This is a genomic window from Paenibacillus sp. Cedars (genome assembly GCF_003184205.1).
Taxonomy (GTDB): Bacteria; Bacillota; Bacilli; order Paenibacillales; family Paenibacillaceae; genus Paenibacillus_AQ; species Paenibacillus_AQ glucanolyticus.
In genome coordinates, this window is sequence record NZ_CP020866.1 from 1,849,118 (window position 1) to 1,906,788 (window position 57,671).

The window sequence follows — 57,671 nt, forward strand, 5'->3', positions numbered from 1 at the left end:
TTTGAACGGTTATACGCTTCGCGTGAAATATGAGGAATCGTTGGATGACATTTCGTATATTTATGAAGAAGAGGGCGCAGTAAATTAACTTGAGTGAGAGACTGCAGCGCCATCTAGGGAGAGGAGGTTCCCAAGATGAGCGTATATCACCGTGATATTCGCCAATACATCGGCAAACGTTCGGTGGTCCGTGTGAAAGCGGCGGTGCTTGTGCTGAACGAGAATGGAGAGATTCTGCTCCTGAAGCGGCAGAACAAGGACGAGTGGGGGCTCCCGATGGGAAGCCTGAAGCCTGGCGAAGCTCTTGAAGATACAGCGTCCAGAGAGCTGTGGGAAGAGAGTGGCCTGACAGCGGATGATATGCGACTCTTGGACCTTGTATCGGGTCCAGAGTATAGGAAGAAGCATCTTGGCGGAGATGAGGAGTATTATGTGATTGGCGTGTATGCAGCAACCGGTCTGCACAGTGCAATTCATCTGTCTCCTAATACGGAAGTATCACTTAAATATTTTGACTTTCATGCATTGCCGGCCATGGATGCCATTACGGTGCACTTGCTGGACAAGGTAAAAGAGAAAATCTGAAAGCCTAGGTGGCATCAGCGTGCATGCCTTCAATTCCCCGCTTGGGGAATTTTTTTCGGTCATAATGAGGAGTCCCTGCCCCATTCAAACCGGGGGAGGGACTCCTTTGCTATATTAGCTTGTGTTCCGCACAATCCGATATCGACCATTAAGTCAGACCGGAAAACGGGACCTCCAGTGCAAAATCAAAATCGTCGATATCATAGACCTGAACAGGAAGAGCGCTATCAACGATACGCTGGATCAATTCGTATTGATCTGTTAGAATGGGAGCTTCCGCTCTTTGGGATGCCAGGAGCAGCTCGGTTTCAATCGGATCAAACGACTCCCCATACGGTGCCGTGTCCATCGTGTTCATGACGGATACCCGGGTGGTTTCTCCAACGGGAATGGATGGGCTTTTCGCCCAGGGAACTTGAAGGGCCCGTTCGATCTTCTTTTTATTCAACGGCTCTTCAAAATAGGAAATCAATTCGCCGATCTTTATCTTGACGTGCTGATCATCAGCACTGCTGTTCATGAGATGTTCATCGGTGGTATGAAGTTCATATAATTCCAAAATCGTAGTGTATGGAATGATGTATTCGACGGGTTTAGATGGTATTAACAGCTGGCCGTAAATGGCTAGCATAACGGCCTCCGTCACGAAAATTCTGGTCATGACTAAATCCTCCTGCGTGACATGATACTATTTATAAGTTTAGAACTAATAAAGCATTGAAGTTCACAATTGTCAACTGCTCTTCCCCTAACAACCGGGTGGATGTTACGCTATATAAACGTCTATCCATGTACTTTCACAGAAGACAGACCCGCTTTGGAGGGTGTTTTTTCTTGCGATTATCGAATAGGCTCAGCCTCGCGGAAAACTTATAATTCTATAATCTTGGGAAAGGGCTGTTATTACTATTGAAATCATGGAAAATCTATTATCCCTTCGTAAAGCCTTATATGAAGTGGATCATTCTGACTCTCATTATCGGCATGATCAAATTTGCAATCCCGTTATTACTGCCGATGATCATGAAATACGTTGTTGATGATCTATTGATTAACCAGCAGATGACCATCGAGCAGAAAATTCAGGATTTGATGTGGATTCTGGCCGGTACACTTGTGCTGTTTGTTGTTGTGCGTGGTCCGGTTGAATACTTGAGGCAGTACTTTGCCCAGTTTATTACCAGCCGAATTTTGTTTGATATGCGTAACCGGCTTTATGCACATCTGCAGCGCTTATCTCTGCGTTACTATCAGAATACCAAGGTAGGCGAAGCGATATCGCGTTTTATTAACGATGTGGAGCAGTCCAAGAATCTGGTCGAAGTCGGTATGATGAACATTTGGCTGGACATGTTTACATTGCTGTTTGTTTTGATTGTTATGTTCTTTATGAATCCGGTGCTAACCCTGGTCGCCATCTCGATTCTGCCCTTGTATGGACTCGCGGTGAATCTGCTGTACAAGCGGCTTAAGCGGCTGACCAAAGACCGCTCTCAGGCATTGGCAGGCATCCAGGCGTACTTGCATGAACGGATTCAGGGCATCTCGGTTATCCGAAGTTTTACTCTGGAGCGTTATGACCAGAAGAAATTTGAAGGAATCAACGGAAATTTTCTGAATAAAGCGATGGCCCAGACCCGCTGGAACGCGCTCACCTTCTCGATAATCAATACGCTGACGGATATTGCGCCGATCCTGGTGATCGGTTACGGAGGGTACCGGGTAATTCAGGGGGATCTGACATTGGGTACGTTTGTAGCCTTTTTTGGCTACCTTGACAGGCTGTATGCTCCACTTCGCCGCCTGATCAACTCTTCAACGGTTCTGACACAGGCCTCAGCGTCGCTGGAGCGGGTCAAGGAGCTCATGGACGAGCCTTATGACATCCTGGACCGTCCTGATGCCAAAACGCTCAAGAGAGCCGGACAGATCGAGTTTGATCGTGTCTGCTTCAAGTACAATGACGATGCAGGCTGGGTGCTTAAAGATATCAGCCTGACCATTAAGCAAGGCCAGACCGTTGCGTTTGTCGGCATGAGCGGCGGCGGCAAGTCGTCACTCATCGGACTGATTCCCCGATTCTACGACGTGCAGCAAGGCGCTGTTAGGATCAACGGACACGACGTCAGGGATTTGACGCTGGACAGTTTGCGGGGGGCCGTAGGTATGGTGCTGCAGGATAACTTCCTGTTCAGTGGCACAGTTCGGGAAAATATTCTGTTCGGTAATCCGGAAGCAGAGGAAGAAGCGATAGTTGCAGCCGCCAAAGCGGCCAATGCGCATGATTTCATTACTCAGCTGCCGCAGGGCTATGATACCGAGGTGGGTGAACGAGGCGTTAAACTTTCGGGAGGACAGAAGCAACGACTGGCGATCGCCCGCGTCTTTCTTAAAGACCCGGACATTCTGGTCCTCGATGAGGCAACCTCGGCGCTGGATCTGGAGTCGGAGCACCTGATACAGCAGGCGCTTGCCTCCCTGTCAAATAACCGTACAACCTTGATTGTTGCTCATCGCCTTTCGACGATTACGCATGCCGATCAGATTGTCGTGTTAGAGAATGGCCGGATTACAGAGCAGGGCACGCACAGCGAGCTGATGAATCTCGAAGGAAGTTATGCGAGATTGTATAACGTGCAGCATTTGGAGACTTAAAGCTGCAGGGTGTGTTCAGCAATAAGCGGAGGGTATCAAAAATGGAAAAGGTGTACAAATAAAGTCAACAATATCTGAAAAAAGCACTGCCTTTGAGGCAGTGCTTTTTTCAAAATTGTTATTTATGAGAACGTTCATCATAGTCGATAGACTCCTCGAGTTTCATTGTTGCTTGTAATTCCTCTTCAAGTTCCTTCATCGAAGTCTTTTTTTCAGGTGTCATGGATCTTACCGTGATCGAAGTGCCCGGAGGGATTTCAGTTAGGTGAGACTTTCTATAACCTTCGTCTACTGGCATAATCAGTTCTTCAACTGCTAGAGGGTCAGGAGCGCTTTTTTCACTTGCACCTGGAGCTTTGGGTATATCCGTATTTTCTTTGATTTGCGATCCTGTATTTGTTTCATAATCAGATGCAGGTGTAGAACGAGAAACTTCCACCTCATTTGTTTTAGTTTCGTCTATAGGTTTTAAGGTAACTTCATTTGATTGAGCTTTATATTGACTTTTTTCATCTTCTACTACTTTGGGCGTGTTGCTGGAAGCCCATGCCGCTGTTGTTGTGCTAATCGCGGCCACCAAAAATACAGCTGTTATCGTGAGGTACACTGTTTTCTTTTTCAATTTCTTTACGCTGAGCATAATCGTTAATCTCCTTTTTAATTGTTTTCCGTCACCGGATAAGGAGGCACAAAATCGTACGGGTAAATTTCTTGATCCTGCCATGACGTTCAAGATGGTTTCTCCATAGCGTTTTCGTTCGGCGTAGGACATCTCTTTTACGACTTCTTCATCACAAGAAAGCTCGCTCCATGTGTGAATGTCCTTCTGAAGAATGTGTACCAAGGGATTAAACCAATGCAAGGCGCTGGCTCCCAAGGTGAACGCCTTGACCCATAAATCTTTTCGCTTCAGATGAATCAACTCATGATGGATCACCATACCCATATCCATGTCTACGGTATTCTCTATAGGGAGATAAATGGTTGGCTTCCAAAGGCCGACAAGCACTGGACTCCGAACGGCAGAACTGTACGCAAGCTGGACCTTGTTAGTAACACCAAGAGCTTGCTTGGTAAAAAGGAGTTGTTTAGCTGCTTCACTATTCTCCGAAACGGAGGAACGCGTCTGTTCCAGGATTTTCAATAATCTGCGATAAGAAACGGTCTGCCAAGCGGCAAAGGCTACAGCTCCGAGTCCCCATAGACTGAGGAGGAGAAGGGCTATATGGGTTGAAATAGTCTGCTCTGCCATAAATGGCTTCGGATTGAACCCTGAATGTCCAGGTAGCGTATGTTGTACATTTAATGGCAACTGGTTTGAGATGGGGGTGGTTGCTTTAAACTTGAAAGTAAAGAACCGTGAAACCCACTGTATACCAAGCACTACAGGTAGAAGATAAAAGCCTAAAGCCATTTTGCTAATTCTATAACGCCATTTTGGTGGAATAGCATGGATGGATACGATCCGCAGTAAAAGAATACAGACTACGACGACACTTCCGGCAACGGTAAGGATAGACAGCAATTCAAGTATCGTATTCATAAGGTGCACCTACTTTTCCGAAAACCATTTCTTCAGTTCTGAAATGTCTTCATCTGATAGCTTGTCGCCATCGTATAGAGCCGATATTAGGTTTTTCACCGAGCCTTGATATAACCCGTCCAGCACGTTTTGCGTTTCGAGTAATTTATAATCTTTAGGAGAAATGAGAGGCATATATTGATTTGTCCGTCCATGCCTCGTAACTGCAAGCGCCTCTTTGTCCACCAAGCGCGATAAAAAGGTGGATATAGTCTGCGGTTTCCATTCCCTTCCTTTTTGAGAAAACAAACGCAGAAGTTCGGTGGATGTCACAGGCGGCGTACACTCCCAAATTACTTCCATTAGTTCCATTTCAGTATCCGATAATTTTTGTACCTGTTTCACGGTGAGCACCTCTTGAGTTCGTTATGCGTCCATAACGAAATGAATTACTACACTACGTAGTGATTACAATTTACTACATTATGTAGTGGTTCGTCAAGAGAAGAAGAAAGAAAGTGATTTATTACATTTGATAGCATTCTGTTCTTGGTAAGTGAGTAGATAAGCGGTAGTGATACGAGGAACGATTCGTAGAGAAAGTGTCTATTAATAGGAAAAAGAAGGCGTCCGGCCAGATCTAAGATCTTTGGGGGACACCCCCTTTGAGGCAATGCTTATTTCTCGATATTATGGAACACCGTGTCATAAGTCGTCTGAATATAATCCAGCGTCTGACCGTGTAATACGATATTGTTCACCAAGGTGATAAACAGGAATAGGATCATGATGCCGGTCAGAGCTTGCTGAATACGATAGCTGTTCAATTTTGCAATGAACATCGCGGCGAGTACGAATACCGCAAACAGATAATGCCCTGCGTACAAGTACATATCGTAATTATACGTAGCCAGACCGAAGCCAACGATGACGTGGAGCAGGATCGCGAACAGAATGTAGATGCTGAACGCCCACGTATCACGGGATTTGATGCCTTTGATGAAGGAGAGCACGGCGAGCAAGAGCATGCCGAGACCGACGATATGGACATGGATCGGATACGGCTTGGACAAATCCGTCACAAACGCAGCGATTCCCGGATCAATCATAGCCAGCTCGGGCGACAGAATAGGACTTACAAACAGCATGTAAAACACGCGTGAATGATGCGTGAAGGAGAAGGGAGAAACGTAGCTGAGCGCGCCGTTCTGCATGCTTGTAAATACGTTCCCGATCCACGATTTGCCTGAGAACAGCAGGTGCTGAAGCAGTGTAACAATTACAACCATGCCCAGAAAGACCAGCATTATGATGATAAACCGTTTAAACGCGTGTTTCATTCGTCTATCCAACATACTGATCAACAGTGCTCCCGAGAAGGTTGCTACATTCGTAGATGTAATTCCGAAATTGATAAGGGCCAGGGAGGCGTTAGGCATTACCCCAAACCGATTCTCGATTCGGTTATGCTGCAAGTAAGCCGCAGATAAAATGATCATAAACTGCGCATAAGCATAGGAATCCGGTATAAAAGCCGTGTACAGTGAGTAAGAGCTGAAACCAAAGAAAGCGGCTGTGACGAGGGAAAGCACCCAGCCTGCTCCGCCTCTGCGGATGATGTAATATACCAGAGCTGCACTCAAGGCATTCAAGACTGACTGAATCAGAAGATAAGGGAGGTTGGAACTCCCGATGATCGATGTTAACGGACTTGTCAGGAAATTAATGAACGGGTGTATGATCGAGATATTTTCCGGGCCATATTCCATCGAAGGGTCGAAGTTAAACAGATTCAGGGTAAAAGGTGCACCATAGAAAGGGCTATGGGGCATCAGGGTGGCTGCATGATCCTTAATGTAGGTCACGAAGGGAAGATTCATGAAAACATACCATAGCGCAAGACAGATGCTTAAGCCGATGGCCGTATAATTATCTTTTTTATGTCGAAACAAATAACGGAAAAAAGTCATGTTCGCTTTCCACCAATCTAATCATTTTATGTATTCAAAGTGAGCCGTTCTGCATGCATTTACCAGATGAGCATAAGCAATCCGGAAATAATAAACGCGACACCCGCGATTTTTCGAATCCCTATGGTTTCTTTGAATACCAGTTTGGCAAACAGCAATGCCCACAGAAATGTCAGCGCATTGGCTGGCATAACCAGTGTGTAGGGAAGCTGGCCAAGCAGGTAAATGTTCAGCAGCGCCCCCAAACCGTAACAGAAAAAACCGATCAGAAGCAGCTTGATTTGTTTGCCCGCGGTGTACCCCTTGAAGAATACGCTCCCAAGCGAGCCCAGAAGTGTCATCAAGAGCAGAAGTGAGTAGAGCAGGATGTCATTTTTCATAGGAAGTTAAAGTCACCCCGATTCCAAGCAGGGCTACAGCGGCCAGTTTTTTTAGGGTAAGAGGTTCGTCCAGAAAAAAATCACCATAAAACAGGGCCACAATATAGCTGATACACATCAGGGGGTAGGCTACGGATAGCTTCTCCAGGGAAAATGATTTGATCATGAGTACAGCCCCGAGGCCATAGCAGACAAACCCGATCCCCATATACAGCAAGTTGGTATGACCCCACTTCCAGAACAGCTGCCCGGTAGCCGTCAAAAAGGCCGATACAACCATCAGCAGCTTGCCGAGGTGGCGCGGAGAGTCCTGTGCTTTTACCTGCTCCATGTTAATCCCTCGCATCCATGAGCGGATTTGTGATTGACTAGATATTTGTGCTTGACCAGCCGGAGCATCGGCAGATCGGATAAGGAATCGGAATAAGCACAGGATGACTCATAGTCAATGGTCAGCTGTTGCTCGTCCAGATATTGCTGAATGCGGTTCACTTTCTCCTCTCCCTTGCAATTGCTGCCTTCAATCATTGAGGTAAAGCGTTCGTCCTGCCGGGTCAATTTTGTCGCTATCACGGTGTCAACGCATGGCAGCTCTGCAAAGTATCTCATATACGCATCCGGGGATGCCGTTACGAGCAGGACATGATAACCCGCGCTCTTTTTAAGCTGCAGCTCTTTCAGCGCATCGGGAAAGATGGCGGGCTTTAATTCTGTTTGATAAAAATGCTCCAGATCGGAGTCTTCCATATGGCGCATCGCATGGAAATAAGCGCTTTTTGCTTTTTCGGCTTCCAAGAGCTTCAGCTTGTACAGCACGGAATGCAGCACGACCTTCAGAATGACGGGTGCCGTGGAAGGTTTTTTCCGTATACCATACTGCAAAAATTGAAACATGGAGTCCGTATGAATCACCGTTTTGTCGATATCGAATATAGCGAATTTCTGGTTCATATGGGATCCCTCTATTACCAATTCTGTATTATTCAAAGTACACCAAAATTCCGACAACGCTTATTACATAGAGAATGACGGTAACCAGGATGTGAGTGTCCTCCAGGAGCACCCGGTCAGGCGCACCGCCTTTCTTCTCGATATGTATCAGATAAAGATAGCGGAACATGCCGTAGATGACAAGCGGAATGGTCCACATGAGGTGAACGGTTCTGCCCGATGTAAAGGTAAACAGCGAATAACTGATGATGGTTGCCGTTGTGACAATGCTGCTCATCTGGTCCAGCAGATCAAATGAATATTGATCCAGCACCTTGCGGTGAGAGCCCTTGTCATTTTGCAGCAGATGAAGCTCATGCCGTCTCTTGCCGATAGCAAGAAAGAGCGACAACAGCATGGTGCACAGCAGGAACCACGGCGTGAAGGGCACATGAATCACCAGACCGCCTGCAATGGCCCGCAGTACAAACCCTGCCGCAATAATCATGATGTCGATGATGACAACGTGCTTCAGCCGGAACGAGTAAGCAACATTCATTGCGAAGTAGAGCAGCAGCAAGCCGGTAAACAACGGATTAAGAACATAAGATACCGCTAGAGAAGCTGCTAACAACAACGCACCAAACACAAGCGCCAGCTTGGGCGGAAGTGCACCGGATGCCATCGGACGGTACTTCTTCACCGGATGGTTGCGATCGGCTTCGCGATCCGCATAGTCGTTCACGATATAGACGCAGCCGGATACGAAGGACAAGAGAAGAAAACCGATCAGCGTATCGAGGAGCGATCCAGGATTTATCGTTTCGAACGAGAACAGGGGGGCGGCAAAAATAAGCAGATTTTTGGTCCATTGCTTCGGTCTAAGCTGCCTAAAGAGCAGCACAGGAAGCTGCCTCAATGGGGCAGCCGCTGAATTCGTATTTGTGGATGACAATTGATGTAACCTCCTGATCAATCATGTTTCACTGGGATGTAGGGAAGAAGAGCTGAAATACGATAGCTATCATACCATAGAATAGACTATATATGGTAATGATGAGTGAACAAGCTGTTGCCGCACTACAGAAAAAATAAACCTCCCCAAGGGTCCTTGAACCAGCAGGGAGGCCATCATTCAACGTGTTATTACTTGTTTGCATGGCAGGTGAAGGCAAACAAGCCTTCCTCAAGATTTGCCGATAAGCAGGGAGAGCAGACCGGCGGCAATCAGCGGCCCCACGGGAACGCCGCGGAATAGAGCAACACCGAGGACGGTGCCAACGAGGAGCCCGGCAACCACGGTCGGGTTGCTTCCCATCAGGGTAGCTCCGCGTCCTCCCAGATAAGCGACAAGCATGCCGACGGCAATGGCGAGCAGTGATTTCCAATGGAGGAAGGACTCGCCGATGGTTTGCAGGCTCATCTTACCGCTGGCCAGCGGCGACATCACCCCTATGGTGAGGATGATGATACCGAGGGTCAGTCCGTATTTCTCCAGCCATGGGAAGGCCTGCTGAAAGCCGGTTACGCGGAGCATTAGCAAAGTCAGCATCGCAATGGTCACAGCAGAGTTGCTGCTGATAATGCCAAGTCCGGCCATGGCCAGCAGGATGAGTGAAGTTACGTCCATGGGAGATCCCTCCTTTTGTTAAACATTCGAGACCATGTGCTGTGCGATCAAGCGCCCGTGAAATCTGCCCGTTTCAATGAAGACCTCATTAGCGTTACGGCCCGATGCGATGACGCCAGCCACATAAAGTCCTGGAACGTTGGTCTCCATCGTATCCGGATTATAGAGCGGTTTCTCCATGTCCTCATTCAGTTCGACGCCAGAGGAGGCGAGCAGCTTGCGGTCAGGGCGAAAGCCGGTCAATGCCAAGACAAAATCATTCTCAATGATCGTTTCCTGACCTTGATTCGAAAGAACGGTTACCCAGGATTCCGCGATTTGAACGACACGGGAGTTCAGGTGAAGCTGTAAATGTCCCTTCTGAACCATGCCGTCGAACAGAGGACGTACCCATGGCTTGATATTCTGGGACACTTCTTCGCCCCTGTACACCATCGTGACCTCTGCTCCAACGCGGATGAGCTCCATGGCTGCATCGACAGCGGAGTTACTGCCTCCGATGACAACGGTTTTCATGCCGGCATAAGGATGAGCTTCACGGAAATAGTGCGTTACTTTCTCCAAGTCTTCACCAGGAATGCCGATATAATTCGGATGGTCAAAATAACCCGTAGCGATGACTACGTGTTTGGCTTGTCGAATGGACTCCTCACCGCCGCGCTTCTGCGTTTTCACTTGAAAGCTGCCGTCCGGCTGCTTCGTTATCGTGAGGGCTTCCTCATATGGGAAAATGTTAAGATTAAAATGCTTGGCAACTCTGCGGTAATAGGCCAGCGCCTCGTGCCGGAACGGTTTGTCATTCGATATGGCAAATGGAACATCGCCAATTTCGAGCATTTCAGCTGTACTGAAAAACTGCATATGCGTCGGATAAAGATAAATGGAATGGACTACATTGTGTTTATCGATGATCTCGCTGCTGAGGCCCTGGCGGCCGCACTCAATGGCAGCTGCGAGACCGCATGGGCCTGCGCCGATAATTAAGACGTCGAGCATGGTGAACCTCCTTATGTATTTAACCTTACGCTATGGATCAGCATTATAATCCTACAGCAAATAAAATGATAAATCCAGATTTCCCGTTGGCGCAGTACGGTTTTTCACATGAGTGGGAGGAGGGATTGACAAACATTAGAAATTAGATTATCTTCTAATTAGATATTTATTAAATTAGATGCTTATAAAATTTGTTTTTTGGAGGGTTGATCATGATGGAATTGACAGCAAGTGAGGCGTATAAAGCCTCCGTACTAAGAAATTTTATGGCTGAGGATGGAAGCCTGCGGCAAATTCCGGCACAGTACAAGAAGAAGCTGGTGATTATGGAGCACCTGGTGGAACAGCTTGAAATGGGGCGGGAATACCCTGAGAAGGAGATCAACGAGTTTATTAAGCAATATCATGCGGATTACGCAACCATCCGGCGGGAATTTATCATTCATAAGTATATGAGCCGGGATAACGGGGTCTATGTACGAAATCCGCGTGAGTTATGGACTCAATGGGACAAGATCTAAATCTTAACAAGCCGCCAATACACAAAACAAAAAACCACCCTCATTTGAACCGCACCTCCAATGTTAGAAGGTGTCTAACCATTGGGATGGAGTTCATTGGAACGGTGGTTTTCGTGTGTTTAACCATATAAGATTAAGTTAGTATAAGTTCTCTATTAGAATCCAGCAGCAGCCTTTTTAACAAGCTCAAGACCGTTTTGGACGATCAGTTCAGCCTCATCCGGGAATTGATTATGACCTTCGATGATCAACGTCTCGATGTCTTGTACGCCCCATTGACGGAGATTACCCATCACGAAGTTTACAGCCATCTCTGCTGCTGCCATAGGTCCTTCGGAATAGTTGCCGCCGCGTGCATTTAAGATCACAACTTTCTTGCCGGTCACGAGACCTACAACGCCTTGAGGCGTATATTTAAAGGTTTTGCCTGCTTGGTTCAGGTAGTCGATATAGGTGTGCAGTACGGCAGGTACCGTCATGTTCCACAATGGGAATGCAAAAACGATTTTGTCAGCAGCAAGAAACTGGTCAATATATTTGCTGACATTCGCTGCAGCAGTTTGCTCTTCCGGTGTTGCTTCGAAGCCTTTGGAGGCTTTGAACATTCCGTTAATGGCAACACCGTCATAATAAGGTAGGTTCTCTGCGAAGAGGTCAAGCTCCGTGATTTGATCTTCCGGGTGGCTTGCTTTGAAAGACTCCAGAAACTCGTGATACATTTTTACACTTACCGATTGCTCAATGGCTCTGTTGTTTGCTTTGATGAATAGAACATTAGACATGTATGAAAACTCTCCTTGTTGTATGGTTTACTTTATAAATTATAGTATATTTCATTTGTATGGTTTGTCAATGACATCCTAGTGAACAATATCAATGTTGCCGGAGTAGGTTTGTATTTGGATAGTATCGGTTGTTTCCTCCATTGCTTCCGGTGCCTTCACGGATCCCGACAGCGACTTGAGATCATAGAATCCGCGGAATGACGGATCGGGCTGCACTTTCACATCACCGGATCTGCATAAAATTTGGACGGGCGAAACACCAACCAGGCCCAGGTTCACATTTCCTGAAGAAACTTCGATGTCTACGGGGCCTTCCAGATCTTTCAACACGACATTGCCGGAATGATTGACAAGCTGCGTGGATGCCTGAATATCGAAGCCGCGAATATTCCCCGAAATATTTTCCACGTTTAGTTGCTCGGCACGTATCTCACTCATGTTAATGTTGCCTGATTTCACGGAAATGTCCACCGTTTTGGATGATGCACCTATGACGTGGATGTTATCGGAGAACGTTGACAATTCCAGATCATCGAGTTTTGTGCTTGATGGCAGAACAACGGTCAGTTTTCCTTTGGGTGAATGGAAGTCCACACTCATAAACTGAATCTTGTAGGATGGGGTCAGATCCAGTTCGATTTCCGAACCAGATGGATGAAAAGATTGGAGGATGTCGATATATTCGGGTCTTAATTTACCGTCAAAAGCGATGTATCCTCCCGAATCTCCGCTATCTTCGAAGGCAAAGTCAATTTCGATGTTGCTGGAAATCCTCAGTTTTTTCAGATTTTCCGCATCCTGCAGCTCCCATTTGTTCTGATAGCTGATAAGCTCCTCCCCAAATTTAAATTGATACGCAGCCATACCGACGATGCCAACCAATATAAGTGCAATAGCTGTACTGAACAACCATTTCTTGTTCACTTTGCGTCACGACCTTTCATCATGCGAGTATTCCATCTGGAGTAGCCGAGGGTTATCGATAACAATCCCGATATAATGGAGCGGGTTAGATAACCAAGAAGAATGCCGATTCCCACGAATGAAACGGACAAGAACAATTTGGCGGGATAAAACGTCCCGTTCACCATATAATCAAGCAGGACAAGCACCGGGCTGAGCAGGGTGGCGAGCGAGCCAGCTGCAATGGCAACTCCCCCGGACCATAATGCCGCAAGGAAAGGAATCATGACCATAGCGCAGAAGAATAAACCCGTTCCCATGGCGATTTTGCCGAACGAAGACGGTTTTCCCGCACTTGCAGGGACCGGGATTTCCATGTCTACATAACGGTCGCCTAATGCTTCCTTTGCCATTTCAAAGGGATCTCCCAGCTCACGGGCGATTTCCTGCTCGGACCGTCCGTTCTGCATGCCGATGTCAAAATGGGACACCACGTCCTCGATGAATTCCCGGCGCTCATGGGGAGGAAGCGCAGCCAGACGCGATTCCAAAATCGAAATAAACTGTTTTTTAGTCATACCCATTTCCTTCCTCTATCAGATTGGTCACATTGCTAACAAAAGTCTTCCATTCCTTTACCATCGCCCTCATATAGATCACACCGCTTGGGGTCAGCTTATAATATTTACGGGGTGGCCCCTCGCTTGATTCCTGCAGGTATGTTGTGCAGTAGCCTTCATTCACAAGCCGGCGAAGAAGGGGGTATAAAGCTCCTTCCGCGACCTCAATATGCCGAGATACCGCTTGGGCCAGCTCATAGCCATATTGGTCCCTGCGATGGATAAGCACAAGCACGCAAATTTCAAGAACACCTTTTTTAAATTGAATACTGACATCCATGTCGATACCTCCTTTCATAAATCCTTGTTCGTGTTGTCATCATGAGGTAGTAATTAATATTCAGTAGTGTCTACAATAAGATATCACTTAGTACTGATCAATGCAAGGTACTGACTATAAATGGGCTGCAGTTTGACTGTTTCGAAAAAAAAGTCGATTCATTAGAAGCTTTGTATAAGGAAGGGAGTTTCGTTTAATCTCGGAAAAGCACGGTTAATAGAAGTTATCAGAACATAGGGTCGTTTTTCCAAGTGAGGAAGTGGAGGGATGAATTGTATGTCTATCGATCGGTTTATATTAAAAAAGCTCAACCATTGCCAGGAGTTAACGACACGGAGAAATCTCGTGAAATTGTTTCAGATTCGAATTCAGAGAGCACAGATAGCCGAGGAGCGCCATTACGGGTTATAATGAAGCTAAACAAAAAAAGGGCTACCCCTCTTTTTAAAAGAGAGATAGCGCAAGAGAGTCGTTTTCACTTTTGCTGTGAAGAATTGCCTCGGATCCCTCGATTTCAATACTGATGAGGGAGTTGAGGCATTTTTGCAGCGCCTTTTTGCCGGTTTGAATTTTATGGTCAAGCGCGCTGGTCAGCAGTTTTAGTACCTTCTGTACCGGCTGCTTGCTGTCCGTTGTAAAGTACACGGGAACCGGCTTGTTTTGGAACATAATAAGTGTTTTCATATCAATCACCTCACGAAAGTTTTTTCATGATAATTGCATTATAAATTGCCAATCTTAAAATAACCTTAAATTCGTATAATTAATCAGAATCATTTTTGTGAGCGTGACATTTTTGTGAACAGTGGCTTTTTAACAACGAAAAGCCTCGATTTGGCCTATAATCAGTACATAAATAGTTCTTCTGAACCAACGTTTACACAGCCGAAATAGGAAAAAGGAAATATGACACAAATTGACAGAACAGATCCTGTAATGATATAGTTACAATAATGTAACTATTTTTTGTGCCTATTAAAATAGGTGTTTGGACATGGAGTATGGAATAAACATATAGAATTAACATTTTTGGGAAGGCAGGTTAACCAGATGATACTCACCGTGATCAGCGGGCGTAATGAAGATGATTGGTTTGATATCGACGTACCCGATGAATGCTCGATTGGACGGTTGAATGAGCTGCTGGGACTGCGTCTCTTTCATGAACCCTCCAGTGAAGGAATTCAATATATATTAGAAGCAAAATTTCCAGAAGGCTTGTGGTTTACGGTAGGGGGCCACTCAAGCCTTGTTGAGGCTGGATTGAGAGAAGGCTCTTATATACGTTTACAGCGGGCATTCTCCACAACAACCGAGGAAGCTCCTGTCTATGGCAGAAGATCGTTGTTTCAAGAAAGTTAGAATTGGGTAAGTAACCCATTGGTTTTGACTGAAACAACAACCTACATAATGTACTTTTCAGATGCTCTCTGGATTAGGAGGAAGTGAACATATGAACGTGTTATATCAACGTTCGCCGCGTATTAGACCGGCCTTACCGAATGAAGAAATGGAGATTCTGAGACCTCCGTCGGAGCCAAGCAAACCGTCATTCTCGATGATTGCCATCATTATCCCGATTATTATGACTGCCGTGACGGTAGGCTTCTATGTCTATATGAGCATGAGCGGCAAAATGTCCAACCCCAACTACATGATGTTTCAGATGTTGTCCATCTTTATGATGCTGACATCCTATACGCTGCCATTTTTCATGTATTTAAGCAACAAGAAGACCTACCAGATCAAGCTGAAGGAACGAGACCAGAAATATCGCGCACAGCTTGATCTGCACCGAGACGAGCTTAAGGAGAAGCAGGAGGACCAGGTTCATATCCTGTTTGACATCCATGGCGATCCGGACGTGTGTTATAACGTAGCAAAGAACCGCAGCAGCAGCTTGTGGGAGCGTTCACCGGAGGATACGGACTTCCTGGAGATTTGCGTCGGCAAGGGGGAGGTGCCTTTTTACATTCAGGTCAAGCCTCCCCGTGCGGATGGATATGACAAAGACCCGTTGATTGAGGCGGCTGAATTGCTGTCTGCGGAGTTTCAGACGGTTGACGAGGCATCGATTGCTCTGCCCCTGTTCGAATCCAAAGTGATAGGGATTGTTGGCGGAAGAGATCGGGTACTGAATATGCTTCGTGTCATGATGGCCCAAACCGCTGTAAGACACTCGCCGGACGAAGTGAAGATTGCCGCGTTCTATGAGGAGAAAGAGGCGAGTGAGTGGCAGTGGCTGCGATGGCTTCCGCACACATGGGATGATGACCGCTCCAGCCGCTATCTTGCTGATCGGCGCAGTAATGCGCATCAGCTTGCAGATGAGCTGTTTACGCATTTATACCGTCGTAAGAACAATCGCTCCGAGCATGGCAAGAAATCGATCGAGACACCTGCATACGTTGTAATTTTATCCGCTGCCCAATTAATCGAGGAAGAACCGCTGCTTCCTCTGTTGCTGGAAGACGGTGATGCAGCTGATGTGGTCACGATCGTTTTGTCTGACCGGAAGGAAAGCCTGCCGATGCACTGCCAGCTTATTGTGGAGGTAGAGCGTGAGCAGGCAGCTTATACCATTAAGAAACAGGATGGGACCGTCTCCAGGCAATCGTTCCAGTCACATCAGATCAGCAAAGACCAGATTGAAGCCTTGGCCCGTTACATGGCGCCGATCCGGTTGAAACGATCCTCTGCATCCGATATCCCTAGCGTTCTGCCTCTCTTTGAAATGATGGATATTCAGAGAATCAACGATCTGGATGTGCACAGACGATGGCAGCAGAACCGTTATCCGGACTCATTGCCCGTTCCCATGGGTGTCCGCGCGGGCGGAAAGAAGATTAATTTGAATCTTCATGATAAAATAGAACGTCAAGGACATGGACCGCATGGTCTCATTGCAGGGACGACGGGTTCTGGCAAAAGTGAGGTCATTCAATCGATTGTTGCTTCACTGGCATCCGAATTCCATCCACATGACCTAGCATTTATGCTTATTGACTATAAAGGCGGCGGCATGTCCAATACGTTTGTAAACTTGCCGCATGTTGTAGGTACGATTACCAATCTGGATAACAATCTGATCGAACGGGCAAAGGTTTCGCTTAAGGCCGAGCTTGTCCGCCGACAGAAAATCCTGAATGATGCGGGCAATTTGCAGCATATTGACGAGTATTACAAATTGCTGCGCAGCCGCCACGGCGAACCGCTGCCCCATCTCGTTATTATTATTGATGAGTTTGCTCAGCTGAAGAAAGATCAACCGGAATTCATGGATGAATTAATCAGCATTGCGGCGATCGGGCGAACGCTCGGTGTCCATCTTATTCTTGCAACACAAAAACCGGCTGGGGTTGTAGATGATAAAATTTGGAGTAATTCGCGCTTTCGGATCTGTCTTCGAGTGCAAAGCGAGGGAGACAGCCGGGACATGTTGAAGATTCCGAACGCAGCCTGGATCAACAAGCCGGGAAGAGGTTATTTCCAAGTCGGCAGCGACGAAGTGTTTGAGGAAATGCAGTATGCCTGGAGCGGTGCTCCTTATATTGAAGAGAAGGATACACCTGGCGCTGTGGTAATACGCGAGGTGAGGATCAACGGCAGGACAGAACCCCTGCTTGCTTCGAATCCCTCGATAGGAGCCCATCTTGAAGTGCCTAAACAGCTGCAAGTGTTTATCGATCATGTGGCTGAGGTAGCAAGACAACAAGGGATAGCCCGACTTCAGGGACCATGGCTGCCTCCGCTTCCCGAAAGTCTGGATTTGGATGCGATTGAGTCCGGTATGGAATTTGAAAAGACGGATCCATTCTGTGAATGGACCCTTACATCTTATGTCGGGATAGTTGATGACCTGCCTAATCAGTGTCAAAAGCCGCTGGTCTTAAATTTGGAACAAGGGCACTGGGCAGTCTACGGAATGCCGGGCCTCGGAAAGACCACCTTCATCCAGACGATGCTGATGTCCCTTGCCCATCGGTACAACCCGGACTTTTGGCACGGCTATATCGTGGATATGGGTCGGATGATGCGGGACTTTGCAGGACTGCCTCATATCGGAGCGGTCATGACCGCAGAAGAGGAGGATCGGATCAAGCGTTTGTTCCGTTTTCTCGCGAAAACCGCGGCCCTGCGGAAGGATATGATCGCTGATGCGGGAGTGAAAACCGTTGCGTCATATCGCCGGTCGAATTCAATCGCAGTTCCTCAAATAGTCGTGATTATTGATGGGTATCTAAACTTCCGGAACTCATATCCCGATGAGAATGATATGCTGGAATATTTGCTGCGTGAGGGTGGAAGTTTGGGAATCACATTCGTGATAACCGCCAATCGGATATCGGATATGTTTGAGAAAGTCCGGAGTAATATTTCGCAGGCGGTATCGTATGAACTCGCCGACCCGGCTGATTATTATTATGCGGTAGGACGTCCTGCACGAGCTCCAAGCCAGCTTCCTCCCGGGAGAGGCCTGGTCAAAGGACAAGTGCCGCCGCTTGAATTCCAAACGGCACTGCCGGCTTCAGGTCAGGACGAAGGACGCCGTTCCGCAGCGCTTCGCGATAGCATTCGTGCTCATCATGAATCGTGGCAAGGGGAACATGCGCCGCATATTGAATCGCTGCCTGACAGAATTCCGCTTCACCAGTTGCTTAAAGTTCAACATCCTTATGAAAGTGCAGGCATGGAGAAATATCAGGTTCCGGTCGGCGTGACGACGGATGATTTGACGCCTTTTGCGATCAATCTTGAGGATGGGCCGCATTTTATCGTTGCAAGTCCAATGGAAGGCGGCAAGACGTCATTCCTTCTTAGCTGGATGCTATCGCTTGCGTATTATACGTCACCGGATGAGCTGGAAATCTATACGGTAGACACGCGCTATGGCAGCAGCGGGCTAAGCCGGATGAACCATCTTCCGCATGTCAGAGGACATGCGGAGAATGAGGAGGATCTGGCACCGCTCATTTCGGGCCTTCATGAACGGGTTCAGACCCGATCGAAGGACGGGGAAGACCCGGCTATCCTGCTTATGATTGATGATGCTGATGTTCTGAGCAAGCAGCTCTCTGATTTCACCTTGAAGGACCAATTGTCCGCCATCGTAAGACAGGGAAGAGACCGCCGGGTTCATCTCGTTGTTGCTGGCGTTCCGGCCGACTTCCCGACGTATGGCGTGGACTGGTTTACGGATATTAAGGCTGCACAGAACGGATTTTTATTCGGGACTTTGGATTCAAACGATTTATCGTTCTTCAGAATTCCTTTTTCCGAGTCTTCGAATAGTCCTGGAGGACTAAAAATTCTTCCGCCGGGACAAGGGTACTACGTAAAACGAAAATTTTCCAGAATAAAAGGCGCAGTTCCGTTCGATGACGAATGGAATGCCCAGAGATGGGTCACAGAAATTCGCGACCGATGGCATGTTGTAGTTTGAGGGGAGGTGGCTCATAATGTTGACAATTCATGCTTCCAAACAAGAAACGATCACACTGAACGACAAGGAATTTTTCTTCTTGGCTGGAATTATCGGATCGGACCGATTACTTGGTGTAGAAGATCCTTTCGTAGGATACTTAACCGAAGAAATCGCGGTTGAATGGGAAAAAGCCAAACAATCGCTCCTAAGCAAGCAATATTTGATTCAAGAGGAAGGCGGGGAATTGTCGATTCCACCTGATGTCTTCTCACGAGTGGCGATTGCCGGACTTGCGGAACGTGCGTGCTGGTTAAAGTATGAAAATCAGGGTTCGTCGTTTGAAGGATATATACATGTAACGGACGAACGAGTTATACAAGTATGCAGGAGCGGTGAGGATAACCGGCGTTACATGCTTAGTGAACTCGGAACAATCGAACAAACCTGCAATCATCTGGTGGAGGATCTGGCGCTAAGCGATCAGAACTGGGGGGATATCCCGGCTTTATTGCTCAGCCGAAAGGAGTTCGGAGATATTTATACCTCTGCCTCCGAACAGAAAAGCGATGATATCAGTGATCGTTTAGCGAGACTGACAGATGATGCCGAGGGTTCCATTGCGCTCGCGAAATGTATGAAGAACAAGGTATCTTCGGGGGAACTCCAGCTATCGATTTGGAACGGAAACAGCTGGGAAAGTCAGAATGCAGCTTTTATAGTGAACGAGTCCATGAATTGGCTGCTGCGTATGAGCCTGGAGGGAGACCAGGACTGGCTAACCGCAGCACCAGCGACCAAAGAGCAGTTTCGTCATATGCTTCTCATGTGGCTGAAACAGTAACAGAGCCTGTATGAAAGGTGAGGACCAATGCGTATTTCTGTCGAGCCGGAGTCTCTCCGGACGTTAAGCCGTCAGCTGCAGCATAGTGGCGATGAATATTTGGCGATAACGAGAACGCTCAACCAAGCAATGAATTCACTCGTCTGGGAGACGTCTCTCAAAGCGGCGGTTATCGATGAGTGGCAGTCTGCCCGAAGTTTAGGAGAGCATCTGGGAGTTCTTCTTGCTCAACTGGGCAAGCATCTTCAAAGTAAAGCCGATCAGTTTCAAGAAACGGATCATCAGTACCATACCATTTTGGAGCATGCGATCGTAAATACCGTATCGCCGACAGCGCTGTTTGCTGCCTCCGGTATGGATGGACGTTTATCAATATTGCCGGATTATGGAAACTCTTCTACTGTTATTTCGAATCCGAGTTCCGTAGCGGCTGCTGTTGGCATGACAAGTGGGGATAACGGAAATTCGGCTAAACAAGCGGCTTTGTCCGGTCAGGGTTGGACCTTTACGGATCCTTCTTCGTTTGGAATTGCTAACTAATTTCCCTGCTTTTTTGGGAAAATCAAGATGGTAAAAGTTTCAAATTGGGGCGTGCAGGGTAACTGGAAATTAGGTCTGAGGACATTTTGATAAACCAAGTCTATTGGGCTAAGATGTCAAGTGTCACCAGAAATTGAATTTCAAGGAGGTTACATAAATGGCAGGACGTATTTTAATAACGCCAGAACAAGTGGAGCAAGTAGCGAACCAATTTAAACAAAGCGGTGATCAAAGTCAGCAGATCGTCAACAGCTTGACTCAATCGATCAACGGAATGGAAGGTCAATGGGACGGTATGACGAAGCAGCGCTTCTTCCAGGAATTCCAGGAGGCAAGCCGCTTGATGAACTCCTTCGTACAAACCCTTGACAGCATCAGCAACGAGCTGAAAGCGATCGCTCAGAAATTCCGTATGGCTGACGAATCCCGTTAATATTCATTCGGCCGCATTTGCATTATAATTGTTTAATAGGCAGAATAAACCGGGTGGTAGATAACCCGGTTTTCTTGCAATCCAGCTTGTTTTGTCTAAAATTTACGGCTTGCCGTTTAATCGAGCATATAGGTTGGTAATGGAGTTATAGAGAGGGTGATGTTCATGACATTTCAGCCAAACCCGGGCGATGGGATTGTTGTAAATGGAAGGGCTTATACAGTAGGACAACATCCCGCAGCACCTGGCGTAGCTTATGCACAGGCAGGGAGGCAAGGCATTGTTTACCAGCTGATTCCTGTTGATGGGGAGCTGCATGAGGCCAAAGCGCTTAAAGTGTTTTTTCCGAAATTCAGAATTCCGGCTATGGTTTATCAATCCGAGCATATGGGCAGTTATCGCGAGATTCCGGGATTGCAAGTAAGCAGCCGAGAGGTGCTCACTCCCGAAAGAAACGGAGATTTGATAGCGGAATATCCGGATTTGCTGTACGCGGTCATTATGCCATGGATACATGGCTGCACTTGGTTTGACGTTATCAGTGATCAGCGTAATCTGGGACGTTCTGAAAGTTTGATGCTGGCCAAGGCGTTGGCAGCTATTGGTTCGAGCATGGAGCAGCGTGGATTAGCGCATTGCGATCTGTCTGCGCCGAATGTCATGCTTCCGTTTTTTTCGGAAGTGAAGCTGCCGGAGGGCACGGCCGCCGTTGAGCTTGTAGATGTCGAGCAGATGTACAGTCCCAAAATGGACCGCCCCGATGTTTTGCTGGCTGGCTCGCCAGGTTATGCGGCTCATCGGACGGTGCACAGTGGGCTATGGAGTGCATATGCTGACCGTTTTGCAGGGGCTGTCATCATTGCGGAAATGCTGGGCTGGAGCGATTCGGCCATCGTGAATCGGGCATGGGGCGAGAGCTATTTTGACCAGCATGAAATGCAGACACCTTGCGAACGATATTTTCTGCTGAAAAAATCGCTGGGTCAGCGTTGGGGTGCACGGATTTCAGACTTGTTCGGCAGAGCATGGGACAGTCAGGATTTGAGCAGTTGTCCGACATTCGGCGAGTGGCTCATTGCGTTGTCTACTTTGAGCGAGGAAGAAGTGGTGGAAGAGATTCTAGCCGCATCAGCCGCTGCCGCAGCGGCTAATGCTTCCGACGAGGGAGAAGCCGCGCCAGAACGTTCGAAGGAAGTGCCTGCAGAGGTTATAGCATCGCTAGGGATCGAGCCGGGTACAAGAGAAGTTAATGATAATGTGGTTGGACGGCTGTTCCATCAAGCCCGTGACTTGGAGAAGGCGGGTAATTTATCAGGTGCGCTGGAAATATTCCGTTCCGCGTATCATTTTGTGAAGAAGGACAGTCCGCTTGAGGTGGAGCTCGCCGCTGCGATTCAGGGGCTGGAGGAGCAGCTTCGACCGGTCGAAGACACATCGAACAAAGGATTCAAGGCACTGTTACTATCTCGTAAATTTATGATCTCAAGTGCGGCTGCACTTGTCATATTGGCTGGTTCGGCGATTACGGTCAATCAGATCTTGGCTGAGAAGGCAGAGAGCAGGCAAATGGATGCGGAGGCTTTAGCCGAGCAGCAGGCGCAAGAAGCCATTCGCAAGCAGGAGGAAGAAGCACGGAGGCAGCAGGAAGAAGCGGCCAAGAAGGAAGAAGAAGCAAAAATCGCGGAAGCGGAGCGTTTGAAGGAAGAGGAAGCCAAGAAGTCGGCGGAAGCTGAGCAGGCTCGTAAAGAGCAGGAAAAAGCCGATCTTCAAGCCAAGTATGATAAGCAGGCGAAGTATGATGCTTACCTGGCATCCGTAGAAGAGAAGAAGAAGAAACAAGAGCTGCAAGAAAAATACGATAACCAGGCCAAATACGAGGCTTATCTAGCGCAGCAGGAAGAGAACAAGAAGAAGGCCGCGCAGGATGAAGCAGCTGCCAAGGCGGCAGCTCAGGCAGCAGTCGAGGCCGAGGCAAATCGCAAGGCACAAGCCAAGGCGGCTCAGCAAGCGCAGGCGGCCCAGCTCCAGAAGCAGCGTTCCCAGAACGTTGTGGAACTGGTTGCCTTATATAATAAGGCATACAATGCACAGGTAGCCGGCAACAAAGACCGGGCCAGGAACGCTGCTCATGAATTCATTAATTTATATAACAAGGATCAGTCCTATTATAAGACCGTTGGCAAAATGAGCAGTCGCCGCAACAATTTGCAAAAATTCATGAGTGACGACAGTCACTGGATACCAAAACTGTAAAAGAAGCAAACATAACGAAATGCAGGGGTGAATGTTATTCACGATGAACTATACCATACAGGCTTCACAGCGCACGCCAGCGCTCATCATATATTTGATTGATATCAGCGCATCTATGAATATGCTGATGGAGGACCGCAGGCGGATCGACGTGGTTTACGAAGCATTATCCCTGGCCATTCGGCAAATGGTATTCCGTTCAACCAAGGGTAACCGGTTAACACCACGGTACCGGATTGCCATACTTGCCTATAGCGATGATGTATATGATTTGTTGAACGGAATTAAGGGCATTGACGAGATTGCAGCAATTGGTTCACTGCCTGATTTGACGCCAAAGAGGTTCTCTGATTCGGCTAAAGCCTTTCTTCAGGCAGAGAAAATTCTGCAATCGGAAATTCCGAATATGCAGGATTGTCCTGCACCGCTTGTGTGCCATATGACAGATGGAGTGTCGACAGGAGATGATCCAGAACCGATTGCCCGCCGGATTATGAGTATGAGCGTTCCGGATGGGAACGTGCTTGTCGAGAATATATTTATATCCGATCATCTGATGAACCAGCCGATCACTGAACCTCGTCGCTGGAAGGGAATCTTGACGGACACATCATTGGAGGATGAGCACGCGCGAAAACTTAAAATGATGTCCTCGGTTCTTCCTGAAAGCTATCGTGAAATGCTGCTCGAAGCTGATTATCAGCTGAGTCCCGGCGCCCTGATGATGCTTCCGGGCACATGCTCGGAGCTGGTATCCATCGGATTCCAGATGTCGGCAGCCACGCCGGTGAGGTAAGAATATGAAGCGATCATATGCTGGAAGCATGGATTCTTGGGGAGCGCGGAAGAAGTCTCCGACATCGACGTATTATTACGAGAGTAAACAGACCGGGGAAGAGCCGCTTACGAGGATTCGTGATCTATTTACATGTCGTTATGCTTATGGTAGGGCGGCCGAATCGGTGAAGCTGTCCGAGAAGGGACAGGATTTCCTGGCATTTTCACTGAACGAAGATGTGTGCCGATTTGTGCTGTGTGACGGCGTCGGACTGAGCTACCGTGGGGATGTAGCCTCGCGCCTGCTGGGTCAGGGGCTTATGGAATGGCTGGAGAATCAGGAGGAGCTCTCCTCCGCATCGCTGGAACGCAAGCTGAAGGAGCTATCGCTCGAAGCGGATCGGGAGCTGCGCGATCTTTCAGTAGATTCCACTACACCTATGCTGCTTCGCGAGGTTCTGGAAGAGAAACAGCGCATGGGAAGCGAAGCGATGTATATTTGCGGGCGTATCGAGCTTCCCACGCGCTTTCGCCGCAAAGGAAGGCTATGGCTGGCCTGGCAGGGCGATTCTCGTGTGCGCTTATGGCATAAGCAGAGGGAATTGACCTCTCTATTCGGAGACCATTTTCGTACGGCGGAACGCTGGTCATCCCGCATCGGTCCAGTAGGAGGCAAGCCGCATGTGTATAGCAGCAGACTGGATCATGAGAGCGAATATCGCCTGCAGCTATACAGTGATGGCTTGAATGACCTGGATGCTGTGATGGAGCATATTCCGGATGAACAGGTTCAGGTGCTGATGAATGCCCTTCATACGGATGGTTTGGAAGATGACGCTTCCTTCTTGGAATTCATGTGGTAGTTATATGGATGCAACAGAATGTTAACGATTAACCGGACCTGGACCTTTCGAGGGCCGGTTTTTTTTCGTTGATGGTCATGATGCTGCGGCTAAATTGAAAAACATGATTATAAAACAGGCACTTTTGGGTAATCTTGTGACAGATGAATGTATACGGATTACGAAGAAAAAGGAGCGTGTTAATGATGAATGAAGGATTTGGGCGTTTTCAAGGAAAAACCGCCATCATCACGGGTGCAGGTTCTGGGATCGGCAAGGCTGCGGCAGTCTTATTGGCAAAGGAAGGTGCAAACGTGGCGCTGTTCGATCTGCTCGATGACCGTACGAACAAAGTGGAAGCGGAAATCAATCAGTTGCAGGCAGGATCTGCCAGAGCCTTCGATGTGGATACAACAGATCCTGACCGAGTGGAGAAGGCTATTCTGGAAACCGTAGAGATTTTTGGCGGAATCGATATTGTTTTTGCCAATGCAGGCATCAACGGCGTGATGACTCCTATCGATGACATGAAGCTGGAGGAATGGACCAAGACGCTCAACGTGAATTTGAACGGTACATTTTTGACGGTCAAATATGCGATTCCACACCTCAAGAAGCGGGGACAGGGCAGCATCATCATCACCAGCTCCGTAAATGGGACACGAACCTTCTCCAACTTTGGAATGAGTGCCTACAGCACAACCAAGGCAGGACAGGTGGCTTTTGCGAAGATGGCTGCATTGGAGCTGGCCCAATTCAAGATCAGGGTAAATGTAATCTGTCCTGGCGCGATATCGACCAACATTGATCAAAGCACGAAGAAACAAGGGGATCTGGAGGAGATCGTGATTCCGGTTGAATACCCGGAGGGAAGCCAGCCGCTGTCGGATGGACCCGGTAAACCGGAGGAGGTTGCGGATTTGGTGGCGTTTTTGGCTTCGGATCAATCAAAGCATATTACAGGGGCGCAAATATTCATTGATGGAGCGGAATCGCTTCTGTAGATATGAGCATTTTTTCCAGATTGGCGGAGCAGAAGATTGAAGAAGCGGTTCGTAACGGAGAGCTGGATAATCTGCCGTTTGCCGGCAAGAAGCTGCCCATTGATGATCTGTCTCACCTACCCGAAGATATGAGAATGTCCTATCGAATCATGAAGAATGCAGGTTATGTGCCCGAAGAAGTGACGCTGCGCAAGGAATGTGTTCAGCTTTACGATCTGCTCGGAGCTGCCCGGAATGAGGGTGAACAGGACCAGCTTCGACGCAAGCTGAATGAAAAGCAGTTAAGACTTCAGCTGCTCTTGGAACAGCGCGGGCTTAGCGCCAATAGCGCTTTTGCGCAGTATGAAACCCAAGTCAGAGACCGTTTAACCCGTGAGGAATAACAGATCAGCGCCAGCCTTTCTTCTTATCACAAGAACGAAAGCGCAGGCGCTGATTGTTTTTTTATGTTTCGAATAACTGCTGCCTTGTTTCATCCGATATTTTTATCGGGGAAGACGGTATTTTTGACAGGTCGAACAACGAGATCAAGTCTGCAGGAGTAACAGGTTCCGGCTTTTCCAGCAGACCGGCGGTCCAGGCTAACCACCCAATAACCCGTTCCGGCTTAACGCCTTGTCCGCGTAAAAAAGAGAGGCTTAATCCGCGGGTTCGTTTAGCCAGCCTTCTGCCCTCGGCATCGACCATCAGAGGAGTGTGGGCGAACTGTGGAGGCTCATAACCCAGCGCTTGGTATAACAGAAGCTGCCGGGGGGTGGAATCCAGAAGGTCAGCTCCTCGCAGCACATGAGTAATGTCCATCAGCGCGTCATCCACGACAACTGCAAGCTGATAAGAGATCATATCATCTGCCCTGCGTACAACGAAATCCCCTCCATCGGATAATAGATGCGACTGTGCCCCGGCGATGCCATCGATAAAAGATACTCGCTGCTGCGGGACCTTCATTCGCAGCGAAGGCTTTTTGCGCAGCTTCCTGATTGTGGCTTCTTCCTCAGATAAATATCTGCAAGTCCCGGGGTAGCGGAGGCCTTCCGATGCAATGCCATGCGGTGCTCGGGATGCAGCCGTAATATCTGCCCTGCTGCAATAGCATGGATACAGCAGATGATTGTGCTGCAGCTTCGTAATTTCCCTCTCGTATAATGCCTGGCGTGCCGCCTGATGGTAAGGCCCGTAGTCGCCGTCACGGCCCGGGCCTTCATCCCAATCCAAACCGAGCCATTCCAGATCCCTCAGGATTTCAACCGTAAGCTCCTGGCGGGAACGCTGTGTATCAATATCCTCGATGCGAAGAATATATTGTCCGTTCATACTTCTTATTTGCAGCCAGCCGAGCAAGGCGGTCAATGCATTGCCAATATGCATTTTCCCGGATGGCGTCGGCGCAAAGCGGCCGCGAATGGGGGTGTGCTGCTCCATATATATCACCTTCTGACGAAATGGATCGGATGGATTACCCAGAATCTGACGATGTATGTTATTCACATATTGTAGCGTATTTACATCGTTTCTTGCCAGCAGCCTCTGTTCTCGCCAAGGGTCCACTTGACGCAGTGGAGGTGTCTTATATAATTAAGGAATTATATGAAGAGGATAACGGAGATGTATCCATGACTGAACTTCCCATTCACCAAGTACTGCCACAATTGAAAATAGCTTTATCTACAGGAACGGCTGCCGTTCTGATCGCGGAACCGGGAGCAGGCAAGACCACGCAAGTGCCATTGGCCTTTATGAATGAACCTTGGCTTAAGGGACAGCGAATCATTATGCTGGAGCCCAGAAGGATTGCTGCGCGCTCCGCCGCGAGTTATATGGCATCCTCGCTGGGAGAGAGTGTAGGTGAGACGATCGGGTATCGGGTTCGGATGGATAGCCGAATCGGAAAGGATACCCTGATTGAAGTTGTGACGGAGGGTGTCATGACCCGCATGCTGCAGGATGATCCGGAGTTAAGCGGCATCGGCATGATCATATTTGATGAATTTCATGAACGCAGTTTACAGGCCGATACAGGCTTGGCGTTTGCACTGGAATCACAGGGAGCGCTGCGCGAAGATTTACGATTGCTCATCATGTCGGCAACGCTTGAAGCTGAATCGGTTGCGGAGCTCCTTGGCAGCGCGCCGGTTATCGTTAGTAAGGGGCGGGCTTTTCCCGTATCCACGCACTATTTGCGCTCCTTAGGTTTGGACGAGATACATAGAGGCACAGCGATGGTCATTCATCGTGCATTGGCTGAACAGCAAGGCGATATCCTAGTGTTTTTGCCAGGTGCTCGAGAGATCAGGCGAACGGCTGATGAATTAGTAAGAATGGGCCTAGGCCATGATGTGGTCATACGTGAGCTGTATAGTGCGCTTCCGGCTGAGAAGCAGGATGCAGCAATCCAACTTGATGCAGCCGGAAGACGTAAAATCGTGTTGTCCACAAGTATTGCCGAGAGCAGCATTACGATTGAAGGAATCAAAACGGTGGTGGACAGCGGATATATGCGGACGGAGATATTCTCTCCGAGAACGGGACTGCCGCAATTGATTACGAGACGACTGTCCAAAGCCTCCGCAGATCAGAGAAGAGGGAGAGCAGGGCGGGTATCCGCAGGCGTATGCTATCGCATGTGGAGCGAGGAGGAACACCGCCACCTGCAAGAGCACACCACGCCGGCCATTTGCGAATCGGATCTGGCACCGCTTGCCCTGGAATTGGCAGCGTGGGGCACTCGTGATCCGAAGCAGCTTGCATGGCTCGATGCACCCCCTCAGATCGCTTACACCCAAGGTCAAACGTTACTGAAGGAGCTGTCGGCTCTGGATGATTCGGACAGTATAACCGGGCACGGGCACGATATGGCCAGGCTTGGACTTCATCCGAGACTGGCTCATATGCTTCTGAGGGCACAAGAAATGGACGAAGCATCATTGGCCATCCGGATAGCCGTTCTGCTTCAGGAACGGGATATAATGCGCCGAAATGAAGCGATACAGGATCAGGATTTGCGCTCACGTGTTGAACGAATTCTCTCTTATGAGCAGGGCTCTCAGTCATACCATTCACAAGACAGAAGCGAGGAAGCTGTTATACAGCGAATGAGACAGGAAATTAAGAAACTCCACGCACAGCTGGATATCGCATATTCAACACGGGGGGACCTTGACCTGTGCGGGCTTCTGCTGTCGTTTGCCTATCCTGACCGGATGGCTAAGAACCGGGGCGGAAGCGGGTTCCTGATGCGCAGTGGAAGGGGAGTGAAATTCCCTGCGATGCAGCCCCTGAGCCGAGCCCGGTATGTGGTAGTGGCTGCCGTTGATGATCAAGGGGCGGATGGGAACATACAGCTTGCCGCGGAACTGGATGAGCGCTTTCTGGATAAGTATTACCGCAACGAGATGGAAAGCCATAAGGAAGTTATATGGGATGCGGTATCAGGAAGCATCAGGGCAAGACAGAAGCTGAAGCTAGGAGCCATGGTCATCAAGGAGCAAGCCTATCCGAATCCGACAGGAGAAGAAACGGCGCTGGCATTATTGCAGGGCGTTCAGCAGGAGGGACTTGGATTGTTTCAGTGGAGCAAGGCCGCGCTGCAGCTTAGGGAACGAATGGCGTTCATGTTTCGGCATGAACGGGATGGTTCATGGCCGGATGTATCGGATGAAGGCCTGATGGACCGTGCGGATGAGTGGTTGCTGCCTTATCTGAATGGGCTGCGGAATCGAAATGATATCAGGCGGCTTGCACCGGGAACTCTCTTGGAGCATATGCTCAGCTGGGAGCAGAAGCAGTTGCTGCACAAAGAAGCACCGACCCATATCAGGGTACCCAGCGGTTCCATGATCCCGGTTAATTACAGTGACCCCGAACAGCCATTTCTGGCCGTTCGCCTCCAGGAGATGTTCGGTTTACAGGATACGCCGCGCATTGCCGGAGGCAAGGTGGCGCTGACCTTGCATCTGCTGTCTCCCGCCCAAAGACCGGTCCAGGTGACCTCAGACCTGTCAAGCTTTTGGCGGAACGGATATTTTGAGGTCAAAAAGGATTTGAAAGGAAGATACCCTAAACATTATTGGCCGGATGATCCGCTGGAAGCAACCGCGACCCATCGGACCAGACCCAAGGCTTAACAACGCAAGGCTCCAGGTTTAAATCCTCGTACCCTCGGGTAATGTTAGATATGAACAACCACCGATGAAGGAGGGTTTAACATGGAGAAGAAAGTTGTAGGTGTATTCCGTTCGGAGCAAGAAGCGGCTCAGGCCATTGAGCAGCTGCAGCGTCACGGGGTTCCGAATGATGCCATATCCATTATAGCGAAGGATAAACGCGAAGCTGAACTGATTGCTGAACAGACAGGAACGATGGCACCTGAAGGGGTGGCGGCTGGTGCAGCAACAGGCGGCATTCTGGGTGGAACCGCTGGTTTGCTGGCAGGTCTTGGAGCCTTGGCGATTCCCGGCATAGGACCCATTCTTGCTGCAGGACCTATTGCCGCTACGCTTACAGGAGCAGCGGTGGGTGCAGGGGCCGGAGGGCTCGTCGGCGGTTTCATCGGTCTTGGCATACCGGAGGATGAGGCCAAAGAATATGAATCCTATGTAGAGCAAGGACGAATATTGGTACTCGTGGATGCTGACGAAGAGAACACAGGCATTTACGATATATTCCGCGACTACGATTACAGGAATGAGGACCAGTATGGGGCCGTTGATCAGAATCGGGAAGACAAGCTGCCGCCGCGAGGAACGTATTTGCTGTAAGAGGTTAACCCGAACCCGGTTCCGCAAGGAGCCGGGTTTTGTTATGATACATATGAATACAGGCAGATGTCTGTTGCTCAAACCATCTGGATCAGTAAGAATTTGGATTACCCGATCGGGGTTAGTCTCCCTTACAATGAGGTGTGTTAGGATGAACGAAAGACAGCGTAAAGGGGGAGCGGAATGTCCAGAGAAAGAATACCGGAAGTGGAACGACTGCGAGGGATTGCTTTTCTGGCCGTAGTCTTGCAGCACTCCATAGCGCATTATACCGTGGAACCGGGTATGACCACCGGAGATGGGATTTTGATGGCGGTTCTGCTTATGGCGACCAAGTTCGCAGTACCTGTCTTTATTTTTATAACAGGCATGGTGCTGTTTTATAATGATAAAGGTTCATTGCATTATGGCCGGTTCATACAGAGGCGCTTTGGTGATATCTACATTCCGTTTGCTGTATGGACACTGATCACATTGCTGATCAATAATAGGTTCAACCCTACCCAGGCAGAGGATTGGAAATATCTTGGGGGAGTACTGTTAACCGGAAAATCCAGCTCGCATTTTTGGTATATCATTATGCTGTTTCAATTTTATCTGCTGTATCCTTTGTTCCGTTCCGCCATATTGGGAATCAAGGAGCGATGGGGATGGAGAACCCAGTTGACCATATTGCTCTTGTCCGGGTTGCTGTATGTGGGCTTAACAGGGGTTATCAGCGATATTGGCCGATGGATGGGGAGCTTGGACATTCCCGTGTGGAGTGAGCTGTTTACAACCTATGCGGATCGAAATGCACTATATTATTTCTTTTATTTTGCGCTGGGGGCAGCGGCGGGATTGTACCATACATCCTGGAAAAAATGGATCCAGAAGGCACGCACGGGAATATGGCTGATCTTTCTGTTCCTGTTTGGATGGATGCTCATCCAGGCAGTGAATGAAATCCGTTCCGCGGAGAATGGAGCGATCACGTTCTATTCGCTGTCTCTGCTGCGGCCGATGATGTCGGTATTCCTGATCAGTTCCATATTGGTTATGTACGATGTGACCGGCTGGATCTGCCGTCAGGGAGGAGCGAGGGTGAATTCGCTCCTGACCTCCGTCGGACTGTATTCCTATGGAGCTTATCTAATGCATCTGTTGACACTGCGTATAAGCTATGTCGTTGACGAATCATGGCTGATCAGCATGCCTCCTCTGATTCGGATCCTTTCTTCGTGGCTCATCAGTGCGGCTGTGGCCTATGGGGCAACACGCCTGCTGGCTATGCTACCGTTCGGCAAGTGGCTGGTCGGAATGACCGGAAAAAGAAAAAATCGAACCCTGCAGCCATCCAGTCCGTCTCATTCATCAACAACGGGCATGTGAATGCTAGAAACCACCCTGAGGGGTGGTTTTTTTATGAACACCGCCTGCCGAACCTTGCATCAACGAACCAATCAACAACATGTGAGAAATTATAAATTATGTTATTTCAATATATGAAAAATTCACAATAGTTAATGCATTGAGACTCCCGATTCCATTCAGCTCTCATAGCAGCCTTCCACGTTTCAATCCACCCCTTCCTGGTTTAAAAAGAAGAGGATTCCTCCTATTGTGCAAACTGGGAAACTGTGGGTTATAATGAGGAAAGTATGGGGACAAATAGCTCTGTAGAAAAAGGAGGCGCCCAGATGGCATTTATGATTGCGCAGCGAGCATTTATCAAAGTTTATCTCATTACCATGGTGGAGCAGCAGCGCGGATATGGATATCAAATGCTGGAAGAACTGCGTCAGGACTTCAAGAGCCATGGGTATTCACCACCGCAAAGCGAAATCTACCGGGCTCTGCATGAGTTGGTGCAGGAGGGGGTTCTATACCGTACCAAGCAGCTGAAGGGGAACGATCCGCGGGTCGATTTTCAGGAAATCGTACTCTATCATTTTACCGATGACGGTGCTGAGAAAGCCAAGCTTTATAAAAAGCAAGTTAAAAGTGATTTGGATCGATGTTTGGGGATACTTCATAAAGCGGTTAACGATAATTATTGAATACACATTCGTATGGAATATAGCCGAAGGAGGAATGACCTCGTGAGCAAAAAACTGCGCTTTGGGATTATGAGTACTGCTCGAATTGCAAGAAACTCCATGATACCCGGCATATTGAAATCGGAACGCTGTGAAGTCGGGGCGGTCGCAAGCCGCAATGCCGAAAAAGCAAGTGAGCTCGCGGAACGCTATCATATTGATAAATACTATGGTTCCTATGAGGAGCTTCTGGATGATCCGGACATTGATGCGGTGTATATTCCTCTGCCGAATCACCTTCATAAACCCTGGACGATTAAAGCCGCACAGGCCGGAAAGCATATTCTGTGTGAAAAACCCGCAGCACTGACGGAGGAAGATGTTCGTGAAATGGCCGATGTTGCTCAAGCCAACAACGTGCTGTTCGCGGAAGCCTTTATGTACAGGTATCATCCCAAGCATGCGCGTGTGCGGGAAATCATCGAAAGCGGTGAAATCGGGCAGCTCCGCGGAATCCATGGATCTTTTACCTTCAACAATGCAGAGGATAAAGACAATGTGCGATACAGCAAGGATATGGGCGGAGGCTCGATATATGATGTGGGGTGTTATCCCATATCCGCTGCCCGGATGATTTACGGGCAGGAGCCTAAAGCCGTGACAGCCCATGCCTTTTTCTCGGAGGAGCACGACGGTGTAGACATGATGGTTCACGGGATGATGGAATTCGATCATGGATTGGGTCTGACATTTGATTGCGGGATGTGGACCTATTCCAGATGCTCGCTCGAAATCGCGGGTACAGAGGGAAGGATTGAGCTGCCTTCTGCCTTCGGATGGGAGAGAATGGAGGATATGTCTCAAATATTCGTTCATACCGCCAAGGGATCACGTGAAGAGAAGGTAGGCATCTATAATCACTTTGCTCTGCAGGCAGATGCAATGGCAGCAGCGGTGATGGATGGCGTTCCTTTACCGTACGGCCCGGATGACGCCATCAGCAACATCCGAGCGATTGAAGCCTGTCTCCGTGCAGCCAGTTCCTCATCGCGCGTGGAGATCAAATAGAACCGCAGCCAACTAAATAGGCCTTCAGAGTAATAAATCGCCGAAGCAGGCGGTTTATTTTTTTGTCTATTGCATTTTCCTCCAAAATCGTTAAAATAAATTTAACGATAAAATAATTTTAACGTAAATATTATTTTAACAGGCGAAAAAATTTAACGTGCAGAATTATTTATTTTACGAAGAGGAGATAAGAAAATGCAAAATGCTGCTGTTGTGGAAAAGCAAGGCTTTGGTCAGCTCTTGAAGATTCGTCCGTACATGATTTATTTGTCTGCTCAGGCGATTACCCGATTTGGAGATTCACTGGATTCCATTGCATACAGCTGGATGGTCTACATGCTTACAGGCTCAGAGCTTTTAATGGGCACATTGTTCGCTTTTAACTTCTTGCCTGGATTGCTATTCAGTTTATTTACCGGGACCTATGTGGATCGCTGGCCGAAGAAGTTGGTCCTGATGCTGACCTACCTCAGCCGTGGCCTCATGGTATCGATAACTGCCATTTTATATGCACTGGGTTCACTCGAAGTATGGCATTTATTCGTGTTTACCTTCATTAATTCAACGCTCGAGTGTTTCTCGCGGCCCGCTGAGACGTCCATTGTGCCCAGGCTGCTTCCGAAGGAGAAGCTGCTGACAGGCAATTCATTCTCCTCTTCCATTAGCCGCAGCGCTGAACTGATCGGTTTATCCATTGCGGGAGCGCTCATCGCCCTGATTGGAATCTCGGGTACCATTCTGGTTGATGCCGTGACCTTTATCCTTGCAGCCATCATTGTCGGTTTTATGCCAAATCCGGATGCTGCTGACTTGGCTGAAGCAGGAATAACTCCTACACAGTCTGTGGAAGAGAAGAAGACAGTCCTAGGTGATATTAAAGAAGCTCTCCTGTTTGTTAAGCAGCATACACTGCTGTTGATAACAACCGTTCTCGCCATGATTAATAATTTTTGTCTGGCACCGCTAAATGTATTGCAGCCGGTTTATGTCAGAGAAACCTTGGGTGCGGGAGCGGGAGGATTGAGTGTGCTCGGAACGGCGCTGCTGATCGGCATGATCTGCAGCGGGTTATGGATCGGGCGCTTCGGCAAGAGCTTCAAAAAGAGTACCTTGATGATGTCAGGTTCGATACTGCTCGGAATCGGTTATTTTGCTTTGGGGATTCCAGGGCATATGCCTGCATTCCGGGTTGAGTCGGCTGCGGTGTGCATGTTCATTACAGGGTTTGCGGTTTCCATGCTGAATGCTCCGATATCCACTTATCTGATGGAAGTCACGCCTAGGCATATGCTCGGCAGGATTAGTGCCCTTATGGCGGTGTTATGTACGGCCGCAATTCCTGTGGGCAGTGTAATCACAGGCTTTGTGGCAGAGCATCAATCGCCTCCGGTGCTCTTTATGATGATGGGATTCATGATGATGCTGCCCGTGCTGTTTCTGATCCGAAAAAGAAGTTTCCGTGCCATCTAAACTTTGGGCTGTTTTGTAATTTCGACATTCTCGGCCTATAATGAAAAGAAGTGAAAAATTAACGTGAAGCTGAGGTGTACGGTGTGGAAACGATGGAACTCACTACACTGGAAGAGATCAAAATATATTCAGATCCATATCGGCTCCAGATATTGAATGTATTGAACAGGATGGATCGTGCGGCAACGGTGAAGGAAGTAGCGGATAAGATCGGCGACGTGCCGGCTAAAGTTCATTATCATATGAAGAAATTGGAGAGAATCGGACTCGTTAAAATCGTATCCACGAAAGAGATCAATGGTATCATCGCTAAATATTATGAACCCTTTGCAGGCACAGTAAAGATCAAACGCGGAAAAAACTCCGAGGAGCCTGTCATTAAGGAATTAATTCGGTCGGAGACGAACAAACTATTATCCGAACTGTTCGATCAGAACAGGGACCGCTTCTTTAAGAACATGAGTAAAGATGACGAAACGACGTCCATGCTAACCAATACTTCGCTGTATATGAGTGAGGATGAGGCGCGTGAATTCTTTGTTGAACTGGACAAAATGCTGACCCCTTATAAAAAGAAACGCGGCGAAGGATATCACGAATACGAGTTCTTTGCTTCTAATATTCGGAATAAGGAAGAATCCTGAATCCGAAATAAAGCTGGTACCTAAGGGCTTGGTACCAGCTTTGCCTTCTATTTTGCTGAACGGGTTCATACATTGTTCTTATAGTCATCTTGTCCAGGCTGAGTGGACATGCCGGGCGATGTGGAGGTTCCATAGTCTTCTACAGCCTCCCATGCACCGGCGTCGTCAAATCTTCCGTCTTCTCGTTGGCGGTTGACACCTGCTCCGGAGGGTGGCGGAGTTATAACATCTTCTTCAACCGGCCGATTATCGGATAGATCCTGTCTGGGAGAATGCTCGACACAGTAGGCGGTATAAGGTATGGCTTCCAGCCGCTCATAGGGAATTTCCTGTCCGCATTCTGCACAAGTACCGTATTGTCCCTGGTCCATTCGTTGTAATGCAGATCGAATCTGCTCCAGCTCGTCAGCAAGTGTTTCTTGAATGGCCAGGTCCCGCTCGCGTTCGAAGACCTCTGTTCCTACGTCGGCAGGATGGTTATCGGCAGCGCTCAGCTCACCCGTTGAATCGCGAAGCGAATTGTTCGTGTTGGTTCCCTCATGGGACTCGAGCTGCTGCTCTAATCGTTCCTGATCGCTGAGCAACCGTTGTCGAAGTTCATTGTATTGTTGTTTTGTTATGGAAGTCATATCAAAAGTCGCTCCTCTCTAGCTTAGCTCCATTAAAAGCTGCCCATGTATTTTCAATACCCGAAATGTGTTGGTAACAATCACATTTATTATGGGAATGGCGGCCTATCGCTTTTGGAACATTCTCCAAAAAAGCCCCGGAGTGTTTTAATCGCAGTGCTTAATATGATATAAACAAAGATAGAGAGAGAAGTCTTTAAAGACGGGCTGCGCCAATATTTGGAGGTAAATCATTATGGATGAACACATGAAACGCCGATTGGATAAACAGAAAAAGCTTTTTCGGCAACTAGGCATTCAACTGGACGCTTTGTCTATCCATGAAAAGAATTTTTCGAATAAGCTGCGGGGTTATGATCAGGAGGAAGTGGATTCCTTCCTGGACGAAGTCATTCAAGATTATGAGCGTTTTTACGCAACCATCTCAGATCTTATGGATAAATGGCAGGAGCAGCAGATCATTATTCGTGATCTTAGAGCCGGGGTTAAGCCAGAAGCAGAACGTCCTGCGCTCAATCCGGAAGAGATTGAGGAAACTGTTGCAAAGCTCGAAGCTGATTTGCGTCTGCTGAAGAAGCAAATTCGCCCTGAACAAAGGTTTTATATTGACTAGAAGCAGTCAACAGGCAGGCATAAATTACACGCTCGGAATCATTACATAACAAGCGTCCTTATAACAAAACCACACATGGCCAACTCATCGGCTGTGTGTGGTTTTGTTGCTGTGGTTCGAAGCCATGATTAAGGGTGGAGCTGGAAGGGGGCTTTTTTGAACGACTGACTGCATTTTTTCTTGTATTGGAACAGAGGGGAGGATTGGCCCCGCTTGCGGTTGTGTGTGGACGTCATTGATTTGTAATGGGTCTGCTTCACGCAATGCATGAGACCATAACGGGGCAATGTCCATCTGGTGCGGATGCTCCGCGTTATACATGAATAGCAAAATCGTGTCAGGGGTGAGTGAGGTAACCCAGTGACACCAGCCAACCGGAGCATGTACCATCTGACCCGGCGAAACGTGTAATGCGTGAACCTGGTTGCTGCACGGATCAACCAGGGAATAGCTGATTTCTCCGTTAATAACATAGCATAATTCGTCGGTGTCCGGATGACCATGAGGGGAAAGCACCTTGCCGCGCCCTAGGTGGATTTCTGACACGAACATGCCTTTGAGCAGGGGCAGCTCCTGAGATGACACATGGGCGTGTCCTTGACCAGTTATACGTTCGGCCTGCCTCCTCAAATGGAATACATGCCGGGTCAATGTAAATTCGCCGTAAGCGCCGTAGAGGTCATCATAAGGGCGGTCCTCCTTTTCTAAATGTGTCAATAGAAGCTGTACAGGGGTTGTTCTCTATACATATGCTTGGATTTTATAAATCTGACTGCCTACGACTAAAGTAGCATTGAGATCATGCAAAATGGTTTTGCTTGTAAACCATTTTCATAACAATTACTATGAGGATAGGAGCAGACCTATTCTGATAGAGAACAAGGGAGGTTAGCCACTTGTCTAACAACCTGAAAATCAATATCCGCAGCAAGATTGTAATCGGATATTTGTTGATACTGTTATGTCTTGGAGCTTTTCTCTGGATTGTATCGGACCGCATCTCTTCACTGCAGCAAGAGGCGGATTTTATAGAGGAGCATGATATCGAAGTACATAATTTGACGCACGAAATCGAGAAGGATTTGCTGGAGATGGAAACCGGTCAACGCGGGTATGTTATCACGGGTGACGAGACCTATCTGGAGCCGTTCAACCAAGCGTTGTCGTCCTGGCAAATTAAGTACAACAAGCTGTACCAGTTGGTAAGCGAAAGTTCTGAGCAAGCGAATCATTTGGACAATATCAAAGAGAATATCCAGGAATGGATTACCAATGCGGGCCAGCCTGCGGTTCAATTGAAACAGCTTGGACAAGATGAGGAAGCCCTTCATTTCTTCATCAACGATCCCGGACAGCAAGCGATGAACTCCATTCACGAGTTGTTCCTCTCGTTCCGAGACACAGAACGTGAGCTGACAACAAGCAGGATTGACGACATGAAGGATAGCAACACCCAATTGCTGTATATGATGTATGCGTTGTGGGCCGGAGCAGCTCTGATTACGATCTGTGCGGCTTTGATTATTTCCAAGAGCATTGTAAGACCGATCTCTCAAGTAACCCATATCATCTCTGATATCGTTAAAGGGGGCAATATGTCCCAACGGATCCATGTGCGCTCCAACGATGAGGTGAGGCAGTTGGCTGATACAACCAACGAGCTGCTGGCACAGGTCGGGAGACAGAATTGGGCCAAGGATCATATTTCGATCATGTCCACTCTGCTTCAATCTTCTGATCGCGTGGAGACGGCCGTGCAATTTTTCATTCATAAGCTTGCTTTAATCATGAAGCTGCCGTACGGAGCTGTTTTTATTAACCGGGACGGTTCAGAATTGGTAAAGGCCGCGGCTTTTGCTGACCCTGATGGTGAGCCCTGGAACAAGGTCAGAGACCGTTTCCTGCCAGGTGAAGGTTTGGTGGGTCAATGTATGCTGGAGCAGCGAATGATTATTCTGGACGATATCCCGCCGAACTATGTGCGGATAGAATCGGGTCTGGGTGATGCTGAGCCTACGACCTTGCTGCTTGCACCTGTGATGTTCGAGGGGCAGGTCCTTGGCGTAATTGAATTAGCCAAATTCAAACCCTTTGATGAACTGGAAATTCAGCTGCTCGAACAGCTTAATCAACAGCTTGGGGTTACGCTGAACTCGATTCGAAGTAAAATGGAGATCCAGCAGTTATATCACGAATCGCAGACCTTGAATGAGGAGCTGCAGAGTCAGACGGAAGAACTGCAGACACAGACGGAGGAGCTGCAAGCCCACTCGGTTGAGATGCATCTTCTGAATGAACGTCTGGGAGCCCAGAAGGAAGCGGCGTTAATAGCAGCCAGTGAACTGGAGAATTATGCGAAGGAGCTGGAGAAGAGCTCCAAGTATAAGTCTCAATTTCTGGCGAATATGTCCCATGAACTTCGGACACCGCTGAACAGCATGTTAATCCTGTCTCAGATTTTATCGGAGAATAAGCAGGGCAACCTGACAGAGGAAGAGCAGCATTATGCTTCTGTCATTCATAATTCAGGCAGTGAGCTTCTGAATTTAATCAATGATATTCTGGATCTGTCCAAAGTGGAAGCCGGTAAGTTGCAGATCGAGATGGACTTGGTAAATCTGACAGAGCTGCCGGAATTGATGGAAGGGTATTTCTCCAAGAGTGCAGAGTCCAAAAATCTGGAGTTTGAAATTGAGATGGCGGAAGATCTGCCCGACATGATGTACAGCGATGGGATGAGGCTCCATCAAATTCTGCGCAACCTGCTCTCGAATGCCATCAAGTTCACAGAGAGCGGCAGCGTAAAACTGTCTGTAAAGAAAATGAATTCGATTGTCACTTCGGATTTCATCATCAGTGGAGATGTCATTGCATTTTCAGTAGAGGATACCGGTATCGGGATTGCGGCAGAGCATCTTCAACCGATCTTTGAAGCCTTCCAGCAGGGGGAAGAAACCACTGCCAGAAGATTCGGTGGAACGGGTCTCGGTTTATCGATATCGCTGCATCTTGCCAAGCTGCTGGGCGGATATATTACCGTCGAGAGCGAGGAAGGAAGCGGAAGTATCTTTGTCTTGTATTTGCCGCTCGTAACAGAGTATGGCGGAAGCGAAAGCTTATTTGTGCTGCCTGAGGTGGCCGCTGCCGCAAGCCATACGAGCTTGAGTGATATACGGATAGAGGAGTATGAGCTGGACGAGCTTAGCCAATTGGAACACAAAACGGTATTAATCGTGGACGACGATATCCGTAATGTGTATGGTTTGACCAATGCGCTGGAGAAACTCCAGATGACCGTGCATACAGCACAAAATGGTTATGAATGCCTGGAGGTGCTGAATAAACAATCCTCCATTAATGCGGTTTTGTTGGATCTGGTGATGCCCGAGATGGACGGAATCGAAACAATGAAACGGATTCGAGAGAATTCGGAGTGGTCCGACCTTCCCATTATCGTGATGAGTTCGAATGCCATGAGGGATAAGGATCAATTCCTTGCCGATGGTGCCAACGGTTATATTCATAAGCCGGTTCATATTCACGAGGTTATTGTCGCTCTTCAGAAATGGGTAGGGAATTAACGAATTCCGTTAATGGGCTTGGTGTGAATTCCCGCCTGGGAGGTCCAGTTTCGAGTGTCAAATGTTGACGAATGCAAGCGGATTGTTTTATGATGGGGTTATAGCATCAACAAGAGACGGCGTGTTACCTTAGCAGGGCATGAGCCAAGAAGAGACAGCTTTCAAAGGGGTCTTTTCTTGGCTTTTTTCATGTTTGTGGGAATTTGCCTGGAGCTTATCTTCGGACATGAATCCTTCGGCTGTTCTCTGATTAAACTTAAAGGAAAGGGGGAAGTCAATGAGCGGGATCGAGTTGTTTACAGTTGTGCGTGTTATAGGTAATAATGTCGTGATGGTCAATGGCGGCAAAAAAGAATTGGAATACGTCATCCTCGGCAAAGGAATTGGCTTTGGAGCAAAAACAGGCGGCACGATCTCCTCGGACGATGAGCGGATTGAGAAGCTGTTCAGGCTCGAGGATCGGGAGCAGTGGAGTCAAGCTCACCATCTGCTGGAAGAATTCGATCCACTGGTGATGGAGATCACAGACCAGATACTCAATCTCATAGGACAGGAATTTCCGGGCACATTAAACGACAAGGTATATTTGGCTTTACCGAGCCATATCCAGTTTACGATCTACAGAATCCGTAAGGGTATGGATATTATAAACCCTTTCCTTGAAGAGACCCGAATCAGCTTCCCGAAAGAATATGATATCGCAGCCAAAGCAGCGGAAATCATCGGCCAGACCTTTCACATCGAGGTTCCGGAGGACGAGATTGGTTTCTTGACCTATCATGTTTATTCTGCTGTCAGCCATGTGCCGGTAGGCCATCTGGTGAAGGCCTCGAATGTGGTGGGAAGTTTGGTGAAATATATAGAAGAGGAGCGGCAGACGACCTTCGACCGGGGGAGTATGGATTATGTCCGCCTTCTCATGCATTTGAGATTCTCCGTAGATCGTATGCTGAACCAGGAGATCCACGTGGATAATCCGTTCGCAGAACAGATTCGTACCAAGTTCACTTATGAGTACGGTATGGCTGCTCGTCTTGCGGCAATGATGGAGAAGGAACTCGGCAAGAAAGTACCGGAAGCGGAAATCTGCTTTCTAGCCATGCATCTATATCGGCTGTTCACAGGCCGACTACAGCAGAAGAATCAACCCAGGGAGGAATCATAATATGTTCGATCGTTGGAAGAAGAAAAAGACAGCAACAGCTATTCAAGTCACAGCTCCATTGTCAGGTAAAGCAGTACCCTTATCCCAAGTGCCGGATGAGGCGTTTGCTGCCGGGCATATGGGCCAAGGCATTGCCATCGAGCCTTCAGAGGGGAAATTAATAGCCCCGTTTGACGGTACGGTTGCCCATGTCATTAAATCGAAGCATGCCGTGATGCTGGAAGATCCGGCGACGCAGCTTCAGTATTTATTTCATATTGGGATTAATACGGTCGGTCTTAAGGGCGAAGGTTTTACCAGTCATGTTCAAGCTGGAGATCAGGTGAAGTCGGGTCAGACTCTCATTGAGTTCGACATGGCCGCTATCAAGGCCGCGGGTTATCCAACGATTACACCAATCATCGTGACTAATGCGGATGAAGTGGCTTCAAAGGTCGAAGGGCAGATTGGCGATGTCGTATCCGGGCAAGATCATGTCCTCACCATTGAATTGAAGTAGTGCAACATAATGAATCATGGATTGAAATATTGGATATTGACAAAACAGGAACACCTGAATTAAGATAACAGCAGAATTGAATAAGAGAACGGCGTGTTACCGCGTTTGTGGGCATGAGCCAAGGAAGACCATGACTATTTTTATTTAGTCACCGTCCTCCTTGGCTTTTTTTGTTGATATAGAATGCACATTGTTTTAGCAGGTCAGACCGAGTTCTATATCACAAGATAACGTACCTCTTTAGTCATCGTCGCTCTTTTTGAAGAATCTTCGATGAATACAAGAAACCCGCGAGGAGGAGGATTCTTTTTTTACCCGAATGGAGGGACGAAACCATTATATATTCGACGCATTATGTAAACGTTTTCAGTAGAAAGCTAAATTATTGAAGTTGAAAGGATGATTGACATGCTGGCTAAATTGCAAAAGCTGGGTAAGTCCCTTATGCTGCCCGTGGCTACACTACCTGCGGCAGGTATCTTGCAGGGGCTTGGATTGATTGACTATCAAAAAGATATTCCTTTAGGGGCTTTCGGAGCTTTTCTGAATCAATATGTAACTCCGTTCATGACCTCCGGTGCCCTTGCGATTCTGGACAATTTGCCGATTATCTTCGCCATCGGGGTTGCAATCGGTTTCGCTGGGGATGCTGTTGCCGCTCTATCCGCTTTGATTGGTTATTTGGTGCTGACAAGGGTATTGGAAAAAGTACCTTTGCAAATACCCTTTATCGCAGATGATGTAAAGTTGAATATGGGTGTGCTCGGCGGTATTTTGGTAGGTGTATGGTCCGCGTATTTGTTTAATAAATATCACAAAATTAAGCTGCCGGATTGGCTCGGTTTCTTTGCCGGCAAACGGTTCGTGCCTATCATTACGGCTGCCTCTGTTTTAGTTTTAGCTGCCTTAGTCGGTATGATCTGGTATCCAATACAGCTCGGTATTGCAGCTTTCGGTAACTGGATTGTAGGGCTTGGCGGAATTGGAGCATTCCTCTTCGGCACGGCGAACCGATTGCTAATTCCTACTGGTTTGCACCATGTTCTTAACACGATTGCCTGGTTTCAAATTGGTGATTTCACGAACGCTGCAGGTCAGGTTGTTCAAGGTGACCTGACCCGATTCATGCATGGAGACAAATCGGCAGGTATGTTTATGAGTGGATTCTTTCCTATTATGATGTTTGCAGTGCCTGCAATAGCACTGGCCTTCGTCCATACGGCAAAGCCATCCAAACGTAAGTTGGTCGGTTCTCTTGTGATCAGTTCGGCAGTTGCTTCGTTCTTGACCGGTATTACAGAGCCGCTAGAATTCGCGTTTATGTTCCTCGCTCCTGTACTGTACGTTGTGCATGCGCTTTTAGCAGGTCTATCAGGTTTAATCATGTACTTGCTGGATGTACATTTGGGCTTCGCCTTCTCGGCTGGTATGATTGACTATCTCTTATATCTGAAGCTGTCCACCAACGCTTGGCTTCTCTTTCCGGTAGGATTGGCTTTCGGTGTAGTTTACTATCTGCTGTTCAGATTCCTGATCGTCAAGCTGAACTTGAAGACGCCTGGACGCGAGGATGACGACGATTTGGATCTGTCCTCTGAGGACGCTGGAACCGATGGCCAGTCTCCATCCGGTACAGTATCCAAAGAGTCCAAGGCGGCCAAGGTCCTGCAAAACATCGGCGGTGCCGATAATATTACCAGCATCGATGCTTGTATCACACGCCTGCGCCTTGTTGTTAAGGACGAGAAGGCCGTTAAAGATTCGGAATTGAAAAAATTAGGCGCATCCGGTGTCATGCGTCTGGGTCAGGGTGCGGTTCAGATCGTATTCGGACCGCAGGCAGAATCCATTAAAGACGACATCAAGGATATCATGAAAAAATAATTCAACAAGTAAAGAAGCAGGCCGGTTATTCAGCGGCCTGCTTCTTTTTTGCGTACATGGCAATGACCAATCCATCGCGGCTTCGGATGGTTACCGGTTCAGATTTTTACGTTGTCCCCAGAAGCGAAGATTGACATCGACCTCAAGCTCGCGAAGGGAAGCATCATGGATTTCTTTTTTCTGCTCGACTAATTTCTTCCATAGTTTGGGGTCGGTTCGATACAACTGAAGACATAACTCGTAGGGGTCGGCTTTTAGCAGAGCAGCCTTATGAAAGGTGGTATGCATCTCTTTCTTCAGCGTGGCTTCGGTTAACCGCTTCATCTCGCTGACACCGACCTTCTTGTACATATTCTGTACCGTCCCCGTTACGTTAAGTTTAATTCTGTAGGCCACGTCGTCGGGTTCGCGTATGATCTCAATCGAGGATTGAGGCTTCTCCAGGCTGATGCTCCCAATGGCTTCCCCCTCCTCTTGCACGATGATGGAAGCGTGGGTGTGCGGGGAAGCCAACCAGCGGGTACCTAGCAGGTCGGAGCGGCTGAGCCAGCCCATCAGCTTCTGGTTTTTAATCATAAAGGCGCCGCTGACCTCCAGAATCGGGTGCTGCTTCAGATTTTCAGACCAGTTTTGACTGGAGATATGAATGGACGGAAGGACAACTGTAGCCGCTCTTTCCCGGTAGAGCCGAATGAAATTGACGAATTGGATCGGGCGTATGAACGAGAACTGATCATAGCTTTCTTTGGGTTCATGCAGCAGTGAATGAAGGGGAGAGAGTTGAAAGAATGGCGAGACGGTGAACAGGTCCTCCATGCTATCCTGAGTGCCGTATACCCATTTAGTATAGCGGATTTCCTGGGAACGATTGGTCAGGTCAAACACTTGGGACATCTGATCAGGCTTTAATACGGCTTCCGTAAGTACCAATGCCGTGACATGTCCCCAGGAAACTCGCTGCTGACTCGACGTATACAGGTCTATCAATGCTCCGGCCAGTGTCGTTCCGGTACCTCTCCCGACCCAGATGGGTGCTTTCTCCGTTTGTTTGCCGCTTTCTTGCTTGGCAATTGTAGCGAAGTCAAGCATCTGCACATAGATGATATAATTCCCGTCTTTATAATCGACACCCAGTGCAGTGATGTAGTTGATATCCTGTACTTCTTTGTTGTCCCAGCACCCTGTGAGCAAAAAAGACAATATACCTACAAGCATCAAGACCCGTCTCATAATGCCCCGCCTTTTTTTCGCTTACCCGGAAACCTCATGAGATTGCGAATGATCTTGGACAGGGAGAAGGGGGAGAAGGGAGCGAGAAAGGGCTGTCCGAACGGATTATGGTTGGCCGCATACTGCACCATCAAGAATATCGCGATAAAAAAACCGAATAACCCGAATACCGAAGAGAAAGCAAGCACAAAAAAACGCAAAATCGTCTGGGTTACCACAAAGTCCTGATTGGAGTGGGTCGAACCGGCCACAAAGGCCAATGCACCGACTACGGTCATTGTAGGCGAGAAGAATCCCCCTCGAATGGCGGCATCGCCGATAATAATACCGGACACAACCGTGATGGTGGATGCGATAGGAGAAGGCATTTGCATGCCGGCCTCCCGCAGCAGGGTGAGCAGAAACAGGATGACCAGCATTTCGATTCCGGTCGGAATAGGAAGTCCGAGCCGGGTGTTGGCCACCGTTGCCAGCAGCGGAAAAGGGATCTGATCCTGGTGGAACGACATCAGTGTAATATAGAAACCCGGAAGCAGGATGGATATCAGGAAGCCCACAAGCCTAAGGATTCTCCATGGAAATACAAAATAAAATGGCATTTGCGGGTCCTCGGCAGCAAACAGGAGCTGCATAAAGCTGGCAGGTGCAATCAATACCACGGGACTTCCCTGCATAATAATGATCAATCTGCCGCGCGTTAAAGAATCGTATGCGAGATCCGTCCGTCCCGTATAATCAAACATCGGCAGTACCGTAAATCGGTAGGGTGTTATATGTTCAGCGAGTTCACCGATGCCCACCGGTGAATCACCGGAGTAATGATTCAGTCTCTCTTCGACTTCCTTCACCGTTTCCGGTATAACCTTGTCCTTCAAATACATGATGCCTACGGAGGTTTTGCTCCGGTCACCCAGCTTGAAGGAGGTGTAGACAAGATCCGGAGATTTCAGGCGTTTGCGAATGAGGGACACGTTGACGTCCAGTTCCTCCACAAATCCGTCTCGCGGCCCCTTAATCGAAGTTTCCGATGCCGTTTCTTCGGGTACTCGTCCGATTCTTTTGCAGGCACTATAGGAGAATAACTTGTTATCCTTGGGGAAATACAGCGCAACATAGCCTGAGAAAACAATGTCATCAATGGATTCAGCGCTGGCCTCAGCGGAGTCAAGAGTAAGATAGTATTCGAGATGTCCCGGATCAAACTCATGTTTTTGCGTAACGGAAATATTCCATTCCTTACTGATGACGGGCAGCAGGATTTTGGACATCAGCTGGGAGTCGCACATCATCGGACTGTATATCATAAGAGCCCATGGTTGTGCCGCGCCTTCCATCCCAGGATAAGACGAAATATAGATGTCATTGGAATCGGCATAACGTTCTCGGAGCTGCTGCTCGGTAATGGTCATGGTTGAGATTCTCCTTTCGCTGTAATGGAATTCGCTTGCTGCTGCTTGTGGATTAAGAAAAACATCAGCAGACATAACACGGTAAGATACACGGCGGATACAGGCATAAAATAATCAGCCATCGCATAATACATTTTCAGATTGCTGATTGGTGAGGCGCACAGGATGATAAGCAGCGTGGAAATGGCTAACACGCCGGTTCTCCGCTTGGTTTTGGGCAGCAGCGCTTCACATAGCAAATAGATGCAGATCGATATAGAGACATAAGCTCCGCTCAGCCACTGGAATATGGAAAAGAAATCAACATGCTCCACGAATTTTCCGAGCTTGACGAGCCGCCACTGCTCATAAGCCGGATACCGCTGCAGCTTCATTTCTTCCGGACCGAATTCGGCAATGCCTCCGATCGTTGGACCAAACGTTAAAAAGATGAAGATCAGATGGATGAGCAGAACTGTAACAAAACGCGGCTTTTTCTGAAGGTGGGGACGGAGAAACAGGATTAAGAAAATTTGCGAAAGCCCGCCGAACATGACAGGGATTCCGCTAAGTATAGGCATGAACCCATCTTCCAGAATGGGCAGCAGATAATTGTAATTTTTGACCTTCAGGTTGGCTATGGATACGAATATTCCCAGTAAGACAACAAAAGGAAGTAATATCCCTGCAGAAACCCCAATGGTTTTGATGCCATGATTCACGCTGACGAGGCATAGTAACATGAGGACCAATGTGGTTGCGATGACCGGCGTTTGGATCATGTAGGTGGATTTGGTCCAGTCGATCACTTCCTTCAATGTATAAAATGAAAAGGAGAAAAAATACAATCCGGACATGCCCATCACGATGATGCGAGCCCATTTTCCGCTGCTTTCGTCTAATGCCTGCGTTAATGTGCGGTCGCCGATTTTCTTGATAATTCCGTATATAAGCAGAATCCAGGGCATGAACAAGAACGCTGACAAGAGAATTGTAATCCAGGCATCCCGGCCTGACTTTTCAAGCAGGACAGGAATAATCATGACATGGTTGGTCAAACCGGCAGTCAACATCATAATCATGAATACTTGATTCGTTGGAATACCGCGAGCAACGGACATGTTATTCGATCCCCCATTTCACTTTCTTCAGCTTAGAGTTCTCGGGGAACAGCCAAAATATGCGAGGATATCCAGTGAAAGGTGCAATGCAATACAAATAGGGATTATAAGGACAGACACCTGGTACATAATGCATGGAGATTCCCTTCATAATAAGGAAAGTTTTGAAGTACTTATTATGAAGTCTGGAGGATAAGACCGTGAACAGAGGGGCGAAGTCGAAGGAAGGGAACTTGAAATGGTGGCAGCTGTCGCTGCTCGGGGTGGCATCCACCATCGGTACAGGCTATTTTCTCGGATCTGCACTTGGCATTAGATTGGGTGGGCCTGCATTTCTTCTATCTATTATATTGGCAGCGGCAGCGACCTATTTTGTATTCGATGTGCTGGCGAAGATGACGGCCGAAGACCCGCAGAAGGGCTCATTCCGAACCTATGCCAAAAAAGCCTTCGGCCGGTGGGCAGGCTTCTCGACAGGCTGGATGTATTGGTGCTCGGAGGTATTGATCATGGGAAGTCAAATGACGGCCCTCGCTATTTTTTCACGCTTCTGGTTTCCGTCCGTTCCGATGTGGATATTTGCCTCTGGATACGCGGTGCTTGGGCTGATTGTCATATGGCTTGGTAACAAAGGGTTTGACAGGCTGGAGAATGTACTTGCGGTCATAAAGGTAGCTGCTATTGTTATGTTCCTGATCATTGCGGGGGCCGCATGGATGGGATGGCTAAAAGGCGGGACAAAGCCGCACTTTCCGGGAAGTTTGAATGCTTTTTTCCCTGCGGGAGGAAAGGGTGTGTGGTCTTCCCTGATTTTTGCATTCTACGCCTTCGGCGGTATTGAAGTAATGGGCATGATGGCCGTACGTCTGAAAAATCCAAAGGAAGCACCCAAGTCGGGTAAAGTGATGATCATCTTGCTGTCGATTGTATACGTTCTATCAATCGGACTGGCGGTCATGATGGTTGCCTGGAATCAATTCTCTACGACCAAGAGTCCGTTTGTTGTCGCACTGAGCTCCTATCAGCTGCCGTTCATCCCGCATATTTTTAATGCTGTATTAATTGTGGCCGGTTTCTCGACGATGGTTGCCTCGCTCTATGCAGTCACAACGATGCTCGTGACCTTATCAGAGGATCATGACGCGCCCAAGATCTTTGCAGCCAAAAAGTTTCATCGGCAGGCTCCGGTCTATGCGCTTTCCCTTACAGCAGGAGGTCTGATTCTCTCCATCGTCCTGTCACTGCTCATTCCTGGCAAGATCTATGAATATTTGACGACCGCAGCCGGTCTCATGCTATTGTACAACTGGCTGTTTATCCTTATATCTGCAGGCAAAATAGTACAGCTTACGATGTGGGGGCAGATCAAAAGATACACCGGCATGCTGCTCATTGTATCTGCGGTAAGCGGAACAGCAATGCATCCCACGAGCCGAACAGGGCTCTTGATCAGTCTAGGCTTCCTTGTCATCATCGGTCTGGTTGTCCTATGTATGCGTCCAATATGGAAGAAATCCGGCAGCGGTCAAGGGAAAACGCTCAACAAATCCAAACTGAATCCGAAGCCTGCCCGTTAAAACAAGAGGGGATAGAGCAGGGTTAATGCCCGAATGCCGAAATAGATACCGAAGGCAATGAGGGATACGCCAGATATAATGGAAATGATGGAGAGTCCTCTCTGGCTTAAATATTTCCGGAAGAAGCTCCCGAGTGCTGCCATGAACAAATCCCATACAACAACCCCTGCAATGACCGCAAGGCTGTACAGAAAAATATGACCGGAGCTGTTATCGTCCGCAGCGGCCTTAACAAGAATGGAACCATAGATGCCAAGCCAGAACAGGATTGTCATGGGATTGGATACCGACATAATAAAGCCGGAGAACATGGTTTTGGGAATGGAGTCTTCACTGCGCGCGCTGCTGATTGTAATTTTACTGGCATTCATGATGCTTTCAAAACCCGTATAGATCAGCACAAAGGCACCAAACAGCCACAGAAAGGTCTGCATAAACGGAGTGCTCAGGAAGTGGACGACGCCCAGGTACACCAGAATCATGTAAAGAATATCAGCAAACACAGCGCCGACGCCAAACATCCAGGAGTGCCAAAAACCGTTCTTAATGCCTTTATCAAGCTGAGCAGCATTGATTGGGCCAATCGGTGCAGACAGAGAGAGCCCCAGAATCATGTAGCTTAGAAAAACACTCATTGTTATCCCACCTTATCCCTGATTGAATGGAACGAAGCATGACTCGTACAAGCATGCTCGTACATTGTATTCAGCTTCGGGGCAAACTAAAACTGTGAATTGGAAAATGTTTTCTGTTCATCCTCCCCTTAGAGCCGCGCAGCTTCAGCGCGGTTTTATTTGAATCCAAATATTTGGTAGGATATATAATAGTGCCTGCAGCAAAGCTGCTTGCATCTGATGTGAACAAGAAGGGGCTGCTGCACAGGATGAGTCATCCTTTTCGAATTACGGTATTATCAGACACCCATATGCCCAAAAAGGCGAAGGAGCTTCCAGCTCCGCTGTTAGAAGATCTTAGGCATTCGGATCTGATCATCCATGCAGGGGATTGGTCCAAGTGGGAGCTCTACGAGTTGCTGAGCCAGTATGCTCCGGTTGAGGGCGTTGCCGGCAATGTTGACGATGAGGTGATTATAGATCGCTTAGGATACCACAGGATTGTCCTCGCCGAGGGAAAACGAATCGGCATTGTGCATGGACACGGTCAAGGGGGGACGACGCCATCACGTGCAAGAAAGACATTCCATGATAGCGAGGTGGATTGCATAGTGTTCGGTCACTCCCATATTCCTTTCCTAGAAAATGTACAAGGCGTGCTGATGTTTAATCCGGGATCGGCAACTGACAAACGCAGACAGCCCCGGTATTCGTATGGACGGCTTCTTATCCAGGACGAAACCCTGGAGGCACGCCATATCTTTTACGATCAGAAGTAGGTGCCTGCAGGCATTGGAAAAATCAGTATGGGGCTGCTTGCTTTTGAAATCGCCGGGTTGAGGTTAATTAATAGAAGTCCCCGATATGGTAAATCATGTTGATGAGAGGATTGTTATGTTAAAGGAAGAAAAGCTTGAGAAACGGATTCAGATGGGGCTGTCCGGCTGGGGAGACCATGACAAGTTGTACGATGATGGGGCAAGGGCTGCCGATAAGCTGGAAATGTACAGCAGGCATTTTCCGATTGTGGAGATGGACAATTCGTTCTATGCCATTCCTTCAGCAGAACAGATGAGTAAATGGGCAGCCGCGGTCCCGGACCATTTCGGTTTTATTGTAAAGGCCTATCAAGGCATGACGGGTCACGCGCGCGGCCAAGGCAAAGACAGGTACCCGAATGTAAAAATGATGTTTGAGCATCTGCTCGCTTCGGTTGAAGAACTGCGATTGGCGGGAAAGTTAAGGGCGGTTCTCTTTCAATACCCGCCATGGTTTGGGTGCGAACGCAAACACGTGGAAATTCTGAAGCGCACCCGGGAGTGGATGAAGGATGTTCCTGTAGCTCTGGAATTTCGGCATCAGAGCTGGTATGCGCCGGAATATCGCGAGAAGACGATGGAGCTTATGCGTAGTGAAGGTTGGATTCACAGCATAGCTGACGAGCCCCAGGCAGGTATCGGTTCTGTGCCCGTTGTGTTGGAGACATCGGATACCGGTGCCGTCATGATCCGAATGCATGGGCGCAATACCGAGGGATGGCATTCCAGCGGTCAGCCCAACTGGCGTGAGGTGCGGTACTTGTACCGTTACAGCCTGGAGGAGCTCAATCAATGGAAGGGATGGATCGAAGAGCTGCTTGAGAAATCGGAGCAGTGCTGGATAATCTTCAATAACAATTCAGGAGGCGATGCTTCCGATAATGCGAAACAGCTTCTTCGCTTACTCGGAATGGACAGCGGACCCGAGCCGCTGAGGCAGATGAATTGGCTGGATGAGGATATTTTTACCGATAAATGACTTTAATTGTATGCTCATACAGATAAATGGTTAGCGAATGGACAAATCGTCAAAAAGTTGCCGCAAATTCATCTGTTTCCGAGATCATTATTATATATAAAGGGTATTTTCGGTAAGTAGGTCAAGTGTATTATAATGTAATCGTAAGAAAACGTTAATTTAATGTAAAACCAGAATTTCCGTCCATGAACAATCAAAATAATCTGACGGAGGGAGTCAGCGATGAAGACCCTTGACAGAATGACAGAGGGACCCTGGCAGAAATATCACGGTCCGAACTTGGGGTACATTCAAGATCAGTATGAGAAGTTTTTGCAAGACCCGCAATCTGTGGAGCCAGGATACCGTGAGCTGTTCGCCAGCTGGGGACCGCCTCCATCTTTGGAAAACAATGAAAAGAAAGCGGATTCGCAGGGACAAGGTGTAAGCTATGACCCGCAATTATTGAAAAAAGGGGTAGCTGCCGGCAAACTGGTGTGGAACATTAGAACCTATGGTCATCTTGCCGCCGACATTGATCCAATTGGAATTGGAAACGAAGCCGACACACGTCTGCTTCAACCAGAAAGCTACCAACTCAGCCAAGCGGATTTGGCAGCTCTGCCTGCAGATATCGTCTGGGAGGAGGCTCCTAGTGATATCAAGAACGGCTATGAGGCAATCCAGCGGCTGTTACAACTATATACAGGCTCTATTGCCTACGAATTCAGTCATGTGCATGATGAAGAAGAACGCAAGTGGCTTAATCAACAAGCGGAATCCGGCCGTTTCTTGTCCGACATAAGCGCTGATGAGCGCAAGGGACTTCTGAAAAAACTGCTGGAGGCCGAACAATTCGAGGAGTTCCTGCACCGTACGTTTGTAGGTGCGAAGCGCTTCTCCGTTGAAGGCAACGAAGCGCTTGTACCGCTTCTGGATGAGATTGTTCGTCAGATGGCTGAAGTGGACGTCAACTCGATCCTGGTGGGCATGGCGCACCGTGGACGCTTGAACGTCCTGGCTCATGTGCTGGGTAAGGATTACAGCAAGATTTTCTCGGAGTTCATGCACTCCCCGAATAAACATCTGGTGCCGTCCGAAGGCTCCATGGGCATTAACTACGGCTGGACAGGTGACGTGAAGTATCACTTGGGAGCTGACCGCTATCTGAAGAAGGATGAAGCACGCGAGATTCGCATTACGCTCGCGAATAACCCGAGTCACCTGGAATATGTCAATCCGGTGGTGGAGGGCTTTGCACGTGCGGCTCAGGAGGAACGCGGTGAAGCGGGATATCCGAAGCAGGACGTAAACAAAGCGCTGAGCATTCAGATCCATGGCGATTCCGCATTCCCTGGCGAAGGCATCGTGCCGGAAACCCTGAACTTCAACAAGCTGCCGGCATACCGTACGGGTGGATCGATTCACATTATCGTGAACAACCGTATCGGATTTACGACAGAGGGCAAGGATTCCAGATCGACCCATTATGCGAGTGACCTGGCTAAAGGATATGAAATTCCGATTATCCACGTGAACGCAGATGATCCGGAAGCATGTATTGCCGTTGCCCGACTTGCCAGCGACTATCGGAATAAGTTCAAGAAGAGCATTCTGATTGACCTGGTTGGCTACCGTAAATATGGCCATAACGAAACGGACGATCCGGAAACCACTCAACCGCTGATCTATCAGAAGGTTAAGAATCATCCAACCGTCAGCACGCTCTATATGAAGAAGCTGGTTGATGGAAACGTTCTGACCCAGGAGCAAGTGGACGAATTGAAGAATCGTGTTGTAGAGGTATTGAAGAATTCTTATGAGAGCGTAAAGTCGAAGGATCCTGTGGATCAGATCCTGCTAGGATTGAAACCGACCGATAGCAAATCGAAGAAGGAAGCTGCAACGAACGTATCTGCAGAGGTACTGCGCGGGATTAATCGCGAGCTTCTGCAATGGCCTGAAGGCTTTACGGTATATCCGAAGCTTCAACGCATCCTTGAGCGCCGCAGCAATTCCCTTGATGAAGGCGAGAAGGTGGATTGGGGTCATGCGGAGACGCTGGCTTTCGCTACGATTCTTGCGGATGGCAAGCCGATACGGATTACCGGACAGGATGCGGAGCGGGCAACGTTCGCTCACCGTAACCTTGTGCTTCACGATGCGGTTAATGGAGAAACCTTCTGCCCGCTGCACCGTTTGCCGCAAGCCAAAGCTTCGTTCGCCATTCATAACAGCCCGCTGACAGAAGCAGCTGTTGTTGGATTCGAATATGGCTACAATGTATATTCTCCTGAGACCTTGGTTATCTGGGAAGCGCAATATGGTGATTTCACCAACTGTGCCCAGGTTATCATTGACCAGTTCATTACAGCTGGACGTTCGAAGTGGAGACAGAAGTCCAGCATGGTTATGCTGCTTCCTCACGGATATGAAGGAAATGGTCCTGAGCACTCCAGTGCAAGATTGGAACGCTTCCTCCAGCTGAGCGGAGAAGATAACTGGACGGTTGCGAATCTGACTTCTGCTGCTCAGTATTTCCATCTGCTTCGCAAGCAGGCGTCTGTGACTGAAACGGAAGATGCCCGTCCGCTGGTTGTCATGGCTCCGAAGAGCTTGATCCGCAACCCGCGTGTGGCATCACCGGTGAACGCATTCAGTGAAGGCGGCTTCCAGAAGGTTATGGAACAGCCTGGTCTTGGCCAATCACCGAAAAAGGTCGAACGCTTGGTGCTGTGCTCGGGGAAAGTTGCGATCGATCTGGAGGACGCGCTGGATAAGCAGAAGGATGAAGACCAATCATGGATTCATGTTCTTCGTGTGGAACAGCTGTATCCATTCCCTAAAGAGGAAATTTCCCGTGTTATGCAGAAATATCCGAACCTGAAGGAGATTCTGTGGGTTCAGGAAGAACCTCAGAACATGGGCGGCTGGAGCTTCATGGAGCCGAGAATTCGTGAAATTGCACCTAAAGGCACAGAGGTCCGTTACAGCGGACGTCCTGAGCGTTCGAGCCCGGCTAGCGGATATCAGGATGTTCATGCTTATGAGCAACAGACCATCATTTCTTTTGCCCTTAATCGTAAAACTATAAATCAACAGATCTCATTGGGGAGGTAGCGGCTGTGAGCGAAATTACTGTACCAGCTATGGGCGAATCCATCACCGAAGGAACGATATTCAAATGGCACGTTAAAGAAGGGGATAGCGTAAACATCGGTGATGTTCTGCTCGAGTTAGAAACGGATAAGGTTAATCTAGAAATTAGCGCAGAGTCTGAAGGCGTTGTGGAAAAAATCCTTCGTCAAGAAGGGGAGAATGTGACCATCGGGGAAGTGATCGGTCAAATTTCTCTACAGGAAGGCGTTGCAAGCGCACCGGCATCGAAGGCTGCTGAAGCTCCTGCACCTGTACAACCGGAGGCTGCACCAGCACCAGTTGCAGAAGCACCTAAGCCACAAGCTTCTGTGCCGGCCCCAAGCGAGGAAGGAGCAGGCCTGACTGCATCGCCATCCGCACGCAAACTGGCTCGTGAGCGCGGGATTGATCTGGACCAGGTACAGGGCCGCGACCCGATCGGTCGGATTTACCATGATGATGTGAAGAATCATAATGAAGCCAAGCAGCCTGCAGCACCTAGCAAGCCTGCAGCTTCAACGCCAGCACCGGCAGCATCAGCACCGGCAGCATCAGCTCCGGCTGCTGAGTATGGCAAACCGGTTGAGCGTACCCGCATGTCTCGCCGCCGTCAAACGATTGCGAATCGTTTGGTTGAAGCGCAGCATACAGCTGCCATGCTGACTACCTTCAATGAAGTCGATATGACAGCGATCCTAGATGTGCGCAAGCGTCGTAAGCAAGCATTCCAGGAGAAGCATGACGTAGGCCTCGGTTTCATGTCCTTCTTCACCAAAGCGGTTGTGGGCGCGCTGAAGAGATTCCCGCATCTTAACGCGGAGATTGATGGCGACGATATAGTTGTGAAGAAATTCTATGATATCGGTATCGCGGTATCCGCTAAGGAAGGACTTGTCGTTCCGGTCGTTCGCGATGCGGATCGCCTGGGCTTCGCCGAGATTGAGAAGGAAATCGGCAATCTGGCTGCGAAAGCTCGCAATAATGCGCTGTCCTTGTCTGAACTTCAAGGCGGAACATTTACGATTACGAACGGCGGCGTCTTCGGCTCGCTGCTGTCTACACCGATCCTGAATACCCCTCAGGTGGGTATTCTCGGCATGCACAAGATCCAGCTTCGTCCAGTAGCCATCGATGCTGAGCGCATGGAGAACCGCCCTATGATGTACATCGCATTGTCTTACGATCACCGAATCGTTGACGGATCCGAAGCGGTTCGCTTCCTGGTAACGATTAAAGAGCTTCTTGAAGATCCGGAGTCACTGCTTCTGGAAGGATAATTATCCAAGAGAAGAGAGACTTGCATAATAAGAAGGCCGCATGGACACTCCCATGCGGCCTTCTTATATGATCTATCAGGATTTAGATTGCTGTTTATCGTCTGGCTTGGGGAGATCCCGAGGATTCCAATTCTCAGCCTGAGGCTCCACATCCTGCCGCTTCTTCACCTTGTCTCGTTGTTCCTGCGAGTCGTTCTTTGTGTCCTGATGATTGCGCACTTCTTCACTGCTTGGTTGTTTCATGGGAATACCTCCTTTTTGTCCGTATAATACATACATACCCGGAATGCCAAAAGACAAACAAGCATTAAAGACAAGCCATTTGATTTTCATATGGCTTGAAGTTAACATGGTAACTGAAAGATCTCTACATACCATATAGAGTTATCGATAAACGAGAGGAGAGATACAGTAATATGGCTAACCGATCACAGCGTACGCTGCTGTTTACAGGTGCTTATGCGGAAGAGGATCAAAGCGGTGTATGTATATATGAATTTAATGAGGACAGCGGCGAGCTGAAGCTGCTCGATGAGGTCTCCGGCATTAAGAATCCGACATTCCTCAACGTGGACGCGGATAACAGACGCTTATATGCCATTGGCGAAATGGCAGAGCAGGGAGGCAAGGCAGGCGAGGTTGTCAGTTTTGAGATTGATCCTGCTGCCGGCAAGCTGATCGAACGGAATCGCGTTCGCAGTGTCAGCAGCTCGACTTGTCATATACAGCGCGACGAATCAAGTAAGTATCTGATCGTTTCAAGTTATCATGGGGGCTTGGTAGGTCTTCTTTCTATCGATGAGGAAGGTCTAGCCGGTGAGCTGCTGGATGAGAAGAAACATTCGGATCTCGTGCCTGTGCGTGAAGCTCAGCAAGCCAGAGCGCACTCGGCATTTTACAGTCCGGATGGTAAATATGTGTTTGTGCAGGACTTGGGATTGGACAAGATTCTGTCTTATACAATTAATCCGGATACCAACGAGTTGAGCTTCCACGGTGAGACCCAGCTTGAAGAGGGGGCAGGACCCCGCCATCTGGCATTCCATCCAAGCGGAGCTTATGCTTATGTCATTAATGAACTGAATTCAAGCGTAACGGTGCTTCGTTACATCCAGGACGAAGGACGCTTGGCTGTTCTGGAGACGATATCAACATTGCCTGTGGATTTTGACGGGGAAAGCTATTGCGCTGAGATTGCTGTGTCGGAGGACGGCAAAACGGTGTATGGATCTAATCGCGGACACGACAGTATCGTTGTGTTCTCCGTACATGAAGATACCGGCTATTTAAGCCCGGTTCAATATATATCCACGGAGGGCGGCCATCCTCG

General features: G+C 48.4%; 55 protein-coding genes (2 of these 55 running past the window's edge). 32 read left to right on the forward strand and 23 right to left on the reverse strand.

The features are described 5' to 3' along the window. A protein-coding gene (locus tag B9D94_RS10290) for a HesB/YadR/YfhF family protein (RefSeq protein WP_148246947.1) crosses the window boundary here: on the forward strand, nt 1–88 show its 3' end. It extends 218 nt beyond the left edge of the window; the window shows 88 of its 306 coding nt (coding positions 219–306); the start codon falls outside the window, past its left edge; the stop codon is at nt 86–88. A gap of 47 nt (nt 89–135) precedes the next feature. Further along, nucleotides 136–585: an NUDIX domain-containing protein gene (locus B9D94_RS10295; RefSeq protein WP_006211224.1), complete on the forward strand. Its 450-nt coding sequence runs from the start codon at nt 136–138 to the stop codon at nt 583–585. A gap of 148 nt (nt 586–733) precedes the next feature. On the opposite strand, the gene B9D94_RS10300 is transcribed toward B9D94_RS10295, so the two are convergent. Next, on the reverse strand, nt 734–1,246 hold the full coding sequence (locus B9D94_RS10300) for a hypothetical protein (protein ID WP_006211223.1): 513 nt from the start codon (nt 1,244–1,246) through the stop codon (nt 734–736). A 248-nt stretch (nt 1,247–1,494) separates the two neighbouring features. Here B9D94_RS10300 and B9D94_RS10305 point away from each other — a divergent pair, with 248 nt between their 5' ends. After that, nucleotides 1,495–3,240 carry an ABC transporter ATP-binding protein gene (locus tag B9D94_RS10305; RefSeq protein ID WP_036642144.1) on the forward strand — a complete coding sequence of 582 codons (1,746 nt, stop codon included), beginning with the start codon at nt 1,495–1,497 and terminating at the stop codon, nt 3,238–3,240. Nucleotides 3,241–3,358: 118 nt separating this feature from the next. Here the strand turns inward: B9D94_RS10305 and B9D94_RS10310 are convergent, their stop codons facing one another. The 9 genes from B9D94_RS10310 to B9D94_RS10350 form a co-directional block, all read right to left on the reverse strand. Continuing rightward, nucleotides 3,359–4,783, reverse strand: a complete 1,425-nt coding sequence (locus B9D94_RS10310) for a M56 family metallopeptidase (protein WP_148246948.1) — start codon at nt 4,781–4,783, stop codon at nt 3,359–3,361. A gap of 9 nt (nt 4,784–4,792) precedes the next feature. After that, nucleotides 4,793–5,167 (reverse strand): BlaI/MecI/CopY family transcriptional regulator, encoded by a 375-nt coding sequence (locus tag B9D94_RS10315; protein ID WP_006211220.1) that lies wholly within the window; start codon nt 5,165–5,167, stop codon nt 4,793–4,795. Nucleotides 5,168–5,439: 272 nt separating this feature from the next. Then, nucleotides 5,440–6,732 (reverse strand): DUF6080 domain-containing protein, encoded by a 1,293-nt coding sequence (locus B9D94_RS10320; protein WP_006211219.1) that lies wholly within the window; start codon nt 6,730–6,732, stop codon nt 5,440–5,442. Nucleotides 6,733–6,791: 59 nt separating this feature from the next. Further along, nucleotides 6,792–7,112 carry an EamA family transporter gene (locus B9D94_RS10325; RefSeq protein ID WP_006211218.1) on the reverse strand — a complete coding sequence of 107 codons (321 nt, stop codon included), beginning with the start codon at nt 7,110–7,112 and terminating at the stop codon, nt 6,792–6,794. Beyond that, a complete protein-coding gene (locus B9D94_RS10330) occupies nt 7,102–7,443 on the reverse strand; it encodes a DMT family transporter (protein WP_006211217.1) in 342 nt (113 codons plus the stop codon). The genes B9D94_RS10325 and B9D94_RS10330 overlap by 11 nt, the downstream gene beginning before the upstream one ends. Beyond that, nucleotides 7,431–8,063 (reverse strand): HAD-IB family hydrolase, encoded by a 633-nt coding sequence (locus tag B9D94_RS10335; protein ID WP_006211216.1) that lies wholly within the window; start codon nt 8,061–8,063, stop codon nt 7,431–7,433. Before B9D94_RS10335 ends, B9D94_RS10330 begins: the two co-directional genes overlap by 13 nt. Before the next feature lie 28 nt (nt 8,064–8,091). After that, nucleotides 8,092–8,997 carry a decaprenyl-phosphate phosphoribosyltransferase gene (locus tag B9D94_RS10340; RefSeq protein WP_036642148.1) on the reverse strand — a complete coding sequence of 302 codons (906 nt, stop codon included), beginning with the start codon at nt 8,995–8,997 and terminating at the stop codon, nt 8,092–8,094. A gap of 231 nt (nt 8,998–9,228) precedes the next feature. Then, nucleotides 9,229–9,672: a DUF441 domain-containing protein gene (locus B9D94_RS10345; protein WP_006211214.1), complete on the reverse strand. Its 444-nt coding sequence runs from the start codon at nt 9,670–9,672 to the stop codon at nt 9,229–9,231. Nucleotides 9,673–9,690: 18 nt separating this feature from the next. Then, entirely contained in the window at nt 9,691–10,668 is a 978-nt protein-coding gene (locus B9D94_RS10350; protein WP_036642150.1) for a YpdA family putative bacillithiol disulfide reductase, read from the reverse strand. 212 nt (nt 10,669–10,880) lie between these two features. Here B9D94_RS10350 and B9D94_RS10355 point away from each other — a divergent pair, with 212 nt between their 5' ends. Further along, nucleotides 10,881–11,189, forward strand: a complete 309-nt coding sequence (locus B9D94_RS10355) for a DUF2087 domain-containing protein (protein ID WP_235187430.1) — start codon at nt 10,881–10,883, stop codon at nt 11,187–11,189. A 155-nt stretch (nt 11,190–11,344) separates the two neighbouring features. Here B9D94_RS10355 and B9D94_RS10360 read toward each other — a convergent pair whose 3' ends face one another. From B9D94_RS10360 to B9D94_RS10380, 5 genes are all read right to left on the reverse strand, one after another. Continuing rightward, the gene (locus B9D94_RS10360) at nt 11,345–11,971 is read right to left on the reverse strand and encodes an FMN-dependent NADH-azoreductase (RefSeq protein ID WP_006211211.1); all 627 of its coding nucleotides are present in this window, start codon (nt 11,969–11,971) and stop codon (nt 11,345–11,347) included. Between the two features lie 78 nt (nt 11,972–12,049). After that, nucleotides 12,050–12,898 (reverse strand): DUF4097 family beta strand repeat-containing protein, encoded by an 849-nt coding sequence (locus B9D94_RS10365; RefSeq protein WP_172963933.1) that lies wholly within the window; start codon nt 12,896–12,898, stop codon nt 12,050–12,052. After that, nucleotides 12,895–13,455, reverse strand: coding sequence for a DUF1700 domain-containing protein (locus B9D94_RS10370; RefSeq protein ID WP_036642153.1), 561 nt, complete (start codon nt 13,453–13,455; stop codon nt 12,895–12,897). Before B9D94_RS10370 ends, B9D94_RS10365 begins: the two co-directional genes overlap by 4 nt. Then, nucleotides 13,448–13,777: a PadR family transcriptional regulator gene (locus B9D94_RS10375; RefSeq protein WP_006211208.1), complete on the reverse strand. Its 330-nt coding sequence runs from the start codon at nt 13,775–13,777 to the stop codon at nt 13,448–13,450. Before B9D94_RS10375 ends, B9D94_RS10370 begins: the two co-directional genes overlap by 8 nt. 444 nt (nt 13,778–14,221) lie before the next feature. Next, the gene (locus tag B9D94_RS10380; protein WP_006211206.1) at nt 14,222–14,461 is read right to left on the reverse strand and encodes a hypothetical protein; all 240 of its coding nucleotides are present in this window, start codon (nt 14,459–14,461) and stop codon (nt 14,222–14,224) included. A gap of 366 nt (nt 14,462–14,827) precedes the next feature. Here B9D94_RS10380 and B9D94_RS10385 point away from each other — a divergent pair, with 366 nt between their 5' ends. From B9D94_RS10385 to B9D94_RS10430, 10 genes are all read left to right on the forward strand, one after another. After that, the gene (locus tag B9D94_RS10385; protein WP_006211205.1) at nt 14,828–15,139 is read left to right on the forward strand and encodes a hypothetical protein; all 312 of its coding nucleotides are present in this window, start codon (nt 14,828–14,830) and stop codon (nt 15,137–15,139) included. Nucleotides 15,140–15,230: 91 nt separating this feature from the next. Beyond that, nucleotides 15,231–19,220, forward strand: a complete 3,990-nt coding sequence (essC, locus tag B9D94_RS10390; RefSeq protein WP_148246949.1) for a type VII secretion protein EssC — start codon at nt 15,231–15,233, stop codon at nt 19,218–19,220. Nucleotides 19,221–19,236: 16 nt separating this feature from the next. After that, nucleotides 19,237–20,043 (forward strand): hypothetical protein, encoded by an 807-nt coding sequence (locus tag B9D94_RS10395; protein WP_006211204.1) that lies wholly within the window; start codon nt 19,237–19,239, stop codon nt 20,041–20,043. Between the two features lie 27 nt (nt 20,044–20,070). Continuing rightward, entirely contained in the window at nt 20,071–20,583 is a 513-nt protein-coding gene (locus tag B9D94_RS10400; RefSeq protein WP_063479993.1) for a WXG100 family type VII secretion target, read from the forward strand. Nucleotides 20,584–20,740: 157 nt separating this feature from the next. Next, nucleotides 20,741–21,016, forward strand: coding sequence for a WXG100 family type VII secretion target (locus B9D94_RS10405; protein WP_006211202.1), 276 nt, complete (start codon nt 20,741–20,743; stop codon nt 21,014–21,016). 165 nt (nt 21,017–21,181) lie between these two features. Beyond that, nucleotides 21,182–23,269 (forward strand): protein kinase family protein, encoded by a 2,088-nt coding sequence (locus tag B9D94_RS10410; RefSeq protein ID WP_148246950.1) that lies wholly within the window; start codon nt 21,182–21,184, stop codon nt 23,267–23,269. A 43-nt stretch (nt 23,270–23,312) separates the two neighbouring features. Next, entirely contained in the window at nt 23,313–24,065 is a 753-nt protein-coding gene (locus B9D94_RS10415; RefSeq protein ID WP_006211200.1) for a vWA domain-containing protein, read from the forward strand. A gap of 4 nt (nt 24,066–24,069) precedes the next feature. Further along, nucleotides 24,070–24,909: a PP2C family protein-serine/threonine phosphatase gene (locus B9D94_RS10420; protein ID WP_148246951.1), complete on the forward strand. Its 840-nt coding sequence runs from the start codon at nt 24,070–24,072 to the stop codon at nt 24,907–24,909. Between the two features lie 185 nt (nt 24,910–25,094). Beyond that, nucleotides 25,095–25,892 carry an SDR family oxidoreductase gene (locus tag B9D94_RS10425; protein ID WP_006211197.1) on the forward strand — a complete coding sequence of 266 codons (798 nt, stop codon included), beginning with the start codon at nt 25,095–25,097 and terminating at the stop codon, nt 25,890–25,892. A 2-nt stretch (nt 25,893–25,894) separates the two neighbouring features. Continuing rightward, the gene (locus B9D94_RS10430; protein WP_148246952.1) at nt 25,895–26,275 is read left to right on the forward strand and encodes a DnaJ family domain-containing protein; all 381 of its coding nucleotides are present in this window, start codon (nt 25,895–25,897) and stop codon (nt 26,273–26,275) included. Between the two features lie 61 nt (nt 26,276–26,336). Here the strand turns inward: B9D94_RS10430 and gluQRS are convergent, their stop codons facing one another. After that, nucleotides 26,337–27,314, reverse strand: a complete 978-nt coding sequence (gluQRS, locus tag B9D94_RS10435; RefSeq protein ID WP_148248753.1) for a tRNA glutamyl-Q(34) synthetase GluQRS — start codon at nt 27,312–27,314, stop codon at nt 26,337–26,339. A gap of 191 nt (nt 27,315–27,505) precedes the next feature. Between gluQRS and hrpB the strand changes: the two genes are divergently transcribed. The 7 genes from hrpB to B9D94_RS10470 all read left to right on the forward strand — a co-directional run bounded on the left by hrpB (nt 27,506) and on the right by B9D94_RS10470 (nt 35,849). Next, complete coding sequence (hrpB, locus tag B9D94_RS10440; RefSeq protein WP_148246953.1) at nt 27,506–30,016, forward strand: ATP-dependent helicase HrpB; 2,511 nt, start codon at nt 27,506–27,508, stop codon at nt 30,014–30,016. 81 nt (nt 30,017–30,097) lie between these two features. Further along, entirely contained in the window at nt 30,098–30,649 is a 552-nt protein-coding gene (locus B9D94_RS10445) for a general stress protein (protein ID WP_148246954.1), read from the forward strand. A 183-nt stretch (nt 30,650–30,832) separates the two neighbouring features. Next, on the forward strand, nt 30,833–32,020 hold the full coding sequence (locus B9D94_RS10450; protein WP_063479989.1) for an acyltransferase: 1,188 nt from the start codon (nt 30,833–30,835) through the stop codon (nt 32,018–32,020). Between the two features lie 308 nt (nt 32,021–32,328). After that, nucleotides 32,329–32,688: a replication termination protein gene (locus tag B9D94_RS10455; protein ID WP_006211192.1), complete on the forward strand. Its 360-nt coding sequence runs from the start codon at nt 32,329–32,331 to the stop codon at nt 32,686–32,688. 42 nt (nt 32,689–32,730) lie between these two features. Further along, the gene (locus B9D94_RS10460; protein WP_006211191.1) at nt 32,731–33,735 is read left to right on the forward strand and encodes a Gfo/Idh/MocA family protein; all 1,005 of its coding nucleotides are present in this window, start codon (nt 32,731–32,733) and stop codon (nt 33,733–33,735) included. A gap of 195 nt (nt 33,736–33,930) precedes the next feature. Beyond that, entirely contained in the window at nt 33,931–35,205 is a 1,275-nt protein-coding gene (locus B9D94_RS10465; protein WP_006211190.1) for an MFS transporter, read from the forward strand. 92 nt (nt 35,206–35,297) lie between these two features. Beyond that, nucleotides 35,298–35,849, forward strand: a complete 552-nt coding sequence (locus tag B9D94_RS10470) for a winged helix-turn-helix domain-containing protein (protein WP_152826478.1) — start codon at nt 35,298–35,300, stop codon at nt 35,847–35,849. A gap of 65 nt (nt 35,850–35,914) precedes the next feature. Here B9D94_RS10470 and B9D94_RS10475 read toward each other — a convergent pair whose 3' ends face one another. Then, nucleotides 35,915–36,478 carry a TraR/DksA C4-type zinc finger protein gene (locus B9D94_RS10475; RefSeq protein ID WP_148246955.1) on the reverse strand — a complete coding sequence of 188 codons (564 nt, stop codon included), beginning with the start codon at nt 36,476–36,478 and terminating at the stop codon, nt 35,915–35,917. A 235-nt stretch (nt 36,479–36,713) separates the two neighbouring features. Between B9D94_RS10475 and B9D94_RS10480 the strand changes: the two genes are divergently transcribed. Further along, the gene (locus B9D94_RS10480) at nt 36,714–37,091 is read left to right on the forward strand and encodes a DivIVA domain-containing protein (protein WP_036642178.1); all 378 of its coding nucleotides are present in this window, start codon (nt 36,714–36,716) and stop codon (nt 37,089–37,091) included. 84 nt (nt 37,092–37,175) lie between these two features. Here the strand turns inward: B9D94_RS10480 and B9D94_RS10485 are convergent, their stop codons facing one another. Then, nucleotides 37,176–37,643: a cupin domain-containing protein gene (locus tag B9D94_RS10485; protein WP_063480515.1), complete on the reverse strand. Its 468-nt coding sequence runs from the start codon at nt 37,641–37,643 to the stop codon at nt 37,176–37,178. 344 nt (nt 37,644–37,987) lie between these two features. On the opposite strand from B9D94_RS10485, the gene B9D94_RS10490 reads away from it, so the two are divergent. The 4 genes from B9D94_RS10490 (at nt 37,988) to B9D94_RS10505 (ending at nt 44,220) form a co-directional block, all read left to right on the forward strand. Continuing rightward, nucleotides 37,988–40,672: a CHASE3 domain-containing protein gene (locus tag B9D94_RS10490; protein WP_148246956.1), complete on the forward strand. Its 2,685-nt coding sequence runs from the start codon at nt 37,988–37,990 to the stop codon at nt 40,670–40,672. 277 nt (nt 40,673–40,949) lie between these two features. Then, the gene (locus B9D94_RS10495) at nt 40,950–41,837 is read left to right on the forward strand and encodes a PRD domain-containing protein (RefSeq protein ID WP_006211184.1); all 888 of its coding nucleotides are present in this window, start codon (nt 40,950–40,952) and stop codon (nt 41,835–41,837) included. Nucleotide 41,838: 1 nt separating this feature from the next. Then, nucleotides 41,839–42,336 carry a PTS sugar transporter subunit IIA gene (locus B9D94_RS10500; RefSeq protein WP_148246957.1) on the forward strand — a complete coding sequence of 166 codons (498 nt, stop codon included), beginning with the start codon at nt 41,839–41,841 and terminating at the stop codon, nt 42,334–42,336. 408 nt (nt 42,337–42,744) lie between these two features. After that, nucleotides 42,745–44,220, forward strand: coding sequence for a PTS transporter subunit EIIC (locus B9D94_RS10505; protein ID WP_148246958.1), 1,476 nt, complete (start codon nt 42,745–42,747; stop codon nt 44,218–44,220). 90 nt (nt 44,221–44,310) lie between these two features. Here B9D94_RS10505 and B9D94_RS10510 read toward each other — a convergent pair whose 3' ends face one another. The 3 genes from B9D94_RS10510 to B9D94_RS10520 are packed head-to-tail and all read right to left on the reverse strand — an operon-like array spanning nt 44,311 to nt 47,959. After that, the gene (locus B9D94_RS10510; protein WP_148246959.1) at nt 44,311–45,450 is read right to left on the reverse strand and encodes a Ger(x)C family spore germination protein; all 1,140 of its coding nucleotides are present in this window, start codon (nt 45,448–45,450) and stop codon (nt 44,311–44,313) included. Further along, nucleotides 45,447–46,859: a spore germination protein gene (locus B9D94_RS10515; protein ID WP_063479984.1), complete on the reverse strand. Its 1,413-nt coding sequence runs from the start codon at nt 46,857–46,859 to the stop codon at nt 45,447–45,449. Before B9D94_RS10515 ends, B9D94_RS10510 begins: the two co-directional genes overlap by 4 nt. Then, on the reverse strand, nt 46,856–47,959 hold the full coding sequence (locus B9D94_RS10520; protein WP_006211177.1) for a GerAB/ArcD/ProY family transporter: 1,104 nt from the start codon (nt 47,957–47,959) through the stop codon (nt 46,856–46,858). Before B9D94_RS10520 ends, B9D94_RS10515 begins: the two co-directional genes overlap by 4 nt. A gap of 200 nt (nt 47,960–48,159) precedes the next feature. Here B9D94_RS10520 and B9D94_RS10525 point away from each other — a divergent pair, with 200 nt between their 5' ends. Continuing rightward, nucleotides 48,160–49,536: an amino acid permease gene (locus B9D94_RS10525; protein ID WP_063479982.1), complete on the forward strand. Its 1,377-nt coding sequence runs from the start codon at nt 48,160–48,162 to the stop codon at nt 49,534–49,536. On the opposite strand, the gene B9D94_RS10530 is transcribed toward B9D94_RS10525, so the two are convergent. Beyond that, complete coding sequence (locus B9D94_RS10530; protein WP_148246960.1) at nt 49,533–50,171, reverse strand: LysE family transporter; 639 nt, start codon at nt 50,169–50,171, stop codon at nt 49,533–49,535. The two genes, B9D94_RS10525 and B9D94_RS10530, sit on opposite strands and share 4 nt — an antisense overlap. Nucleotides 50,172–50,419: 248 nt before the next feature. Between B9D94_RS10530 and B9D94_RS10535 the strand changes: the two genes are divergently transcribed. The 4 genes from B9D94_RS10535 to odhB all read left to right on the forward strand — a co-directional run bounded on the left by B9D94_RS10535 (nt 50,420) and on the right by odhB (nt 56,341). After that, complete coding sequence (locus tag B9D94_RS10535) at nt 50,420–50,929, forward strand: metallophosphoesterase family protein (protein WP_148248754.1); 510 nt, start codon at nt 50,420–50,422, stop codon at nt 50,927–50,929. A 115-nt stretch (nt 50,930–51,044) separates the two neighbouring features. Continuing rightward, entirely contained in the window at nt 51,045–51,947 is a 903-nt protein-coding gene (locus B9D94_RS10540) for a DUF72 domain-containing protein (protein WP_253806129.1), read from the forward strand. A 222-nt stretch (nt 51,948–52,169) separates the two neighbouring features. Continuing rightward, a complete protein-coding gene (locus B9D94_RS10545; RefSeq protein WP_063479981.1) occupies nt 52,170–55,046 on the forward strand; it encodes a 2-oxoglutarate dehydrogenase E1 component in 2,877 nt (958 codons plus the stop codon). Between the two features lie 5 nt (nt 55,047–55,051). Further along, nucleotides 55,052–56,341 (forward strand): 2-oxoglutarate dehydrogenase complex dihydrolipoyllysine-residue succinyltransferase, encoded by a 1,290-nt coding sequence (gene odhB, locus B9D94_RS10550; RefSeq protein ID WP_148246962.1) that lies wholly within the window; start codon nt 55,052–55,054, stop codon nt 56,339–56,341. Between the two features lie 75 nt (nt 56,342–56,416). Here the strand turns inward: odhB and B9D94_RS30945 are convergent, their stop codons facing one another. Continuing rightward, nucleotides 56,417–56,584 carry a hypothetical protein gene (locus B9D94_RS30945; RefSeq protein WP_006211170.1) on the reverse strand — a complete coding sequence of 56 codons (168 nt, stop codon included), beginning with the start codon at nt 56,582–56,584 and terminating at the stop codon, nt 56,417–56,419. 173 nt (nt 56,585–56,757) lie between these two features. On the opposite strand from B9D94_RS30945, the gene B9D94_RS10555 reads away from it, so the two are divergent. Next, nucleotides 56,758–57,671 carry the 5' portion of a lactonase family protein gene (locus B9D94_RS10555; RefSeq protein ID WP_148246963.1) on the forward strand. It continues 169 nt past the right edge of the window, so the window shows 914 of its 1,083 coding nt (coding positions 1–914); it begins with the start codon at nt 56,758–56,760; its stop codon lies off the right edge, out of view.

Coding starts and splice junctions, on each gene's coding strand:
- B9D94_RS10400 (WP_063479993.1), top strand. CDS start 20,071: ATGCGTATTTCTGTCGAGCCGGAGTCTCTCCGGACGTTAAGCCGTCAG.
- B9D94_RS10310 (WP_148246948.1), bottom strand. CDS start 4,783: ATGAATACGATACTTGAATTGCTGTCTATCCTTACCGTTGCCGGAAGT.
- B9D94_RS10295 (WP_006211224.1), top strand. CDS start 136: ATGAGCGTATATCACCGTGATATTCGCCAATACATCGGCAAACGTTCG.
- B9D94_RS10300 (WP_006211223.1), bottom strand. CDS start 1,246: ATGACCAGAATTTTCGTGACGGAGGCCGTTATGCTAGCCATTTACGGC.
- B9D94_RS10485 (WP_063480515.1), bottom strand. CDS start 37,643: ATGTTCGTGTCAGAAATCCACCTAGGGCGCGGCAAGGTGCTTTCCCCT.
- gluQRS (WP_148248753.1), bottom strand. CDS start 27,314: ATGGAGCAGCACACCCCCATTCGCGGCCGCTTTGCGCCGACGCCATCC.
- B9D94_RS10500 (WP_148246957.1), top strand. CDS start 41,839: ATGTTCGATCGTTGGAAGAAGAAAAAGACAGCAACAGCTATTCAAGTC.
- hrpB (WP_148246953.1), top strand. CDS start 27,506: ATGACTGAACTTCCCATTCACCAAGTACTGCCACAATTGAAAATAGCT.
- B9D94_RS10370 (WP_036642153.1), bottom strand. CDS start 13,455: ATGACTAAAAAACAGTTTATTTCGATTTTGGAATCGCGTCTGGCTGCG.
- B9D94_RS10355 (WP_235187430.1), top strand. CDS start 10,881: ATGATGGAATTGACAGCAAGTGAGGCGTATAAAGCCTCCGTACTAAGA.
- B9D94_RS10530 (WP_148246960.1), bottom strand. CDS start 50,171: ATGAGTGTTTTTCTAAGCTACATGATTCTGGGGCTCTCTCTGTCTGCA.
- B9D94_RS10335 (WP_006211216.1), bottom strand. CDS start 8,063: ATGAACCAGAAATTCGCTATATTCGATATCGACAAAACGGTGATTCAT.
- B9D94_RS10445 (WP_148246954.1), top strand. CDS start 30,098: ATGGAGAAGAAAGTTGTAGGTGTATTCCGTTCGGAGCAAGAAGCGGCT.
- B9D94_RS10330 (WP_006211217.1), bottom strand. CDS start 7,443: ATGGAGCAGGTAAAAGCACAGGACTCTCCGCGCCACCTCGGCAAGCTG.
- B9D94_RS10380 (WP_006211206.1), bottom strand. CDS start 14,461: ATGAAAACACTTATTATGTTCCAAAACAAGCCGGTTCCCGTGTACTTT.
- B9D94_RS10375 (WP_006211208.1), bottom strand. CDS start 13,777: ATGGATGTCAGTATTCAATTTAAAAAAGGTGTTCTTGAAATTTGCGTG.
- B9D94_RS10420 (WP_148246951.1), top strand. CDS start 24,070: ATGAAGCGATCATATGCTGGAAGCATGGATTCTTGGGGAGCGCGGAAG.
- B9D94_RS10480 (WP_036642178.1), top strand. CDS start 36,714: ATGGATGAACACATGAAACGCCGATTGGATAAACAGAAAAAGCTTTTT.
- B9D94_RS10345 (WP_006211214.1), bottom strand. CDS start 9,672: ATGGACGTAACTTCACTCATCCTGCTGGCCATGGCCGGACTTGGCATT.
- B9D94_RS10425 (WP_006211197.1), top strand. CDS start 25,095: ATGAATGAAGGATTTGGGCGTTTTCAAGGAAAAACCGCCATCATCACG.
- B9D94_RS10520 (WP_006211177.1), bottom strand. CDS start 47,959: ATGTCCGTTGCTCGCGGTATTCCAACGAATCAAGTATTCATGATTATG.
- B9D94_RS10515 (WP_063479984.1), bottom strand. CDS start 46,859: ATGACCATTACCGAGCAGCAGCTCCGAGAACGTTATGCCGATTCCAAT.
- B9D94_RS10505 (WP_148246958.1), top strand. CDS start 42,745: ATGCTGGCTAAATTGCAAAAGCTGGGTAAGTCCCTTATGCTGCCCGTG.
- essC (WP_148246949.1), top strand. CDS start 15,231: ATGAACGTGTTATATCAACGTTCGCCGCGTATTAGACCGGCCTTACCG.
- B9D94_RS10540 (WP_253806129.1), top strand. CDS start 51,045: ATGTTAAAGGAAGAAAAGCTTGAGAAACGGATTCAGATGGGGCTGTCC.
- B9D94_RS10415 (WP_006211200.1), top strand. CDS start 23,313: ATGAACTATACCATACAGGCTTCACAGCGCACGCCAGCGCTCATCATA.
- B9D94_RS10430 (WP_148246952.1), top strand. CDS start 25,895: ATGAGCATTTTTTCCAGATTGGCGGAGCAGAAGATTGAAGAAGCGGTT.
- B9D94_RS10360 (WP_006211211.1), bottom strand. CDS start 11,971: ATGTCTAATGTTCTATTCATCAAAGCAAACAACAGAGCCATTGAGCAA.
- B9D94_RS10350 (WP_036642150.1), bottom strand. CDS start 10,668: ATGCTCGACGTCTTAATTATCGGCGCAGGCCCATGCGGTCTCGCAGCT.
- B9D94_RS10510 (WP_148246959.1), bottom strand. CDS start 45,450: ATGAGACGGGTCTTGATGCTTGTAGGTATATTGTCTTTTTTGCTCACA.
- B9D94_RS30945 (WP_006211170.1), bottom strand. CDS start 56,584: ATGAAACAACCAAGCAGTGAAGAAGTGCGCAATCATCAGGACACAAAG.
- B9D94_RS10545 (WP_063479981.1), top strand. CDS start 52,170: ATGAAGACCCTTGACAGAATGACAGAGGGACCCTGGCAGAAATATCAC.
- B9D94_RS10465 (WP_006211190.1), top strand. CDS start 33,931: ATGCAAAATGCTGCTGTTGTGGAAAAGCAAGGCTTTGGTCAGCTCTTG.
- B9D94_RS10455 (WP_006211192.1), top strand. CDS start 32,329: ATGGCATTTATGATTGCGCAGCGAGCATTTATCAAAGTTTATCTCATT.
- B9D94_RS10535 (WP_148248754.1), top strand. CDS start 50,420: ATGAGTCATCCTTTTCGAATTACGGTATTATCAGACACCCATATGCCC.
- B9D94_RS10395 (WP_006211204.1), top strand. CDS start 19,237: ATGTTGACAATTCATGCTTCCAAACAAGAAACGATCACACTGAACGAC.
- B9D94_RS10405 (WP_006211202.1), top strand. CDS start 20,741: ATGGCAGGACGTATTTTAATAACGCCAGAACAAGTGGAGCAAGTAGCG.
- B9D94_RS10495 (WP_006211184.1), top strand. CDS start 40,950: ATGAGCGGGATCGAGTTGTTTACAGTTGTGCGTGTTATAGGTAATAAT.
- B9D94_RS10410 (WP_148246950.1), top strand. CDS start 21,182: ATGACATTTCAGCCAAACCCGGGCGATGGGATTGTTGTAAATGGAAGG.
- B9D94_RS10450 (WP_063479989.1), top strand. CDS start 30,833: ATGTCCAGAGAAAGAATACCGGAAGTGGAACGACTGCGAGGGATTGCT.
- B9D94_RS10325 (WP_006211218.1), bottom strand. CDS start 7,112: ATGAAAAATGACATCCTGCTCTACTCACTTCTGCTCTTGATGACACTT.
- B9D94_RS10320 (WP_006211219.1), bottom strand. CDS start 6,732: ATGACTTTTTTCCGTTATTTGTTTCGACATAAAAAAGATAATTATACG.
- B9D94_RS10470 (WP_152826478.1), top strand. CDS start 35,298: ATGGAACTCACTACACTGGAAGAGATCAAAATATATTCAGATCCATAT.
- B9D94_RS10475 (WP_148246955.1), bottom strand. CDS start 36,478: ATGACTTCCATAACAAAACAACAATACAATGAACTTCGACAACGGTTG.
- B9D94_RS10385 (WP_006211205.1), top strand. CDS start 14,828: ATGATACTCACCGTGATCAGCGGGCGTAATGAAGATGATTGGTTTGAT.